The following is a 57,671-nucleotide window of genomic DNA, read 5'->3' as shown; positions in this document are numbered from 1 at the left end:
CGCCGGACGGCACGCCGACTACTACCTGTCCTGGCTGGAGCCGTTCGAGGCGCTGGAGGAGAAGTTCGACGCGGTGCGCGCGCACAGTGCCACGCCGCCCCGGTTCGCCGTGCGGGTGGACCTGCTGGCCCGGGAGAGCGAGGAGGAGGCGTGGGCGGAGATCGAGGCCGGCTGGCGGGCCCGGCCGCGCGAGAGCGACGCCGGCGAGGGCGACTCCGTCGGCGTGCGACGCAGCCGCGCCTTCCTCGCCGGAGCCGGTGACGACCCCCGCGCCCTGGAGGTCGCCCCCCACGTGTGGGGCGGGTTCAGCCAACTGCGCGACGGCCCGGCCTTCGGCCTGGTCGGCGACTACCACCAGGTCGCCGACCGCCTCGACCGGCTGCTGGACCTCGGGGTGGACGCCCTCATCCTGGCCGGGATCCCCCATCTCGAAGAGGCCCGCCGCGTGGGCCGCCACGTTTTGCCACTACTGAAAGGACGCTCCTGATGACCACCAAGGTCGGCTTCTTCCCGCAGAACAACACGCTCTGGGTGGCCCGCCACCGCGACCTGCTGCCCGGCGTCGAATGGGTGGACCTGAACGCCCTCGGCCGGGACGAGCGCGTCGATCCCACCCGGGCCCTGCCGTCCGCACACGGCGACCACCTGTTCGACGGCGGATACGACTTCATCGGCACCGGCTCCACGCCCCCGGTCACCGCCCAGGCCAAGGGGCACGACATCGTGTACGTGGCGATCTCGGGGCCGCGGGTCGAGAACGGCCGCCTGGTGGTGCGGGACGACTCCCCGATCAGCTCGGTGGCGGAGCTGAAGGGCAGGCGGGTGGCGCTCGGGCACGGCTCCTGGCAGACCACCCTGCTGCTGCTGGCGCTGGAGCGGGCCGGGCTCGGGTGGGGCGACATCGTCCCGGTGGACGCCTACGGCAACGCCGCCGAGCTGCTGGTGAACGGCGACGTGGACGCCTGGGTGGGCTCCTACCCGTACCTGACGCCGGTCGAGTCGCGCACCCGGACGCTGGTGGAGACCGAGGGCCTGTTCAGCCACCGCTCACTCTGGTTCACCCGCCGCGACTTCGCCCAGGAACGGCCGGAGGAGCTGGCCAGGATCGTCACCGCGCTGCAACGGGCGGACAACTGGACGGAGGAGCACCCGCGCGAGGCCGCGGCCCTGTTCGACGGCGACCTCGACGCGTGGGAGCACGCGCTGCGCACCCGCCCGTGGGGGCTGCACCCGGTCAGCGCGGAGTTCGTCGCCGAGCAGCAGCACGCCGCCGACCTGTTCCACGCCAACGGGCTCATCCAGCGGAAGATCACGGTCGCGGACGCCGTCCTCCCCGAGATCGGCGAGCTGGTCACGCGAACCCGGTGACTCCTGTCCTCTCCGCCGCCCACGCGGCAGCGGAGAGGTTTCCTGGATCAGCCGCGTGCTTCGGGCGGCACGTAGGCGAAGGTGGGACCGGCGCCGCCGGGCAGCGCCATCAGGGCCTGCGCCTGGGCCCTGAGCGTGAACATGGTGCGGGTGGCGTCCGTGAGCCGCTTCGGGTCGCCGTTGAATGCCTGCTCCAGCAGGTTCAGCAGGGTGCTGTAGGTGGTGTCGAACAGATCCTGCGCCGCCCGTACGGCACTGCCCGGCTCGGCGGGCCGCGGGTCGGGTGTCATCGGCAGCACGCCGTCCGGGTCGACGCCGACCTTCTCCCCGGTCGGGCCGGTCTTCGGGGTGTCGCCCCGCTGGTAACGGCGGCCGAGCTTGAGCTCCTGAAAGCGGTAGTAGTGGGCGACCTCTTTCCGCTCGGGGTGGAGGACGTCCTGGTCGCCGTCCCAGACCTCGCCGCGGGCGCTGCCCTCCCCCTGCTCGACGATCTCCTTCAGCGCGCCGAGCGCGGACTCCAGATCCTCGACGGCGAACAACGATCCGGCAGTGTGACGGAAGTGGGCGCCGCTCACCTGCCGGGCCGGGTCGCCGCAGAACACCTCCTTCTCGCCGAGCGTTTTGCACAGATGGCGCAACCCCTGCTCGATCGCGGCGTAGAACTGCCCGATGGTCTCGTAGCCGTCGTCCTCCGGCGGCGCGCCGGGCGGCGCGGGCTGTTCCAGGCGCAGGAACATCTCCAGCGCCTCCGCGCCGAACGGCACCAGCGACACCTCCAGATCGCCGTGGGGCAACTTGCGCGGGTGCGGCGGCAGCATCTCGGGCGTGTCGAGCCGCGGCGTGCCGCCGACGGCGTTGAGCAGGTTCGCCGCCAGCGCCAAGTGCAGCATCTCCTCCACGAAGACGCCGCTCACCACCTCGACGGCCGCCGGGTTGCGCTCCGGGTCGAGGGAGTACAGCGCAGTCAGGTACGGCGGCAGCGTCGCGTGCTCCAGCTCGATCGCCCACTGCAGGTGCTCACGCAGGCTGCCGAGCGTGCCGATCCGAACCGGTCGTTCATGGTTCATTCGTGTCAAACCTCGGGTTGTTGGCATGGCGGATCGGGCCGCCGGCCGGTGGGCCGGCGGCCTGGTTCGATCCTGGGATCAGGCAGCGACGACGGCAGCCGGTGCCGTCACGCTGCGGATACTTCGCCGGGGTTCAGGACGGGCGTGGCGCGCGGCGGTCCTTGCGCTGGGCCAGCTCGGCCTCTTCCACCAGCGTGAACATCGGCCTGCCCGGCTCGCACAGCATGGTGACCGTGAACCGTACCGGGACATCGTCGCGATTGTTGCCGTCCTGGTAGTGGATGACGTCGCCACCCGGCTCCCAGAACGCCTCGCCGGCGCGGATCACCCGCTCCGGCTCTCCTTCCAGCTCCATCAGCATCTCGCCGTCGAGAACGACGCCGAAGGCGGGACCCGGGTGGCGATGCGGCGGCGCGCCGGGGTCTCCGGGCGGGTACTCGATGACCACGGTCATCGCGTGCGCGCCCTCGGGGATGAACGGAGGCTGCGCCTCCTGCAGCACGGTCAACGCCGTCTGCCACGCGGTCGATCGCGGCTTGTCCATCGCCCCGCCCTACTTCGCGTCGGACTGGTCGAGCCAGTCCTTGTAGGTGATGGTGCCGAGCTGCGCGCCGTCAGCGGGCACCAGCGACCGCTCGCCGAGCACGCTGCCGAAGTAGCGCGCCTGCGGGTCGACGACGACCTCGCGGGTGTCGCCCCAGGCGGCCAGCGCCTTGCGGAAGAACTCGTCCATCTTGTACTGGGTCGGTCCGGCGATCTCGATCCGGCCGTTCAGCGGCGTCCCCACCGCGGTCCTGCCGACCGCCTGGGCCACGTCGTCGCCCGCGATCGGCTGGAACAGCACCGGCGCGATGTGCACCTTGCCGTCGATCGTGCCCTCGTCGGCGATGCCGCGGGCGAACTCGAAGAACTGGGTGGAGTGCACCAGCGAGAACGGGATCCCCGACTTCTCGATCAGCTGCTCCTGGGCGATCTTCGCCGCGAAGTAGCCGTTCTCCGGCATCCGCTCGGTCCCCACGATCGACACCGCCACGTGATGGCCTACCCCCGCGGCCGCCTCGGCCGCCAGCAGGTTGCCGGTGGAGGTCCGGAAGAACTTCATGACGGCCTCGCGCTCGAACGAGGGCGAGTTCGACACGTCGATCACGACCTCGGCGCCCTTCAGCACCTCGGCCAGACCTTCCCCGGTCAACGTGTCGACGCCGGTGTTCGGCGACGCGGCCACGGCCTCGTGGCCGTGCTCGCCCAGCTTCTTCACCAGCTTCGACCCGATGAGCCCGGTCCCGCCGATCACCACGATTTTCATTGCTGGCACCCTTCTGGCTCTCTGGACGCTGTGGTGCGCCCCTGTCGTCAGCTAAGACAAGGCAACCCCCCTCGGTTGTGACAGGCGGCCTCGTGTTCGAGGAGGAGCGTGCTGATCCCGAGCTTGGTGCAGGCGTGCCGGAGGTGCGTGGTGACCTGCGTGGCCGCTGGCCCGCCCGGGGGAAGAGCTGCCGGCGGTCACGGCGACGCGCGTGGAGTAGAGCGGGCTGAATTCCACCCCGTCGTTGTCGTGTCAGTGGAGAGGATCTGGTCGGGCACCGGTATGCCCTTCAGTGCCAATGCTGGAGTTTGTCGGGGTTCAGGATGATCCACACCGCCGTGACCTCGGCCCCGGCCACGCTCACGCTGACCACGGCCACGGCCTTGCCCGCCCGCCGCAGCACGAGCCCCGTCCTGCCGTTCACCGATCCGATGGCCGGCTCGGTGCCTGGCTGATCGATCAGCAACGCCGTGACGACCCGCGCGACCGCGTCCGCACCGTAAGTCGGCCGTACGGCGACGCGCACCTTGCCGCCGCCATCGCTGACGACGGTCGCGTCGGCGGCCAGGACTTCCCGCAGCGCCTCGGTGTCGCCCGCCTGGCAGGCCGCGGCGAACCGGCGGGCCACCCGCTCGTGCCTGGCGAGCATCTCCGGGCCGTACCCGGCCTGGTGCGAGGCGGGGTACGGCACGGGCTGGGCCCGCGTCGCCCGGCCGCCGGGCACGTGGTCGGGGTCGGGGTCGGGGTCGGCGACGAGCTCCAGGCAGATGCTTCCCGCTGTCCGCGTCAGCCAGGCGCGCGGCACCGCGATGGCGGCGCGCTCCTCCTCGTCGAGGGCGTACCAGCGGCGATAGGTCTCCTGGACGACGTGGTCGGCCGTGGTGTCCGAGCCGAACATGCACAGAGCGATCTCGAGCAGGTGCTGCCGTTCGTCGAGCATCTCCGCCAGCGACTCGGCGCCCGCCTCGGTCATGATCTGCCGCCTCCTTCATCGTTGGCAGATAAGACCGGACAGCCCGTTACGTTGTGACACAGCGGCTGCGAGACCGCTCGAAGGCCTCGATCTTGGCCGGGTTGAGAATCCACAGCAGGTGGTGGATCCCCTCCTGGGAGGCCTCGATGGCGAGCAGGGCGACGCCGCTGCCGTCCCGGGTGACGAGCACGCCTGGCAGCCCGTTCATCTCGACCCACGTGACGGCGGTGCCCGGCCAGAACCGCGGCGAGAACGCGGCCACGAACCTGGCCACCCGCTCGTTGCCCAGCACGGGGAACTTGGCCGATCCCCTGATGCCGTCGCCGTCGGAGGAGCTGACGACATCGGCGGCGAAGAGCTTCTCCAGGGCGCCGACATTTCCCGTCTGGGCGGCGTCGAGGAACGTCTCCAGGAGGCGCCGGTGCTGGAGCCTGTCGATGGGCTCGTGGCGGACGGCGGTCACGCGCCTGCGGGCACGGCTCACGATCTGCCTGACATTGACCGGGGTGAGCCGCAGGATCTCCGCTATCTGCGGATAGGGGTAGTCGAAGGCCTCGCGCAGGACGTAGGCGGCGCGCTCGGTGGGATTGAGCCTCTCCAGCAGGAGCAGAAAGGCCAGCTCCAGCGCTTCGCCGCGTTCGGCGCCGACAGTGGGGTCAAGACTGGTGTCCACGGGTTCCGGCAGCCAGGGGCCGATGTAGGACTCCCGCCGCACGCGCGCCGACTTCGCCAGGTTGATGGCCAGCCGGGTGGTGACCAGCGCCAGGAAGGCCGGCGGGTTCTCGATGGTCTCGCGGTCGGTGTCCTGCCAGCGCAGCCACACCTCCTGGACGATGTCCTCGGCCTCGGCCGCGCTGCCCAGCATCCGGTAGGCGATGCCGAACAGCCGCGGGCGCAGCTCGATGAAGGCGGACGCCGCCCGATCGAGAGCCTCCGCCTGTTCCAGGGATTCCGTGTTCATGTGCCCCACATCGATTCGCCCGTCGGCCTGAACAGGGGTTCGTCAGCCTCGCACGCGGTCCGCCGCGTCGAGGATAGTCGCTGTCACGGCGTCGGGCCGGGAGGCCGCGAGCGCGTGGGAGGCGCCGGCGACCTCGCGGGTGCCGCGCGAGTCCGCGCGCTCGGCCATGAAGCGCAGCGGGTTGGCCACGGCGACCGTGGTGAGCTGGTGGCCGCGCAGGCGCTGGATGACGCGGTTCCAGCCGGCCGACTCGGCGAAGGCGCCGTGGACGAGGAGAACGACTGGTTGGTTCATGGGATTGCCTCTCTGGTTGTTCACTCGTGAAAGCCGATCTCGCGATGGGTGCCGTCGCAGAGCGGTTTGTTGCCGGAGTGACCGCAACGACACAGCGTCATCCGGTTCCTGGTCTCCAGCGGTAGGCCGTCCGATCGGGTGACGGGGATTCCACCGGTCACCCACAGCGCGCCGGCCAGGCCGTCCTCCTCCTCCAGCACCGAGACGGCGCGCGGGAGGTCGGCCTCGATCGTCTCGCCGCCACGTTCGAGGGCATAGCTGTAGGACCCGGAGGGGCAGTGATCGATGCGGCCCATGACGGCGGAGCGCACGTCGCTGTCGGCGGTGTCGTCGAGCATCTTGGCGATGGGCCTGGTCCGGCCGATGCAGAAGGCGGCGTGCACGCACAGCTCGCCCACCCGCCGCGCGGAGATGCCGACGCCGTCGTGCACGTGCTGCAACTCCTGGTAGGGCCGCATCGGCGCGGCCTCCGTGCCGTCGAAACCGATCACGGCGTGAGTCCCGTCGCAGAACGGCTTGGCGCCCGAACGGCCGCAGCGGCACAGCGCATAGGTTTCCTCGGTCTCCAGCAGCTCGCCGGTCCTCCAGGTGAGCGCGTTCTTCTGCTCGGCGGAGACGATCTTCCGCTTGCGCCGCAGGGGGACGCGACCGTACACGACGTACGGCCCGTCCCGGAGCACGACGATCCGCTGGTGGTCGCCCGCGCTCCAGCGGCGCAGCTCAGGCGGGACGTACTCGAAGGTGAGGCCGCCCCGCCGCATCAGCCCCTGCGCCTGGGCCTTGAGCGCGTACATCTCCCCGGTGGCGACGGCGAGCATCCTGGGGCTGCCGTTGAAGGCCAGCTCCAGCAGATGGAGGATGGCGCAGTAGGTGTGGTCGAACTCCTCCTGCGCGGCGCGGTCCGCAGGGTCGGGCGTCATGGGGAACACCCCGGTGAGATCCACCGAGAGCTCTTCACCGGTGGGTCCGGACTCAGGGGTGTCCCCGCGCCGGTAGCGGCGGCCGAGCTTCAGCTCCATGAAGCGGTAGTAATGGGCGACCTCGTCCTGGTCACCGTCCCAGACCTCGCCGCGGGCGGTGCCCTCCCCCTGCTCGACGATCTCCTCAAGCGCGTCCAGTGCGGAGGCGAGGTCGGTGACGGCGACGAGTCTGCCGCCGGTGTGACGGAAGTGGGCGCCGCTCACCTGCCGGGCCGGGTCGCCGCAGAACACCTCCTTCTCGCCGAGCGTTCCGCACAGATGGCGCAACCCCTGCTCGATCGCGGCGTAGAACTGCCCGATGGTCTCGTAGCCGTCGTCCTCCGGCGGCGCGCCGGGCGGCGCGGGCTGTTCCAGGCGCAGGAACATCTCCAGCGCCTCCGCGCCGAACGGCACCAGCGACACCTCCAGATCGCCGTGGGGCAACTTGCGCGGGTGCGGCGGCAGCATCTCGGGCGTGTCGAGCCGCGGCGTGCCGCCGACGGCGTTGAGCAGGTTCGCCGCCAGCGCCAAGTGCAGCATCTCCTCCACGAAGACGCTGCTCACCACCTCGACGGCCGCCGGGTTGCGCTCCGGGTCGAGGGAGTACAGCGCAGTCAGGTACGGCGGCAGCGTCGCGTGCTCCAGCTCGATCGCCCACTGCAGGTGCTCACGGAGGCTGCCGAGCGTGCCGATCCGCGGCTCAGGCAACGTCGTCACCCGGCCGCGAGCCGCCTTCCAGCACCTCGACCGCGTCGCGCAGGCCCCGCAGAGCGATCTTCTCGCGATCGACGTCCGTCGGGTCGTACAGCCACTCGGTGACCGGCTGCCCCACCTCCTCCTCCGGGTGGCTGGCCTCGGCGATGATCAGCTCCTCCTCGATCTCGACGTGGAGCTCGTACAGGAACTCGTTCTCACCGTTCGGGGTGCTCATGTCTCCTCCAAGGGATCTATACGGCGATCTGGCGGGCATCGACTCGATCAGGATTGGCCGGACCCCGAACCGCCAGCTAAGACAGGGCAGCCACGGCATTTGTGACAAGATCCGGCTATTCGACGAGCTTTCCCACGGTTGAGACCTCGCGCATGAGCGCCGCGATCTCGGCGGGAATCGGCGGGATGCTCTCCCGCTCCACCGATCCGGGGCCGGACCACACGAGGTTGACCTGCAGTGCGGGGTCGAGTTCCGGGTAGTCGGAGCGGTTGTGGCAGCCGCGGGTCTCGCGGCGCTCGATCGCGGTTTCGATGGTCGCGTGCGCGGCGAGCGCCGCGGACTTCAGATCGAAGGCATGGGCCAGGTCCTGGAAGCCGGCGATGTCCGGGTGCACGCCCATCCCGCTGATGCGCGCCTCGACCCCTGCCAGCTCGGCGAGGCCTTTTCGCAGGCCGCCCTCGTCGCGTACCACTCCGGCGTGCTCCGTCATGATGTCGCGGAGCGCTCGCTGCAGCGACCGCACGTTCTCCGGGCCGTCGGCGGACAGGAGCTCGTCCACTTCCTGCCGCGCCGCGGCGAACGCCTCGGCGGAGCGTCGCTGCGCGCCGAGACCCGCGGAATACTCCGCCGCCGCCCGGCCGACGATGCGGCCGAAGACGAGCAGCTCGATGAGGGAGTTGCCGCCCAGGCGGTTGGCGCCGTGCAGGCCGCTGGCCGCCTCCCCGATCGCGTACAGGCCGTCGACGTCCGTGCCGTGGTCCTCGGGACGTACCCAGACCCCGCCCATCGAGTAGTGCGCGGTCGGCGCGACCTCGATCGGCTCCTTGGTGATGTCGAGCATCTGCAGCTCCAGGAGCGTCTGGTAGACGCGCGGCAGCCGCGTCATGATCGTCTCGCGCGGCAGATGCGACACGTCCAGCCACACGCCGCCGTCCGGGGTGCCGCGACCTTCCTTGATCTCTGTGTACGCGGCCAGCGCGACCCGATCGCGCGTGGACAACTCCATCCGCTCCGGGTCATACCGGGACATGAACCGCTCGCCGAGCCGGTTGCGCAGGACCCCGCCCTCGCCCCGTGCCGCCTCGGAGACGAGCGTGCCCGCCGCGTTCTCCGGCGCGATGAGACCAGAGGGGTGGAACTGCACCAGCTCGGGGTCGCGGATGCGGCAGCCGGCCAGGACGGCCAGGCGGAAGGAGTCGCCGGTGTTCTCATCACGCCGGGAGGAGGTGCGCCGCCAGATCCTGGTGTGCCCGCCCGCGGCCAGGATCACCGCATCGGCATGGATGACGTAGCGGCTGCCGTCGGTCAGGTCGAACCCGTACGCGCCGAAGACCGCGTTGTCGCGCACGAGAATCCGCGTGATGTACACCGTGTCGAGGACGCGGACGTCGAGCTGGGCCGCCCGGTTGATCAGCGTGCGCTGGATCTCCAGTCCGGTGTAGTCCCCCGCGTACGAGGTGCGCCGGAAGGTGTGGGCGCCGAAGAAGCGCTGGGAGATCCGCCCGTCCCGCTCGCGTGCGAACGGCATGCCGTACCGCACGAGGTCCTCGATGCCACGCGCGGCCCCCTCGGTGACGATGCGCACCGTCTCGGGGTTGGCCAGCAGGTAACTCTCCTTGAGAGTGTCGGCCGCGTGCTGCTGCCAGGTGTCCTCGGGGTCCATCGTGGCGAGGGCCGCGTTGATGCCGCCTGCCGCGAGCGAGGTGTGTGCGTCCGCCTTCGGCCGTTTGCCGACCGCGAGGACATCCACCCCGCGCTCGGCGAGTTCGACGGCCGCCCGCAGCCCGGCCCCTCCCGTCCCGATGACCAGGACGGACGTGGCGATTCTGTTCTCTGACGCGTGCATGATGCTCCTTCAGCTACGTGCCGCCCAGATGGCGACGGCGACCAGCGCGACGCAGGCCGCCGCGATCAGCGCGACCACGGCGGCCACCCCGATCCACGGCGCCGCGAGCGGCGACAACACGACGGCGCCGACGCACCCTGCCACGGCAGTGCGGGGGACGACGGAGTCCGCGTCGACCAGCGCATGCACCGCCCGGAGCAGGATGAGATACACCCCGACCGGGACGGCGACCGCGTAGCCGATCGCCATCGGCGATGCCGCCACCTGGCGCCCGCTCTGCTCCACCGCCACCTCCAGCCCGGCGCCGAGGGCCGCCAGCGCGGCGAAGATGCCGAAGTGGCCGTACCCCCACCAGTACGACCGGTGACGCCGCTCGCTGAGCCCCTCCCCTGCCTCGACCAGGAAGTACAGCCACCACAGAGCGAACAGCAGGACGAGGCCGGATCCGGCGATGACGACGAGGGGAGCCGCTTCGAGCGCCCCTTCGACCCCTCTGCTCGCGGCCAGGACACTCTCGCCCAGCAGAATGATCGTGAACAGGCCGTAGCGCTCGGCGATGTGCTGCGGGTGCCAGGTGGTCGCCCTGACCCGCTCCGCCCACCACGGCACCGCCAGCTCCAGGGCGACCAGGCAGGCGAAGAACGGCAGCTGGAGTGAGGCCGGCAGGAGGCCGGCGTCCAGGAGAGCGAGCCGGAGCAACCAGCCCAGCTCGGCCAGACCTATGCCCGCGGCGTAGCGGAGCCCCGTACGGCGGCTCGCCGGGTCTTCGAACGCGGCCCTCAGCCATTGGGCGACGAGCCCGATCCTCATGATGAGGTAGCCCAGGGTGATGACCCCGTAGTCGGAGTGGCCGGCCGCGGCGGGCACGCCGACGGCGAGGACCAGCACCCCCGCCATCTGCACCATGGTCAGCAGCCGGTAGGGAACGTCGTCGGTGTCGTACGACGAGGCGAACCAGGTGAAGTTCATCCACGCCCACCAGATGGCGAAGAACACCTGGAGGAACGGGACCAGCCCGGTCAGGCCATGACCTTCGGCGATGACGTGCGCGAACTGCGCCGTGACGGCCGCGACCGCGACCACGAAGGTGAGATCGAAGAGGAGCTCGAGCTGGCTCGACGCGCGATGCGGCTCGTCGACGGGCCGTGAGCTCATCCTGACCCGGATCCGGATGGTGGTCATGGTCGAGGGCACGCTCACGCTCCTGTCGCTTTTTCGGCGTCCGATTCACCCCGAAAGACCGGACGGCGTCGTGATCTGTGACAGATCGCTGCAAATGCGATCAAACTCAGCGGACGATGTCGGCGGCGAGCACTTCTTCCAGCTCGGCGAGGTCGCCGGACTGGGCGGCGGCGACGAACGTCCGTACGAGGCGCCGGTGCGCGGTGGTGCTCACCTGGTGGCGTCGCCCGGTGGCGAGGTGGTTGCGCGCGCGTCGCAGGAGTTGCCGCGCATGGTCTTCGCCGAGGTGGAGGAGCTCGGAGATCTGGCGGTAGGGGTAGTCGAAGGCCGTGCGCAGGAGATAGACGGCTCGTTCGGCGGGTGTCAGCCTCTCCAGCAGCAGCCGGATCGCGGTGTCGACCGCCTCTCGTCGTTCGGCCGCCGTCTCGGGCCCGGCGGCGAGGTCAGCCGTCTCGGGGAGCCAGGAGCCGGCGGAGGTCTCTCGGCGCCTGCGGGCGGACCGGGCGACGTTGATGGCGAGCCTCGTGGTGGTCAGCGCGAGGAACGCCGGCGGGCTGATGACGACCGACCGATCGGCACGGGCCCAACGCAGCCACGTCTCCTGCACCACGTCCTCGGCTTCGCCCACGTCCTGCAGGACGCGCAGGCCGATCGTGAGAAGCCGGGGCGCGGCGCTGACGAACGCCGGATCGTCTCCGTCCCCATGTGTGATCGACCGGTCATGGGTCTGCTCCGCGTGGCCTTCGCACGACTCCAACAGGCTCATGGTCACGATGGCGGCTCCGTTCGACAGCTGGCATCCGGTGATGCCACTGCGATCACGGTCGCTGCCCGTGCTGCTCCATCGCGCCCTGGGAACACCGTGGTCGCTACCCTGGCCCGCACCGTGGCGGGCGTCGGGGCAGCGGAGGCGCTTCGGACCGTGGGATGCTCCGCGACCACCCGGCTCACCCTGCGGCCGGTGTCACCAGCAGATTGCTGGGCTTAATGGCAGAACGGTAGGTTACGTCTCCATCTAGGATGTAGCGCCGGTTTCTCCCCATGTTCAGCGGTCATGGGGCAACGAACAGATGATCGTCGGGGGCAGTGCCATGGCAAGCAGAGGTCCCGGGTCGCAACTTCGCGGGCGGCAGCCGGAGTGCGAGACGCTGGATCAGCTCGTGGCGACGGTGCAGGACGGCCACAGCTCGGTCCTGGTTCTGCGCGGCGAGGCCGGCATCGGCAAGACGGCGCTGCTGGAGTACGCGCGGGACAGCGCGTCCGGCTGCCGGATCAGCAGAGCGACCGGCGTGGAATCCGAGATGGAGCTGGCCTTCGGCGGGCTGCATCAGCTGTGCTCGCCGTTCCTGGAGCATCTGGGTCGCCTGCCGGGCCCGCAACGCGACGCGCTCGGGACGGCGTTCGGCCTGAGCGCGGGAACTCCTCCGGACCGCTTCCTGGTCGGGCTCGCGGTGCTCAGCCTGCTCGCCGACGTGGCCGAGAAAGGGCCGCTGGTCTGCCTCGTCGATGACGCGCAGTGGCTCGACCAGGTCTCCGCGCAGACCCTCGCCTTCGTCGCGCGGCGCCTGCTCGCGGAGCCGATCGGGCTGGTGTTCGCGGTGCGCGAGCACCACCTCGGACCGGAGCTGAAAGGGCTGCCCCAGCTCGACGTGGGACGGTTGAGCGACAGCGACGCCCGCGCCCTGCTGGACTCCGTGACTCCTGGACGACTCGACGAGCAGGTCCGGGACCGGATCGTCGTCGAGACGCAGGGAAACCCGCTGGCCCTGCTCGAACTGCCCCGGGGGCTGGCGCCGGCGGAGCTGGCGGGTGGATTCGGGCGGCCCGACGCGCGACCGCTGGCCAGTCAGATCGAGCAGGGCTTCCTGCGGCGCGTCCGGTCGTTGCCGGCCGAGACACAGCGGCTGCTGCTCATCGCGGCGGCCGAGCCGGTCGGGGATGTGACCCTGCTGACTCGCGCGGCGGAGTTGCTGGGCATCGAGGTCTCCGCCGCGTCGCCGGCCGAGGCGGCGGGGCTGATCGCCATCGGTACGCGGGTGCGTTTCCGCCATCCCCTCATGCGCTCGGCGGCCTACCGCGTCGCGTCCCCGCAGGACCGGCAGGACGTCCACCGCGCGCTGGCCGACGCGACCGATCCCCGCGCGGACCCCGATCGCCGGGCGTGGCACCTCGCCAACGCGACGGCCGGCCCCGACGAGACGGTGGCCGCCGAGTTGGAGCGCTCGGCGGATCGGGCGCAGGCGCGCGGCGGAGTCGCCGCGGCGGCGGCGTTCCACGAGCGGGCAGCCGAGCTGACCCCCGATCCTGCGCGCCGCGGCGCCAGGGCCTTGGCGGCGGCACGGGCCAAGTACCAGGCCGGCGGGTACGACGCCGCGCTCGAACTGCTGGACGCAGCCGAACTCAGCACTCTGGACGAACACGAACTCGCCCAGGCGGACCTGCTGCGCGGTCAGATCGCGTTCGCCTCCAGGAGCGCCGGTTCCGCCTTCCCGCTGCTGCTCAGAGCCGGTGAGCGCCTGGCGCCGCTGGACGCCGGGCTGGCCCGCGAGACCTACCGCGACACGTTGAACGCGGCCATGAACGCGGGCCGGCTGCCGAGCGGCGCCCAGGTGGTGGACATCGCCGAGGCGCTGCTCGCCGCACCGCCGGGGCCGCCGCCCGAGCGCAACGACCTGCTCCTGAACGGCGTGGGCGTGGCGCTCACCGAGGGTTCCGCCGCGGGCGTGCCGATGGTGCTGCGGGCTCTGGAGTCCTTCCGCGCCGAAGGGGTCTCCAGGGAACAGGGCCTTGGCTGGCTGCCGTTCGCGTCCCGGATGGCCCATAACGTCTGGGACTTCGACAGTTGGTCGGTGCTCTCCGCGAGACTGGTCGATCTGGCACGCGAGGCGGGCGCACTGTCGGTGCTGCCCTCCGCCCTCCACATGCTCGTGTCGAACAGGGTCCTCGCCGGTGAGTTCGCCCTGGCCGACGCGCTGGTCGCCGAGGCGGTGACGATCGGCGAGGTGACGGGCAGCCGCTACCTGGCCCAGTACGCGGCCCTGGTACTCGAACCGTGGAGAGGCCGGGAGGCCGCGACGCGTCAGGTGAGCGCAGCGATCATGCGGGACCCGGCCATCCAGGGAGAAGGCAAGGTGGTGACCGCCACCCAATGGGCGAGTGCGGTGCTCTGCAACGGCCTCGGCCGGTACGAGGAGGCGTACGTCGCCGCCGAGCGAGCCTTCGAGCACCCGCAGGAGCTCGGCGGGACGGCCATCAGGTCCACGGTCGAACTCGTCGAGGCCGCCGTCCGGAGCGGGAGGCCCGCTCGGGCGGCCGAGGTCGCCTGGCGCCTCGACGAGATGGCCCGAGCCAGCGGCACCGACTGGGCCCTCGGGACCTCGGCGTGCGTACGGGCCCAGGTGAGCGACGGAGCGGACGCCGACGTTCTCTACCGCGAGGCGATCGAGCGGCTCGGCCGCACCGAGGTCCGGACGACGCTCGCCCGCACCCGGCTGCTCTACGGCGAGTGGCTGCGCCGGGAGAACCGCCGCCTCGACGCACGCGAGCAGTTGGGCATCGCATACGAGCTGCTCGGCGACATGGGGGCCGAGGCGTTCGCGGAACGCGCCCGGCGCGAGCTCCAGGCCACCGGTGAGACGGTACGCAAGCGCACCGTCGAGGCACGCGCGACTCTCACCGCCCAGGAGGCGCAGATAGCGCGCCTGGCCGGCGACGGGCTGACGAACCCCGAGATCGGCGCTCAGCTCTTCATCAGCCCGCACACCGTCGAATGGCACCTGCGCAAGGTCTTCGCGAAGCTCGGCATCTCGTCACGCAAGCAGATCCGCACCACGCTGCTCGAAGGCGCGGCGCTCACGGCCTGAGGATCCGCGGCCCGCCGTCGTCCGCGAGCGGGATGGTGATGTGACGAGCGTCATGTCACGAGCGGCCGCCCGCACTTTGTCTCTGTAACGACGGTCCATGAGTCACCGCCGGGCCAACGGCGCGATGGCCGTCGATTCGAGAGACGATGCGGGAGAAGAGATGTTCGTCAAGAAGAGGCTGCTCATCGCGGCCGTGTCGCTGATCGCCGCCGCCGGTGGAATGACGGCGCCGGCCTCGGCCGACGACGGCGGCGCCTCGATCAGCTCCTGGGGCTTCCCCGGTGAGGGGTCCAACTGGCAGCCGGTGACCTACGCCGGCGGTCAGATCACCAGCAGGTCCACTCCGGGAGAGGCGCGCGACGACCGCGGCAACATCCTGCACGCCTGGCGCGGCGCGGACAACGACTCCATCTGGATCTCGTTGAACAACGGGCCCGCGTACTCGCTGCCCAACGCGCAGACATGGACGCCTCCGCGGGTGATCTGGACGGACGACGGGGGCCGCGGCAACTTCCGGATCTTCCACACCGGCACCGAGGGCCACGTCTACCAGCACCGCGTCCAGCTCAGCCCGAGCTACCAGCTACCCGCCACCCTGCCCAGCTGGACCAGGATCCCCAACGACACGCGCACCACCGACACCGAGCCCGTGGCGGCTGCCGCGCTCCCCGGCAACTCCTTCATGCTCGCCTGGAACAGCCAGTCCACCGACGACATCTGGACGATGTACTACAACGGCGACACCGGCACCTACAGCTCGCCCAGCGTCGTGCCGGGCGCGCGGAGCAAGGACGCGCCGGGACTGGCCGCCCAGGTGGGCACCAGCGCCGACCCCGCTCCCTGGAACCAGGTCGTGCTCGCCTTCACGGGCACCGACAACTACGTGTACATGTCGCGGCAGCGGTACGGGACCGGCAACTGGACGAATCCGTTCCGGGTCTATGCGACAGGCACCCCGGGCTACACGAGGAACGGCCCGTCCGTCGCGCTCTCCCGAAGCGGCTACGGCGTCATCACCATCACCGAGGACCGTGACAACACCATCGGCAGTTACATGATCTCGCGCGACGGCGGGTGGAGCGGCTACTACGAGGAGAACAGCTTCGCGCTCTCACCCGGCAGAACCCCGCTGGCCGTGGTGGCCGGTACCGATCTCTACTACGTCATCAACGGTTCGGCCGGCGGCAAGAGCGGCGTGCTGTGGAAGAAGGTCTACGACTTCGCGGCGATGCCCACGCCGTCGGCCCCGCAGTGGTGAAGCCGGCGAACGCTCAGCCGGACATCGTCATCGTCACCGGCGCCGGATCCCGGCGTCCGCGTCCTTCTCGGAGAGATCACGTGAGAATGGTCCGACCAGCGGCGGCCATGGTGTGCGTCCTGCTGCTCTCGTTGTCGTCGCCGGGCATCACCTCGGCGGCGTGGGGGGCGTCCGCCTCCCCGACGTCCGTGACCGCACCTGCCACGGCGGAGGACCCGCCGTGGGCCGGGCCTGGGGCGTCCGGCCCTGACCTGAGTCACGACAACCGCACGGCCCCGCCGGCCGGACTGCCGGACTGGTCACGCGCCGGGTACCGAGGCGGCCAGGAGCTGCCTGAGGGCGATGCGGATCTGACCGACGACGCCTCCTGCCGTATCTCGCCGGAGAAGCTCGCCTCCTCCTACGGGGTGACGGCGGACGACGGGACCGACGACACCGCCGGACTGCAGAAGGCGATCGACCACATCAAGAGCGACTGCTCGCCGAACGCCAACTTCAACCGGCTCTCGCTCATCGAGCTCCCGGCAGGCCGGATCGACATCACCCGGCAGATCTACGTAGACGCGGGATTTCTGATCGTACGCGGCAAGGGCTCCGGCGACGGCGGCACCAGGCTGGTGTTCAGGCCGGGCCTCCAGACCCGCTACGACCAGGTGATCAACGGCCGGTGGGACCAGGAGAGCATGATTGCCGGCACCGCCCCCGACATCGGCAACGGTGGCTGGATCTGGCCTGGGCGTGGCATGTTCCGCGTCCAGACCCGGGAGGTGGCGACCCGGTACAAGGACGACTGGGAGCTGGCCTCCAGCCTGCCCATGCGCAAGGACCTCTACGAGGGCAGCGTCAACCAGCACTGGGTCTCCGGCTTCAAGGTGGCCGCCGCGGCCGATGACCCGGGCTTCTCGGCACGAGCGGGAGGCACGGTCGTGCGGCTGGACGCGAAGGCCGACATGACCAGGTTCAGGCCCGGCGGCTATGTCTGGGTGGGCGCGGCCAACAGCAGGAAGTTCTACGCGCAGCAGGGCATCACCGAGCAGAGCATGATCGAGGCGCTCCACATGCGGCAGGAGATGTTCCGGCTCAGCCGCATGGACGCCACGGCCAAGACCATCACGCTGGACCGGCCGCTGAGGTGGGACCTGCCGGTGAACTCCGAATCGGACGGCTCCGAACCGCTGAACGGCAACGGCACCCCGTACGCCAGCAAGGTCACGCCGCTGAAGGTGGTCGAGGGTGTCGGGTTCGAGGACTTCTCCTTCACCCAGGACATGAACGGCCTGCCGAAGATCGGCGGCCAGGAGACGTACTCGCTCACTCCCGAGCAGGCCGTGCACAACTACGGCAACCTGGCGCCCGAGTACGCCATGCACGGCATCGTGTTCAAGTGGGCGGCGAACAGCTGGGCGCGCGGGCTCAAGGCCACGATGACCGGCTCGCACCCGATCGTCACCGAGGTGGCGCGCAACCTGCAGATCGAGCGCAACAGCTTCGACGGCGCCTGGAACAAGGGCAAGGGCGGCAACGGTTACCTGCGTGGCAGCCGCGTGTGGGACTCGTTGTGGGCGCACAACCTCAGCCGCGACCTGCGCCACTTCACCTTCCAGTGGTCGGCGGGCGGCAACGTCGCCTTCCGCAACGACCTCGACTCCGACCTGAACCTGCACGGCGGCTGGGAGCACGACAACCTGTTCGAGCAGAACACGGTGCGAGTCCCCTACGAGCACCGCTCGGCCAGTTGCTCCGCCAACTGCGGTGGCGAGGGCGGCGAGATGGACGCGGGCACCTGGTATCCGATCTGGTGGGCGGCCGGGCCCAAGGCGGGCAAGTGGGCCGGCTCCTCCGGACCGCAGAACGTCTTCTACGACAACACGCTGAGCAAGCAGACCACCGCCGGCGGCCCGTTCGAGCCGTACCGGCCGTACGGCGCCCAGGCCGGCACCGCCTTCCAGTTCGGATCGGACGGCTCCGACCCACACGCGTTCCTGCCCCTGAGCCAGAACGGGCAGGCGATCACCGACTGGACCGGACAAGAGACCCTGAACTACCAGGGCAACGGAGTGGCCGCCCTCGACGTCGGACACCGGCAGTCGCTGTTCCTCCGCGACGCCGGCGGCGAGCTCCCCCCACGTGACCCGGAGCTCGTCGAGATCAAGGCGGCCACCTGGAACATGGCCGGCGCGTCCTCGCCGCAGCGGGGCGACAGGTACGCGACCGCGCTGCCCGCTTTGCACACCCGGGAGAGTCCTCCCAGGGAGAACGACATCCTGGCCCTGCAGGAGACCGGCTATCCCGCCGACCGGCACTATTGGAGCAAGGACACGATCGCGCAGGCCGACTACGTCAAGAGGATGCGCGACGGCAGCACGAACGCGCCTCCCGTCGAGGAGATCTGGCTCAGCCGGACCAGTGGAGGCCGCGGCGGAGGTTACCTCTACTGGCTGAACACGAACGTCGACACCGGTTCCGGCAACCCGGAGAAGATCAATCTGGCCGTCTGGACGCGGAGAAGTGTCCGCAGGGACGAGATATTCGTCGTCCCCGGAGCGACCCGGAACGGCGTTCACGAGGGCAAGTCCCGTCCCGCGCTCGGCGTCAACTATTGCGGGGTCGTCTACTTCACCTGGCACGGGGCCGCAGCAGGCGGCACGGACAACGTCACGATGCTGAGGAACATCAGGAGTCGTATGGAGAACGCCGGCCCGAACGGACAGCCGCTGCGCTGGGTGGTCCTCGGCGACTACAACATGGAGGTCTACGGGCAGGCGGGACTGCTGAACGCCCTCGGCGGCGACGCCCCTCAGTTCGACGTACTGCCCTCCAGCGGACCCACCCGGCCCGTCACGGGACGCACCATCGACTACGCCGTCACCCGGAACGGCGTCACCCCGGCGCTCTACAGGGGGTACGGGTTCGGGACGCCGATGACCGACTTCGAAATGTCGGACCACCTTCCCGTCGAATACGACTTCTCCTATCTCACCGAGGACCCGCGGTGCACGACGTCCCAACCGGCGCGGCAGGCGAAGGCCGTTCCGCGAACGACGCAGAATCTCAGAAGCGCCTCCAGCACCCGTTCCCCCTACCCTTCGGGCGCGGGGACGCGGCCCGGCAGCAGTCGCCTCAAGACCAGGACGTTCGCCCGGTCCGAGCAGAGCGCGCACAATTTCCGGTTCCTGGCCGCCGGTGACGACCCGGGACACTATCGCGTCCTGCACAGCCTCACGCGTACCTATCTGGGCCAGGAATCCGGACTCGCCGACGCGCCGGCGATTCTCCAGGGCTCCGACGAGGGCGACTCCCAGCTGTGGCGATTGCTCGACATGGGAGACGGCACCTGGATATTGCTGAACAAGGCCACCGGCCAGGCGTTGACCGCCCTGGATCGCGCTGACGGCGAAGAACTGGTGGGTCGTGACCTCGCCGACGAATTCGATCCCGACCAACGCTGGTTCCTCCAGGACGCCGAGAACGAGGCGCTGGACGTCGATGAGATCGTCACCGGCGCGGGATCGGCCATGACCGTACAGGACTCCGATCCGGAACCGGGCACGCCGGTGGCGCTCGAACCCGACAGCGACGATTCCGAAGAAGAATTCATGCCCATCTACGCCGACAAGACCGCGGATTATTACTGCTACTACCTGGTCCACAAGGGACTGTATGTCAATTCGACGGCCACCAACCCCGCGGTCGGCGACGGCAACCTGCTCACGCTGAACGAATTCCGTCCCAATGACGGCGGCTACATGTTCTGCACCCCACCGGCCGACAGGCACGCCTCACCACTGACGACGGTGGGCCAGTACGACGCGCAAGGCCGCTTCCTCAACCTCGGCGCTGTCGGCCCGGGTCTGCTGGCGCTGAGCGCGTCCTACGGGCTCACCTGGACCTGGAAAGCCATCGCAAGCTGACCGTCGGCGGCACAGTGCCTGCTGATCACCACAACGGATCACGACCCATGTCGGACGCCTTCGCCGGGCCGCGGAAACGGCCCCCGCCAGTGCCGTACACGCGCCCCGGCGAAGGCCCGGCACCCTCGTTTCTCGCCCATGCCCCGGCGCGGGAGCGTGGTCACAACGAGCAGTCCCGCTCCCGGTGCTCGTCGAGCGCGCGGAGCACGTCGGCGCAGGCCTGCGCGAAACCGGCCAGCCGCTCGGGGCCCAGCACGTCGATGAACAGGGCGTGCACCAGCTCGGTGTGCTCGGGGACGGCCTTGTCGATCGCCGCGCAGCCCTTGTCGGTGAGCCGCACGTCGGGATATCGGCGGTCGTCGGAGTCCACCCGCTCGACCAGCCCGCGCTGCGCCATCCGGGTGAGCTGGTGGGACAGGCGGCTCTTCTCCCACTGGGTCGCGGCGGCCACCTCCGCGACGGGCATCTCCCGCCGCTCCGACTCCGTGAGCCGGACCAGCACCTCGAAGTCGGCCGCGGACAGGTCGCACTCGCGCTGCAGGTGCTGCTGCAGGTGAGAGCCGAGGTGCTTGGCCATCTCGATGTACGTGCGCCACATCCGGTCGGCCTCGCCGATGTCCTGCTCCCATCCCATGACGCCCACCCTACCGGTCGCTTGACGTATCAACCTGGCGCTGTATGGTGGCCGGGTTGATGCATCAACCTGAACAGCTGAGAGGACTGTGTCTGTGAGCGAGCAGCAGATCATCGCCGTGGTGGGCGCGACCGGAGCGCAAGGAGGCGGGCTGGTCCGCGCGATCCTCGACGACCGCGGCGGGCGGTTCGCCGTGCGAGCCCTGACCCGGGATCCGGGTTCGGCGCGGGCCAGGGAGCTGGCCGCCCTGGGGGCCGAGGTCGTGGGGGCCGATCTCGACGACGCGGGCAGCCTGCGCAGGGCGTTCGACGGCGCACACGGCGCCTTCGTGGTGACCAACTTCTGGGAGCCGCGCACGCCCGAGGAGCAGCGGGCACGGCCCGCTACCACCAAGGAGCGGGAGCAGGCCGGCAACGCCGCGCGGGCTGGCCGGGAGGCCGGCGTCCGGCATTTCGTCTGGTCCACGCTGTCCGACACCCGCGGCTACTTCCGTCCGGACGACGGGACGCCGAGCTTCGAGGGCACATACAAGGTGCCGCACGCCGACGGCAAGGCCGAGGCCGACCGGTTCTTCCTGGAGTCGGGCGTGCCCACCACCTTCCTGCAGGCGAACGTCTACTACGAGGCGTTCCAGGACATGTTCGCGCCCCGGCGTGACGAGACGGGCGCGCTGGTGCTGCCGCTCGGGTTCGGCGAGGCGCGGGTGGCCGCGCAGGCCGCGGAGGACGTCGGCAGGACCGCGCTGGGGATCTTCCACCAGGGGAACGGGATGGCCGGCAGGCGGGTGAGCGTCGCCGGGGACGTGCTCACCGGCGCGCAGTACGCCGCCGCGCTGAGCCTGGCGCTCGGCGAGCCCGTCACCTACCAGGCGGTCAGCCCCGACATGATCCGGGCCGCGGGGTTCCCGGGCGCGGGCGAGGTCGGCAACATGCTCCAGTACCTGATCGCGGCCGCCCCCGACATCGCCGAGCTCATCGACTTCGAGCTACTGCGTGAACTCGATCCGCGACTGCAGACGTTCGACGCGTGGCTGGCCACTCACCGGGACACCATCCCGCGCTGACCGGCGCCCGCCCCTCCCCGCCCGCGGCCGCCCCGGCATTCGTGGCACCACGAGATCGGGAGCCACCCTGTCCGCGCATGCGACCCGGCGAGCCACGGCGATGCGGATCAGGGCCGTGAAGCCGCCGGGCGAGGCATCGGCCATGACCTACGGACAGAGCCCTGGATCGAGAGTAGTCGTACAGATCAACGACGGAGAGAACCAGGACATCCATTTCACTGTCCCAGCCGGCCGCCGATGGACCGGTTCCATGTGGGCTCCCTGGGTCGGCCGTCAGGACGAGATGTGGAAGAGCATCACCATCAAGTGGGGGAACCGGAACCGCTACTGGGTGTTCCAGAGATACGGCGGGTCCGACCACGGCGATATCAAGTGCAGCGCGGTGGGCGACTTCGACAACAGTGGCCGCGTGTCCGCCAACGGCATCGAAGGCGGCAGGAAGAGGCTCGTCATCCGCAACAACGACACCCTCTTCCTGGAGTGGATCAGTTACCCATGAACCCGACCCGAAGCGATCAGCGACAAGCCTGCGCTTGCCGAACAACACCACCCCACCTGCGACCTGGGCGTTCTCATGCAAGAGACCACCGAGCCGGTCCCGTCGGAAGACAATGCCGATCGAGAACCCGGTTTCGCGGTGGGGGCGGCTACGCCGGCGAGCTGCTTACCGACGGCCCCGGCGAGGATGACCCGGTGGTTGTGGTACGACGCCCGGCGGGCGCAGGATCATCGCCCGCCGCCACCAGGTCGAGCGTCGCGTAGGTGTCGATGAGGAACGACTTGGACACCTCGAGTCCGGCATCGACTCCGGCTATGAGCGGCCACCCATCGTCATGGTCGGGACGGCTTCGAGGAGCTGCTTCGTGTACGGGTGCGCGGAACGCTCGATGACGTCCTCCGTCGTACCGTGCTCGACGAGCCGGCCGGACTTCATGACCGCGATCGAGTCGGCCACGTAGCGGACCACGGCGAGGTTGTGCGAGATGAACAGGATCCCGACCCCGGTCCGGGTCTGGATCTCCTTGAGCAGGTTGAGTACGGCACCCTGGACCGAGACGTCGAGCGCCGACGTGATCTCGTCGGCGATCAGGACCTCGGGCTCGGCGGCGAGGGCGCGGGCGATGGCGACGCGCTGCCGCTGTCCGCCGGAGAGCTGCCGGGGGCGCTTGTGGACGTCGCCAGGATCGAGCCGGACCATCTCGAGCAGCTCGGTGACCCGGGCCGACCGCTCCCGCCGCCCGCTCCCCCGGGGCAGGCCCTCGGCGATCGACGCGCCGACGCTCATCCGCGGGTTGAGGGACGCGTACGGGTCCTGGAACACGTACTGCAACGGCGGGCGGTCGCGCGGGTCGAGCAGCGCCCCCTTCCAGAGGATCGTGCCCGAGGTGAGCGGGGCGAGGCTGACCGCCGCCCGGGCGAGGGTCGACTTGCCGGACCCCGACTCGCCGACGAGCCCGACGACCGAGCCGGCCGCCACGGTCAGGCTGACCTCGTCGACGGCCGTCACGGCGCCCCGATGGTGGCCGTACCGGACAACTATGTCGCGGAGCTCGAGCACGTCACGCCTCGCTTTCTAGGACCGGCAGCAGCGGATGCCAGCAGGCGACGGCGCCGCCGCCCGAGTCGGCCAGTTCGGGACGCGCCTGCCGGCATCGGTCGTCCGCCCGGCCGCACCGGGGCGCGAACGCGCAGCCCGGCGGCAGGTCAGAGGCGTGCGGCGGGCGGCCGGGAATGTTCGCGAGCGGCCGCGACCGGTCCGTCGACATGTCCGGGATGCTCGCGATCAACGCGCGGGTGTACGGATGCGTGGCCTCGGCGAGCCCGCTGACCGGCAGTTCCTCGACCACCCGGCCGGCGTACATGACCAGGACCCGGGACGCGTTCTCAGCCACCACCGCGATGTCGTGGCTGATCAGCAGGACGGCGGCGTCGCTCTCCTGGGAGATGCGCCGCAGCAGGCCGAGCACCTCCTTCTGGACCGTCACGTCGAGGGCGGTGGTCGGCTCGTCGGCGACGATCAGCGCCGGCTGGGCCATAAGGCCCATCGCGATCGACGCACGCTGGCGCATGCCGCCGGAGAACGCCATCGGGTACTGCTTCGCCCGCGCCTGCGGGTCGGTGATCAGCACTGCGCTGAGGCGGTCGACGGCTCGTCGCCACGCGTCCCGGCGGCTGAGGCGTTCGTGGGTCTCCGCGACCTCGGCGAGCTGGCGTCCGACCTTGAGCGCCGGGTTCAGCGACGACATCGGGTCCTGGAACACCATCGCGAGCGAGGTGCCGAGCAGCCGCTCGCGGTCGCGGGGGCGCATCCGCCGCAGCTCGTTGCCCTTGATCTGGTGCACGTCGGCCTCAGCGACGTTCGGGTACGAGGTGAGCTGCGCGGCCGCCATGGCGGTGAGGCTCTTGCCCGATCCCGACTCGCCGACCAGCCCGACGATCTCGCCGCGGCGAAGGCGCATGCTGACGTCGACGACCGGGGAGAAGGGCGCGGTCTCGCCGGGTACGGTGACGGTCAGGCGCTCGATCCGGAGCACCTCGTCGCCCGGTGGCGGCGTCTCGGCCGGGGCCGTATCCCGGCGCTGGGACCTGAGGGACGGGAGCCGGAGGTGACCGTGCTGGCTGCCGCCGAGGACCTGGGTCAGCAGCTCGCCGGCGAGGACGAATGCGAGACCCGCGACGACGATCATGATGGACGGCGCGAGCGCGGCCGCGGGGTTGGTGTAGATGGCCGGCAGCCCGTCGGCGAGCATGCGTCCCCAGTCGTACTGCGGCGGTTGCACGCCGAAGCCGATGTAGGACAGCGCCGATATGCTGAGCAGCGCCGCCCCGACCTGGCTGGTCGCGTTGATGACGAGGGGTTCCGAGATGTTCGGGATGACGTGGCGAATCAGGATCCGCCACCGCGGGACCCGGAGCAGTCGCGCGGCGGAGACGTAGTCGGCGTTCGCGACGCCGCTGGCGGTGGTGTGGGTCAGCCGCGCGAACGAGGGCGCGAAGGCGATCGCCATCGACAGCACAGCGCCGCGCGCCCCCACTCCGAAGATCATGGCGAGGAACAGGGCGAGCAGCAGCCCGGGAAAGGCGACCATCAGGTTCAGGACGGCGACCACCATTCGGCCGGCGCGCCGGCCGAGCACGACGGGGACGGTGCCGATGATCAGCCCGCAGGCCACGCCGATGCCGACGACGAGCAGAGCGAGGACGAGGGACAGCCGGGTGGCCACCAGCGTCCGCGTGAGGACGTCGCGTCCGAGGGCGTCCGTGCCGAACGGGTGCGCCGCCGACGGTCCCGCCTGGAGCGCGCCGCCCGCGATCTCCGTGGCCCGGTCGCCGAGCAGCAGCGGCGCCACGACGGCGGTCGCGACCAGGAGCAACAGCAGGGCGACCGTGACCACGCCGAGCGGCGACGACAGGTGATGGCGGGTACGTGACCAGGACACGTCAGCTCTCCTTGATCGTCGAGCGCGGGTCGATGACGGCGATCGCGATGTCGACCGCGAGGTTGATCAGCAGGATGCCGGCGCCGAAGAAGAGCGCGACCGCCTGGACGACCGGGTAGTCCTTGGCGAGCACCGAATGCACGAGCTCGGCGCCGACGCCGGGCCAGGCGAACACGTTCTCCACGAGCACGGTGCCGGCCACCATCGACGCGAGGATCATGCCGGAGACGGTCAGCGTCGGGGTCAGCGTGTTCGGCAACGCGTGCCGCAGGTAGATCAGCCGCGCCGGGAGGCGCTTCGCGCGCGCCGCCCGGATGTAGTCCTCGCCGAGCACCCGCTGGGTCTCGGCCCGGACGATCCGCGCCAGGTAGGCGGCCGGCCCCACGACGAGGGCGGTCACCGGCAGCACGAACGACGCGGGACCGGACAGGCCCGCGACCGGCAGCGCGTTGAGGGAGACGGCGAAGACGAACACGAGTCCGACCGACACCAGGTAGTCCGGCACGGAGAGCGCGAGCCCGGTCACGCCGCCGAAGCCGAAGTGCAGGCCGCGGCCCCGGCCGTCCCGGGTGGCGATACCGAGAAGCAGGCCCACCGGTATCGCCACCGCGAGGCAGACCACGAACGCGGTCAGGCCGAGCTGGAGGGTCGCGGGCACCAACTGTGCCATCTTCTCCCGCACCGGCGTCTGGGTGTCCAGGGACGTACCGAGGTCGAGGTGGAACAGGTTCCAGAGATAGTCCAGGTACTGCCGCCACAGCGGGTCGTTGAGCCCGAGACGCTCCCGGGTGGCCGCGATGGTCTCCGGCGGCGCCATCAGGCCCAGGGCTCCGCGTACCGGGTCGCCCGGCAGCGCGTGGACCATGGCGAACGATGCGGTGACGACGACCGCCAGCGAGACGACGAACCTCCCCAGCCGCCGGATCAGGAATACCGGCCACGGGTGCCTGGCGCGCAGCGACGACTTCACAGAACCTCCCATCCTCCCCGCCGTACCTAGCGCAGAACCCGGAGCGAGGTGGGCTCCAGCACGCGGGCGACGACGTCGAACTTGGCCCCGTTGCCCCAGTAGAGGTAGGGCGAGACGCCGATCGGGGTGATGTCCGCGTCCTTGATCAGGGCGCCCTCGCCCGCGTTCCAGTCGGCGCAGCCGCCGGTGCCGGACTTCGCCTGCGCCGCCTTGATCGAGCTGTCGAAGACGTCGTTGTGCATCGAGCCGTAGTTGATGCCGCCATGCGACGGGGTGGCGCCGGAGAAGAACGGCACGAGCGTGGCCGGGTTGGACACGCCGAGGCCGATGAGGGTCGCGGTCCACGGGCCCTTGCCGCCGAAGACGACATCGGACCGCGCGTTGAACGACTGTCCCTTGAGGTCCACCTTGACGCCCAGCGCCGTCCACTTCTGGCCGATGTACTCGGCCGCCGCCGCGGTCGTGGTGTCCTCGTTGTCGTAGACGAACGCGACCTCGAGCGGCTTGCCGTCCTTGGCTCGGGCTCCGCCGCCGGCGGCCGTCCAGCCGGCCCGGTCGAGCAGCGCCGCCGCGGCGGCCGCGTCGTACGCCGGCTTGTTCGGGGTGACGGTGTCACCGCTGCAGATCTTCGGGTCGGTCAGCAGCCCGTTGGCCTCCTGTCCGAGGCCGCCGGTGGCGACCTGGGCCAGTTCCTTCATGTTGAGAGCGCCGACGAGCGCGCGCCGGACGTTGACGTCGGCAGTCGGCAGACCGGCGGCCTGGTTGAAGGTGAGCTCGTCGTCGATGATGCTGCCGCCGTCCGAGAACACCTTGGCGGCCTTGAGCCGCCGGGTGTCGGCACCGGAGAGGAGCGAGATGTTGACGCCCTTGCTCAGCAGGAGGTTGGCCGTCGTGGTCACGCTCGTCACGAGCTTGAAGGTCACCTTCGCCGGCATGCCCTTCTCGGCGGTCGAGGCGCCGTTCGGCCCCCAGGCGTACCCGTCGCGGCGGGTGTACGTGTACTGGTTGCCGGCCTGCACGCTGGAGAGGACGAACGGACCGGAGCCGGCGGAGGCGGCCTTCAGAGAGTCGCGGTTCTTGATGGCGTTCGAGCAGACCAGCGGCAGCTCGGCCAGGTTCTGCAAGAAGAAGGGCGCGCCCTCCTTGAGCTTGACCGCGACGGTGCCGGCGGCCTTGTCGGCCGTTGCCGTGGCGCCGGCAGGAACGGCGGCGCCACGCATGGGTGAGCCGTTGCCCTCGGCGGCCACGTAGTTGATGTTGTCGGCCACCGTCTGCGCGTCCATCGGCGAGCCGTCCGAGCAGGTGACGCCCTCGCGGACGGTCAGCGTGTAGGAGGTTCCCTCGCCGGTCCACGACTTGACGACGCTGGGCGCCACCTCGCCGGAGTCCAGCAGCTTGACGGGCGTGTCGTAGGCGAAGACGGCCATCATCTTGTTGACGCCGTTGACCGAGCGCTGCGGGTCGAGCGCACCGGGGTCGCTGTCGATCGCGATGGTGAGCGAGCCACCGTCGGCATAGTCGTCGCCGGACGAGCTACCGGTGCTCCCACCGTTGGAGCAGGCAGCCAGCGCGACCGTCGAGCACAATACGGAAATCGAGACACGAAAAGGGCGATTTCGGACCATTGGCGTGTGACTTCCTCTGCGGCCGGCGGGACGAGCCAGCTCGGCGCTGGGTGATGTAACCCACGATTGAAGCCACAGCGCGGCAGCGATTCTTGTCCAAGCCCACAAAGGTGCCCGTGCTCGATCGTGGCCAGACCCAAGCCCCACGGTCGCCCCTCACTTTAACGTCGTCCGTCAGACCGTACCCGACTAGGTGAAACATGGATCAAATGACGGAGGGGTCCGGGTTGGTGGACGTCGAAAGCCTCGGCAAGCGGTACCAGGAGCTCCGATACCGCACGGCGCCCACCTGGGCGCACCTGATCGGTGAGTACTCGGTGGCAGGGCACTTCGAGGACGTCAGCGCGACGGCCGAGGCGGCCGAGCTCGGCGAGCTGCGTGAGGTGGCACATGCCGCCGCCGCGCTCGCCCGTACGCCGGACGGCACACCCGTCTCGCTCGACGGCGCGGTCCTCGCCTGGCAGGCCGCGACCAGAGCCGACGTGCTCGAACACCGGTTCGCCGAGCTCGACGTCGACCCGCTCTTCGGGCCGGTGACCCAGTTCCCGGGCCAGGTCGCCAAGCTGGCGCTCCCGTCCGCCGAGGTGGCCGGCGCCCTGCCGAAGAAGTACCGCGGCTTCGCGCGCAATCTGCGCGACAGGCTGGAGCGTCTCGCTGCGGGCCGCGCGGCCGGCCGTACCCCGGTCGCCTTCGCCGTGGCGGACACCGTGGACAGGGTGCGGAAGTGGCTGCACACCCCGCTCGAGGACGACCCGCTGCTGGCCGTCGACCGCGCCGCGCGCACGGATCACCTGCGCGCGGTGGTCGGCGAGGTGGTGCGCCCCGCGCTGGCCGACTATGCCAACGCGTTGACATGGGAGGTCGCGCCGTCCGCGCGGCCCGACGAGCGGTGCGGGCTGTGCTGGCTCGACGACGGCGATCGCGTCTACGCCACCCTGGTCCGCTCGCACACCACCACCGACCTCCACCCTGACCGCATCCACGAGATCGGGCTCGCCCAGGTCGCGGCTCTGGACGAGGAGTACGCCGCCCTCGGCCGGGAGGTCTTCGGCACCTCGGACGTGGCCGCCGTCATGGCCAGGATGCGCGACGACCCGGCCCTGCACTTCGACGACGCCGCCGGCCTCGTACGCGCCGCGGAGGTCGCCCTGGCCCGGGCGACCGACCGCGCCCCGGGCTGGTTCGGGCGGCTGCCGCGCGCCGCGTGCGCGGTCGAGGCGGCGACGAGCGGATCGCTCGGCCAATACATGCTTGCGCCGAAGGACGGCTCGCGGGGCGGGACGTTCGTCATCAACGTCTCCGATCCGCGTGCCTGGGCCCGGTACGAGGTTGAGGCCCTCGCCTTCCACGAGGGCGTTCCCGGGCACCACCTGCAGATGGGCCTCGCCGCCGAGCTCACCGAGCTGTCGGAGTTCCGCCGCACCACCACGGTCACCGGCTTCCTCGAGGGCTGGGGGCTGTACGCCGAACGGCTCGCCGACGAGATGGGCCTCTACAGCAGCCCGCTGGACCGGCTGGGCATGCTGTCGTTCGACTCGCTGCGGGCCTGCCGCCTGGTCATCGACACCGGCCTGCACGCCAAGGGCTGGAGCCGGCAGCGGGCCAAGCGCTTCCTGGCCGAGCACTCACCGCTGAGCCCGGGGCACATCGACGCGGAGGTCGACCGGTACATCGTGACGCCGGGCCAGGCTCTGGCCTACTTGGTCGGCCGGCTCGAGATCGTGCGGATCCGGCGGGAGGCGGAGCGCCGGCAGGGTGCCGGCTTCGACCTGGCCCGGTTCCACGACGTGGTGCTCGGCGCGGGGCAGCTGCCTCTGCCCTTGCTGGAGGCGCACGTCGCCGCGGCACTACCAGGCGTCGTCGGGTAGTGCGCCGGGCGGGCGGCGGCGATGCCAGTCGCTGACCGCCTGCACGGCTTCGCCCACCATGAGCAGGGCCCGGTCGGCGTCGCGCCGGCCGACCAGCTGTGCGCCGACCGGCAGCCCGGCCGGCGAGGGCGACACCGGCAGGCCGACGACGGGCAGGCCGGTGACCGACCAGCAGCCGGTGAGCTGGTTGATCCGCCGGCTGACGAGGGTGAGATCGCCGTCCCCGGCAACGGGCGCGACGAAGGGCGTGGCCGGCACGGCGATGACGTCGGCCTCGGCGAGCACCTCGTCGACCCGGGCCCGCCAGACGGAGGCCACCGCGAGCGCGCTCTCGATCTCCTCGGTGGTGACCCGGCGGCCCGCCTCGATCCGCCCCTTGATCCCGGCGCAGACGCGGGCGTCGTGCCAGTACGGCCGGAGGTGGCGGATCGCCTCGGAGTTCTGCAGCGCGGCCATCGCCTGGTGCACCCGATCGACGTCGCGCAGGGCCACCCGCCGGATCTTCGCGCCGTGCGCGCCCAGCAGGTCGAGCAGATCGCGGAAGCCGGCGGCGACCGCGGGCTCCAGGTCGTCGAGGAAGTACTGCTCGGGTACGGCCACGGTCAGGCTGGACAGGTCCCGCGGCGGAAGGGGTCGCGAGCCCGTGCCGGCCATGACCTCCAGGGCGATGCGGGCCTCGGCCGCACTACGCGCGAGCGGCCCGACGACGTCCATGCTGGGGCTCAGCGGCGTCACTCCCAGCGTCGGCACCAGCCCGTGGCTCGGGCGCAGCGTGGTCACCCCGCAGAACGCGGCCGGGTTGCGTAGTGAGCCGCCGGTGTCCGTGCCGATCGCGAGCCGGACCAGGCCCGCGGCGACCGCGACGGCCGACCCGCCGCTTGAGCCGCCGGGGATCCGGTCCAGGTCCCACGGGTTGCGGCAGGCGCCCCACGTGTCGTTCTGCGTGGTCGCCCCGAAGCTGATCTCCTCAAGGTTCGCCTTGGCGACGATCCGCGCGCCGGCGGCCCGCAGCCGGCGCACCACCTCCGCGTCGATCACCGCCGCGGGCGGATGCGGGTCGCGGAGCCCGTCGGTGCGCACCGTCCCGGCGACGTCGATGTTGTCCTTGACCGCGATGGTCCAGCCCGCCATCGGGCCGTTCTTCCCGGCCCCGGTGTCGTCCTCGATCAGCTGGGTCAAAGCGTTCAGCCGGGCAGCGAGCGCCACCACGGCGGCGGGAGCGCCGCTCACCGGTCACCGCCGAAGGCGCCGCCCCGTGCAAGATCGGCCAGTTCCGCGGTGCTCATGCCGAGTTCCTCCCGCAGGATCTGCTCGCGGTGCTCGCCGAGGCCCGGCGCGCGGTCCGGTGTCGGGTTCTCCCACCAGGCGCGTCCCGCCGTGCGCACGTGCCGTACCGTACCGAAGCTGGGATGGTCGGTGTCGACGACCAGGCCGCGCTGCGCGGCCTGCGGCTCCTCGAAGGCCTCGCGCAGCCCGTTGACCGGGCCGCACGGCACGCCCGCCGCCGACAGCAGGCCGACCCAGTGGTCGGTGCCGTGCCGGGACAGGGCGGAGTCCAGCACCGCGTCCAGCTCGGCCTGGTGCGCCTGGCGGCCGGCGAGCGTCGCGAACCGGGGATCGGCGGCGACCTCGGCGACGCCCAGCACCTTGGTCAGGCGCTCGAAGAACACCGGCTTGACGCAGGCGAGCATCAACCAGCCGTCCGCGGTGGGGTAGGCGCCGAACGGCACTACCGAGGGGTGCGCCGACCGGGTCTTGCGGCGGGTCTCGTGCCCCCGGGTGAGGAACCAGGTCGCCGGGTAGGAGAGCATCGCCATCGCCGTGTCGAAGAGGCTGACGTCGCACTCGCCGCCGACGCCGTCGCGCCGGGCGACGTGGACCCCAGCCAGCAACGACATCGCCGCGACGACTCCGCCGCAGTAGTCGACCAGCGAAAGGCCGCTCTTGGTCGGCGGTCCGGCCGGGTCGCCGGTCAGGTCCATCCACGCGGCGAGACCCTGGACGACGTAGTCGTACGCCGGCTCCGCCCGCCGCGGCCCGGTCATCCCGTAACCGGACAGCGAGCAGACCACCAGCCGCGGATTGAGGTGGCTCAGGTCGGCGTACCGGAGGCCGAGCTTGTCCGGCACGTCCCCACGCAGGTTGTACATGAGCGCGTCGGCGCCCTCGACGAGGCGGTGCAGCACCGCCACGCCGGCCGGAACCGAGAGGTCGAGGCAGATGCTGCGCTTGTTCCGGTTGAAGCTCTGGAAGAAGAGGCTGTCGTCGTCCTCGGCGAACGGCGGGACATGCCGCCCGATGTCGCCGCCCGTACGCGCGTCCTCGATCTTGATCACGTCGGCGCCGAGCTCGGCGAGGTGCAACGATCCGAACGGGCCGGCGCCGTACTGCTCGACGGCGATGATCCTGATGTCACTGAGTCCCGTCACGTCTGCTCCTGTGCTCGATGACCGCGTGGGTGCGTGCCATCTCGTTCCTGGTCACCATCACTGCCTCGTCGACGCCCATGCCGGGCCGGGCCAGCAGCACGTCCGCGCCCGCGCCCATCGCGACGTGGGTGGCGATGCGGGCCGACAGGTCGGTCTCGGTGCACGACCCTCCGAGGTACGCCGCGACGCCCGCGGCCCGGCAGGCGAGAACGGACCGCACGGCGTCGTCGAGGCTGCCGACGTCGGGCATCTTGATCTGGATCATGTCGGCCGCCCGCGCATCGAGGAAGGCCAGCACGTCCTCGTGGGTGTTGCACCACTCGTCGGCGACGATCTGGACGCCGGTTTCGTGTTCGCGCAGGCGCAGGAGGACGTCGATCTGGGCCCCCCGCGACGCCGCGCGCATCGGCTGCTCGACGCGCAGCGGGAACGGCGCGCACTTCTCGGCCAGCCGGGCGAGGAAGCCGGCCACCTCGGCCGTGGAGGGGAAGACGTCGCCGAGGGTGCCGTAGCAGTCGATGTGGATCACCGGCTGGTAGTCGTCGTCCGGGCGCCGCGCCAGCACCCGGTCGCGTACCCAGCCGACATACTCCAGCAGCAGGTGGCCGCCGGGCCCGACGAGCAGATCGGCGTTGTTGATCAGCCCGTGCGGCAGGCTCTCGACTCGGCGCAGCACCATCCGGTCGACCGCGCCCCGCCGGTCCTCGCCGGACTGGGCGAGCAGCGGGACTGGACCGATCGGATCGGCGCCGCCGTACTCGGCGGCGACCACCTCGGCCATCGTGCGCCGGGTGGCGTTCGCGGCCGCATCGAGCAGGGCCTGGCTGACCCCGTACGCGACCGCTCGTGGCAGCCCGAGCGGCGCGATCAGGGCGGAGGTCTCCCGGAACGAGTCCACGGTCGCGTCCAGCAGGACGTCGCGCAGCACCGGCAGCCAGCGGTCGCGGGCCGCCTCCGCCAGCAGGACGGGCTCGCGTCCGGAGCCGCCGGCGTACTGCACCGACACCCCGGCCCCGGTGGCCACGCGGTCGTCGTCGAGGAAGAGCGAAATCTGCAGCGACTCGCTGGGCTGGCGGATCGCGCGGTAGCCCGGGGTGAGCGCGGGGCCGTCGTAGAAGTAGCCGTCGCGTACCGCCCCGGCCTTGATCGCCGCCTGGTCGTCGTTGCTGTAGGTGCCGATGCCGGGCACCGCCAGAATCTCCGAGACGCGCATCAGCCGGCGTACCTTGTCACCCAGTCCACGACCCGGGCGTTGTAGTCGCGCCGGAACCGGGGCGGGCTGTTGAACAGCATGTTGTGCGACGCCTCCGGGTAGATCACGATCTCGGTCTGCACGCCGAGCTCGCGCAGCGCCGTGTGCCACTGCCTGGCCTGGTCGAGCGGGCAGCGGACGTCCGCACCGCCGTGCAGGAGCAGCGTGGGAGTGCGTACCTCGGCCACGTGGGTGATGGGCGACATCGCCGCGTAGTTCTCGGCGTCCGCCCAGAACGCGCCGCCCCACTCGCTGGTCGACAGGGCGCGCCGGTTGTCGGTCGTGCCGGCGGCGCTGCGCAGATCGCTGATGACGCCCCCGCCGACGGCCGCGGCGAACCGGTCGCTGCGGCTGGTGAGGTAGCAGGTCATGTAGCCGCCATAGCTGTAACCGGTCACCGCGATGCGGTTGTTGTCGACGAGACCCTCGGCGACGAGCTCTTCGAGGGGCTCGAGGAAGTCCGCGGTGTCCGAGGTTCCCCACCGGCCACTCACGGCGCGGGCGAACTCCTCGCCGTAGCCGTCGCTTCCCCGCGGGTTGAGCAGCAGTACGGTCCAGCCGCGCGCGACGAGCTCGTGGTGGTAGAGGTGCACGGCCTCCGCGGCGCCGTTCCAGGCGTTGTGCGGGCCGCCATGGATGTCCAGCAGCAGCGGCTGCGGGCCGGTGGCGTCGGGGTCGCGCATGACCCATCCGGTGACGGCCGTCCCATCGGAGATGGTGAACGTACGCTCGGCGCGCGGGGCCGGACGCCGGTCGCCGAGCCGCTCGCGATGGTTGGTCAACTGGGTCGACGTGCCGGTCGCGAGGTCCAGGACGTAGATCTCGCCGAACGTGTCCGGCCCGTTGCCGATGAACGCGACCAGTGTGCCGGCCACGCTCAGGCTCGAGACGTTCTGGTCGGGCGCCGCGAGCAGCGCGGTGGGGGTACCGCCGGTCTCGGGCATGGTGTACGGCACGACGTAGCCGCCCTCGCGCACGCAGAACAGGACCGTCCCGAGCTGCGGCACCACGCGCGGCGTCGAGCCGGGATAACCGGGCGCGCCGTACATGACCTGCCGGTCCATCTGCTCGGTGAGGTGCCGGGCCGTGCCGTCCGCCGGATCGACGAGGAGCAGGCCGGTGAAGCGCGCGGGCCCCTCCGGGTGGCCGCAGACCAGCAGCCGGGTGCCGTCACCCGTCCAGGCGAGCGGCCCGGCGCTGCCGGATAACGGGCCCGCCGGCCGCGGGACCCGTCCGGGGTCGCCGAGGTCGATGGTGTACGCGGCGGATTGCCGGGTGAGGTCGGCGTCCGCGGACATGGCGGCGGAGAAGGCGATCCGGGTGCCGTCCGCCGACCAGGCCGCCCCGGATGCGCTCCACTCGCCGGCGGTGATCTGCTCGCATCCGCCCGTGCCGACGTCGGCGATGTGGATGTGCTGCCGCGGGGCGCTCAGCACGCCGGCGCCGTCAGCGTAGTAGTCGAGGCGGCGGCTCACGACCGGCGCGCCCCACGCCCACGTGCCCTCGGACTCCGGGGGATCGGCCGGCGCGGTGAACAGCAGCCGCGAGCCGTCCGGGCTGAACGCCGGGGCGCCCGCTCCGCCGGGCCGGCGGGTGAGCTGCCGCGCCTCGGACGTCCCGACGTCGAGCAGCCAGATCTGGGGCCGGCCGTCGGTGGTGCGCAGGAAGGCGAGCAGCCGGCCGTCCGGCGACCAGGCCGGGGCGCAGTCGCCGACGCCGTCGGTCAGGCGGCGCGGGTTCCCGCCGCCGGTGGGCACCAGCCACAGGGTCTGCTCGACGCGGTCCGCGTCGAGGTCGTCGGTCTGGACGACGTAGGCGACCGCGCTGCCGTCCGGGCTGATCGCCGGTTGCTTGGGTACGTCGATCCGCCGGATGTCGTCGACAGTCAGATAGCGGTTCACACCGGGCCTCTCGTCGGTTGCCTGGATGCCGGACACCGCTGATCGTCACAAGTCCGGGGGCGGCGGCGCTGGTGTCGCGGCACGAAATTGCGGGCGCCGGGTAGCGCCGCGCGACGAGGCTGCCGGTCAGGAGCGCATGAAGAGCCGGAACTGGAGCATCAGCGACAGCCGCTCGTCGTGGTTGTCCAGGCTCATCCCGGAGACCTCCGCGACCCGCTTCAGGCGGTAGCGGAACGTGTTGGGGTGGACGTGCAGCGACGCCGACGCGGCGATGTTGTCGCCGAAGTGGTCCAGCCACGCGCGCAGTGTCGGCACCAGGTACCCGTGGCGCTCGTCCTGCTCGACGAGGCGGGCGAGCGGCCCGCTGAGGCCCATCCCCCGCGCCGACACCAGGTCGGCCATCTCCATCATGAGCAACTCGTACGCGTGCTCGACCGTCGAGCAGACGCGGTCGCCCTGCTGCGCGCTGCGGGCCAGCCGCAGCGCGCGGTCGGCCTCCTCCCGGGCCCGCGGGAGGGCGTAGGCGTCGGGCGCGACGGCGCTGACCCCGATCACCGCGGCGGACCGCCGCCCTACCCGGGCGAGGAAGTCCTTCGCCATCCGCTGACCGCGGTCCGAGTGCGGGTCGGCGGCAGGGGGCAGCGGAACGATCCCGTACACGATGTCGCCTACCAGCGCGGCGGAGGCGCCCGGCTGGACGGTGCCGAGGTGCATGTCGAACGCGTCACCGATGCGCAGCAGCTCGGCCGCGCGGTCGCCGCGCAGGCGTGCGGGCTCGTCCTCGCCGTCCGGGAGCGCGACCGCGAGCACCAGCATCGGGCGGTGGGGCAGGCCCAGCCGGGCCGCGACCTCCTCCGCCTCCGGGCCGCCGGCCAGGACCTGGGCGGTGAGGTCCGAACGCATTCGGCGCTCCACGTTGGCGTTCGCGCGGTGGCTCAGCAGGTGCACGGCGACCGTGCCCTGCAGCTCGCGGAAGGCCTGCATCCGCTCGTCCGAGAGCGGACCGGGGACCGCGGCCCACACTGAGCCCAGGATCTCGTCGTCGGCCCGGATGCCCAGCACGACGCGGGGCATCGTGAAACCGCCGTACCCGCTCTCGGGCGGATCGACGAAGAGCGGCTCCTGGGTGCGGTACAACTGGCGGAAGATGCCGCGCTCGGTGAGATCCTGCGTGGCCCAGGGCGTGACCTGGCGGTTGAGGATCGCGCCGATGCGCGACGGGTCCGCCTCCTCCTGCCGGATCGAGAAGGCGAGCACCCGGGAGTCCCGGTCCTCGACCGTGACCGGCGCGTCGAGGATCTCGGCGATGGCGTTCGCCAGGGCGAACAGGTCGCCGGTCGGGACGCCACCGAGCGGCGCCGCGAGCGCGGGGCCGGACGAGCCGTTCACCAGCGGCGCGAGGGTCGCGGCGAGCTGGATCCAGGAGTTCTCGTTGCCAAGCGCGAGCACCGGCACGACGGTCCGCGGGCCGGTCAGCGAGGCGACGACGCTCTCGTGGACGATGAGCGCGCCGCCCTGGCGTGCCACCCGCTCGCTGAGGGCGGTGAGCTGCTCACCAGCCTGGACCCCGACGGCAAGAACCAGGGGACGCCGCGACCAGGCGACCTGGTCGGCCGGGTCGAAGATCACCAGGCCGTCGACGATCCGGCCGAGGTCCTGGCCGTCGAACGCCGGGCGGAGCAGGGTGTGGCCGGCGTCCTCCAGGATCCGGGCCAGCGTGATCGACGGTCCGTCTGCCACGACGGATGCTTCCGGCTGTTCCGGGCGCTCCACAACCGTGATTCTAGCCACGGCCGATTTGCCCGATCTTGTTCCACGGCACTATCGACCTGCTCGATCTGGTGCGGCAGCACCATCTTCACGGGGCTTCGGGGGTCACTGCGGGATGGGCGGTAGCGGTCGCCGCTGTCTATGAGGCCGCCGAATATCACGCTCCACACCCCGCACCCAGACTCGGTATGAATCACTACAGACGAGACGCCGATTCTTCAGCGGCCTCCTATAGAGGCAGCCACTCGGTGTGAACTGTTGCTGCGGCGAGGGCTTCGGGGTCGGGGGTGACGCCCAGGCCCGGGCCTTCCGGGACTGACATGTAGCCGTCGCTGAGTTCGAGGGGTGGGGTGATGTCCTGGTGGTAGAAGCGCGATGAGGCGGAGATGTCACCTGGTAGCCGCATGCCGGGCAGGGCGGCCAGGGCGGCGTTCGCGGCGCGGCCCAGGCCGGTCTCGACCATGCCGCCGCACCAGACCGGGACGTCGTGGGCTTGGCAGAGGTCGTGCACGCGCCGGGCCTCGAGGTAGCCGCCCACCCGGCCGGCCTTGATGTTGACGACACGGCACGCGCCCAGTCTGATCGCGTCGGCCGCGGCCCGGGCGGAGGTGATCGACTCGTCCAGGCAGATGGGGGTTCGCAGGTGGCGGGCCAGCTCGGCGTGGCCCAGCACGTTCTCCTCGGCCATCGGCTGCTCGATGAGCAGCAGGCCGAAATCGTCCAGTTTCCGGAGTTGGTCGACGTCGGCGAGCGTGTACGCCGCGTTCGCGTCGACCTGCAACGGGATGTCGCCGAACGCGTCCCGGATCGCGCGCACCGCCGCGACGTCCCAGCCTGGCTCGATCTTGAGTTTGATCCGCCGGTATCCGTCGGCCAGGTAGGCGCCGACCGCGGTGACCAGCTCGTCGAGGGTGTCCATGATGCCGACCGAGACGCCCGCCGGCACCGACGTGTGGACGGCGCCGAGCGCGCGGCTCAGCGGCATCCCCAGACCCCGTAGCTCGGCGTCCCAGACCGCCATCTCGAGCGCCGCCTTGCTCATCCGGTGCCCGCGGAAGCGATCCAGCGCGGCGCTGACGAGGTTGACGTCGATGGCGGGCAGGTCGCGCAGCGCGGGCACGAGGAAGTCGCGCAGCGTGATCATCGCCGCGCCGACGTACTCCGAGGCGTACAGCGGGTGCTGGGCGGCGACACACTCGCCCCAGCCCTCGGCGTCGGCGGTGACGGCGCGGAGGATCAGCACGTCTTTGGTCGTCTGGGTGCCGAAGGAGGTGCGGAACGGCGACACCAGGGGCAGCCGGAGCCGCCGCATCTCGATGCCTTCCAGCGCGGATACCTTACCCATCAGGGTCACCTCAGTCCTCGGTCCGGGTCAGGGGGATGTTGGCGTACGCCGGGCCGGCGTCGCCGACCGTCAGCACCTCGCCGGTCGCGGACAGGTAGCGTCCCGGGCCGGCGGCGGTGAGCTGCAGGGTGATCGGGTCGTCGAGGGAGCCTCCACTGGGCAGGTCGATCACGGCGTGGTCCCCGTCCTGCCGCAGGCGGTACGGCGCCATCGGCACCTCCCCGACCCGGGATTCGTAGTCGCCGGCCAGGCCGGGTTCGAGCGTCGACGGGCCGAGCTCGGGCACGGCGGTCCGGTACCGCACATCGCCGGTGACGGCGTCGAGCTGGTAACGGACGTGCCCGGCCGCGTCGCGCAGGAACACGGACCGGCCGTCGACGCCGTGAAGTTCGCCGTCGCGGGCGACGATGTCCCGGATGTCGCCAAGGCGCCCGACGTACCGGCCGGCCGCGTCCTGCGGGTAAGGCGAAACCGCCGCCGGGGGTGGGGTGGCCTGCGAGCCGTGGCCGTCCGCGAGCCGCCGGACGATGTCGGCCGCCAGCTCGTTCTGCAGGTCGTGGTCCACGGAGTTGGTGAGCACCGCACCGCCGATGCCGAGGTCCGGCAGCCAGAACACCTGGCAGAGGAAGCCGAAGCCGGCCCCGCCGTGGTGCAGCACCCGGACCCCGGGCGCCCAGCGGTCGACGTAGAGCCCCAGCCCGTACCCCTGGGTCTGCTCCTCGGTCAGCCTCGGGAAGTCCAGGTGTTGCCGGGCCAACTCGGGCCGTAGGACGCCGTCGCCCTCGCGCAACTGGAATCGCAGGTAGCGCAGTACATCCGCCACGCTGGTGTAGAGACCGCCCGACGGCACCATCGGCACTCGCCGGGGCACGTCGCGACCCGCGCGGGCGAACGTACGGGAGTGCCCGAGCGTCCGGTCCTCCTCGCCGTCGAAGGCGCCGAAGTCGAACGTCGACCGGGTGAGACCGAGCGGCTCGAACAGCCGCCCGCGCATGAACTCGGCGAAGGTCTCCCCCGCCGCAGTGGCCACCACCTGGCCGGCGAGGTCGATCCCGAGGTTGGAGTACTCGTGGTGGTGGCCGACGGGGAACCGCAGCCAGGTCTCGGAGATGCTGGCGAGGTGCTCCTCGAACGTGGCGTCGCCGACCTCGTAGTTGGACCCGACCGGCGCCTCGTGGGTGAAGCCGGCGGTGTGGGTCAGCAGGTGGCGCAGGGTGATCCGGCGTTCGGGCCGCTCCTCGAAGTCGCTGTGTACGGTGAAGTCCGGCAGGTGGCGCAGGATCGGCTGGTCGAGGTCGACCAGGCCCTCCTGCACGGCCAGCAGCACGCCGGTCGCGGTGACCAGCTTCGACGTCGACTGGACGCTGAACATGGTGCGGACGCCGATGCCGCTGCCGAATCCCTCGGCCCACAGGACGCCGTCGGCATCACACAACCCTACGGCGACCCCCGGAATCCCCCGCGACCTCGCTTCGCGGGGAACGGCTTCGGAGAGGTACGCGATGAGCTCATCGACCCGTGACATGACCCGCCCCTTCTTCGGTACGACCCCGCGCCGTCGACGATCCGGCCAGGACCGCCTCGTATCCGGCCGGATCGGTGACCCCTTCGGTGTCGAAGAGGACGAGCGTGGATCTGGGCCGCAGCAGCGAACCCGCCCGCGAGTCGAGCCGCAGCCGCCGGAGACCGGCCAGACCGGCCGCGCCGCTCTCGCTGGTCGCGACGCCGAGCGCGGCGAGGTCGCGGACGGCCGCGGCCACCTCGAGGTCGGAGACCCGGGTGGCGGCACGGACGCCCCGCTGCAGCGCCGGCCATGCCACCAGCGACACCTCGCCGCAGTTGAGCCCCGCCATCGTGGACTCGTGCGGTCCCGGCACCGTCACCCGTTCCCGGGCCGCCAGGGACTGCCACAGGCAGTCGGCCGCAGCCGGCTCGGCGGTGACGACGCTGCACGACCCGCTCGCGAGGCTGCGGACCGCGGCCGAGGCGAACGCGCCCACACCCACCGGGACGAGCGCCAAGTCAATCGACGCGTCCGAGCCGAGCGCCGCGGCGAGCTGGCGCCGGGTCTCGGCGAAGATCGTCGAGTAACCGGCGGCCACGGCCTCGGGGATCCGGGTGTACCCGGGCCACGACGTGTCCGAGACGAGCAGCTCGTGCCGGCCGTCGGACCGGTCCCGCTCCGCGCTCTCGGCCGACCGGCGAACGGCGTCGTCGTACGATCCGGCGACCACCTCGACCTCGGCGCCCTCACCGCGGATCGCATCGACGCGTGCCTCGGCCATGTCCGCGGGCACGAAGATCCGGCTGTTCAGGCCCAGCCGGCGCGCCAGGTACGCGACGGCGCGGCCGTGGTTGCCGTCCGTGGCGGTCGACAGGACGATCGAGGCGCGCAGGGCGCCGGCCGCCTCGGCGAGCGCGTCGAACGTCGGGAAGGGCACGCGGCCGATGTGACCGGCGATCGCCACGCTGACGGCCCAGCTCGCACCGACGACCTTGAACGACGGCAGGCCGAGGCGCTCGACCTCGTGCTTGACGAGCACGTGCGCGACGCCGACCTGGTCGGCGATCGCCGGCGCCGGCACCAGCGCGGACTCGGCGAATCCCGGGATCGATCGGTGAAAGTGCTCGATCGCGTCCGGAGGGCGTTCCGCCCAGCCGTCGAGGGCCGACCACGCCGGATTCCACAGGACGTTACTCTCGAAGTGCGCCATCTCAGTCCCCAGTTCCCCTTTTCTCATCGATGGCCGAGCCAGCCACAATCCGGCGCGCGCGCTCGACGACCGGGGCGTCGACCATGACGCCCCCGACGGCGACCGCACCCTGCCCGGCCGCCGCGATCACCTCGCGCGCCCAGGACACCTCCTCCGGCGATGGCGCGAAGGCGGCCCGGATCGCGCCGGCCTGGACCGGATGGACTGCGAGCTTGCCCGCGTAGCCCTCGCGGCGCGCTCGCCCGGCGTCGGCGAACGTGGCGTCGTAGTCCCGCAGCGCCATGGTCACCCCGTCCACCGGCGCGGGCTTCCCAGCCGCGCGGGACTCCAGAGCCAGCCGGCTCCGGACCTGCCTGACGACGTCGGACTCCTGCTCGCAGCCGAGATCGAGGGCGAGGTCGACAGTGCCCAGCATGAGCCGCTCCACCCGCTCGACGGCGAGCATCTCGGCGACTCGCCCGACGCCGACGGCGGACTCGACGAGGGCCGCCGACGGCACCGGGAGCAGGTCGCACACGCGTTGCAGGTCCGCCGCCGACTCGGCCTTGGGCACGACCACGCCCCGCAGGCCCGCACAGCCGACCAGCGCGCGCAGATCGTCCGCGTGCCACGGTGATCCTGCCGGGTTCACCCGTACCCAGGCGGATCCGCCGGCGGCGAGCCAGCCCGCGACGTGGTCCCGGGCCGCCGGCTTGGCAGTCAGCGCCACGGCGTCCTCCAGATCGCAGATGATCTGGTCGGCGGCGCTCGCGGCCTTCGCGAAGCGCTCAGGGCGGTCGCCCGGGACGAAGAGCCAGGCCGGGCCTCGTACGGTGCTCATGCGACCAGCGCCGCGAAGGTCCAGTCGAGGACGGCTCCGCGACCGGCCACCGACGTCTGGGTGTTGAGCACGGCGATCGCGGTGCCGTCCCGGTAGGGCGTGACGCCCCGCACCGTGACGCGGCTGCGCACCGTGTCGCCTTCGAAGACGGGCGCGACGTGATCGCATGCGAACCACTCGGTCACGATCACCAGCCCCGGGACCATCCGGCAGGTCTGGCTGAGCGCGAGCCCGATCGTGTGCCCGCCGTAGACGAGCCGACGGCCGCCGGCGGCCTCCGCGTCGTGGTGCACCGCCGCGATGTTGACGGTGAGCCGCGCCAGTTCCGGCGCGCTCGAGACGACGTCGCCGGCCGCCAAGTCGAAGGTGTCGCCAGCCGCAGGCGGACCGCCGGGCGAGGGCGCCAGCGGCTTGAGCGACCACTGCGCGAGCCAGTCGGGGGCCGTCGCCACGTCCGGCACGGACGGTGCGGTGAAAAGGCCGTCGACGTGGGGGCCCGCCTCCGGGGCCGGTCCGGACCCGTCGCGGCAGGGCAGCAGCGCGCACCGGTCGAAAGCGAGGATGACACGTCCGGTCTGGTCCCGGGTCACGATGCTCAGCACCGCCTTGCCGCGCTCGGGCCGGTCGGGCCGGGACCGGACCCGGCGGAGAGCGACGACCTCGGTCGAGGTGACGAGGGTGTCGCCGAGGTACGGCGTCGCCCGCGGCCGCAGTCCCCGGTAGAAGAGATTCGCCACCACCTGGCGGGTCACGACGCTCGACTGGCCGACGGCCACGTCCCAGACCACGCCGGGATACGCGAGGCCGGGACGTCCGGTGACCCGCTCGGCGAGCGTCTCGTCGAGGCAGAGCCGGAGCCGGTCGCCGAGGATCGCCCGGTGCTGGGCATGGAGCCCGGCATCCAGCGTGACGGCCGGCGCGGTGAAGGTGTCGCCGACGGCGAGATCGTCGAACCAGGGACCGTCCACGACGCTCATGCGTCCTCCTCCAGTGCCGGCACGCCGGCGGTCAGGTAGCGGGTGAGCAGACGCACCCCGCGGCCGTTGGCGCCTGCGGCCCACCGGGCGTCGGCGGCCGGGCGCATCACCGTGAGCCCGAGGTCGAGGTGCGCCCACGGCACGCCGGACGCGAACGGCTCCAGGTACAGCGCCGCGGTGATGGCGCCGTACGGCTGGGGCGCGTCCGGGTCGAAGTTCCGGGTGTCCGCCACGTCGGAGGCGAGGGTGGCCCGGTAGGGCTCCCACATCGGCATCGCCCACCCGGGCTCACCGGCCGCGCCGCCGGCGGCCAGCACCCGCGCCAGCAGGGCGTCGTCGGTGCCGAAACCGGCCCACATGTCGGGGCCGAGGCCGGTGACCGAGGTCAGCGTCGCCAGGTCGACGATCGCGGCAGGGCCGGCCTCCACGGCGTACGCCATGGCGTCCGCGACCACGAGCCGTCCCTCGCAGTCGGCGTTGGTCACCTCGACGGTCCGGCCACCGCGATGGCGCAGGACGTCCCCGATCCGGACCGCGTACGGGCCCGGCATGTTCTCGGCACACGGCAGATAGGCCCGTACCGGCGCGTCGGAGCCCAGGCGGGCCAGCGCGACGAAGGCGCCGAGAACGGCGGCGGCGCCGGCCATGTCCGCCTTCATGGTGAGCATGCCCCGGGTGGGCTTGAGCGACAGGCCGCCCGCGTCGAAGGTGATGCCCTTGCCGACGAGCGCCGTGTGCGGGCCGTCGCCTCCGCGTCGCAGCTCGATCAGGCACGGCGGATGCACACTTCCCCGGCCCACGCCGGCGATGCCGCCGAATTGCTCGCGCTCCAGCGTCGCGGCGTCGTGTACGCGTACCTCGAACCCGAGCGCCTCGCCGAGTTCCTGGCACACGGTCGCCAGCCGCGCCGGGACGAGTTGGCCGGGCGGCGTGTTGATCAGATCCCGAGCGAGGTTGGCGGCCGCGCCGAGCGCGACCCCTTCCCGTACGGCATGCTCCGGTCCCCCGTGCCGACGCGGACCGGGGTCGAGCCGGGCGAGCAGGTCGGCGACGGTCCAGTCGGGGCGGTATCGGTACGTGCCGAGGGTCCAGCCCTCCGCCGCGGCGACCGCGCAATCCGGGTCGGCCGCCCAGCACCCGATCGCGTCGAGCACCGCCGGCGCGGATCCGCAGTGCCGGGCCGCCGCCATCGCGGCCGCCCGCACGTGGTCGAACGCCAGACCCGGCCGGGGATCACCGACGGTCACGTAGACGAGGTCGGGGCCGTCGAGTATGGGGACCCGGGCCACGTCGCCGGGCTCGGCCGGGCCGAGGCGAGCCCCGATCGCGTGCACGTCAACATCAACGCCGGCCTCCGCGAGGAAGCCGGCCACCGGGGCCGGCACCGCCCCATCGGTCCCGACCGGCACGACGACCACGTCCGCCACCCGTTCCGTCACCTGGTCCTCCTGAACACGCGGGCCACCCGCTGCGCCCCGTCTCGTTCGAGCAAGCTAACCGGCGGCGCCGGCCGCCGTCGGTGTCGAACACCCAACCTCGGGACCGCCTTTCATGTCGGGCCACAAGAGTCGCCACCGCACCCGATGAAACGTTGACGGCGCCGTCCAAAGCGCCGGAGGAAAACCCATGAACGCACCGTCCGTCAGCTCCCGCTCCCGGGTCGCCGGCGTCGTCGCGGCGTCGGTCCGGATGATCCGCTGCGAGTCACCCTCCACCGACCTCGCCGCGGTCGCCCGCAGCGCCGACTGCGTCGCGCGGGTCGGCGAAGAGATCCTGGGCCGCCCCGCCGAGCCGATCGTCACCGCCGGCCGCACCCACCTGCGCTGGCGGTGGGGAAAGGAACCACCTCGCGTGCTCGTGCTGGGCCACCACGACACCGTCTGGCCGCTGGGCACGATCGACACGATCCCCTGCACGGCCGGCGACCGGATCCGCGGGCCCGGGTGCCTGGACATGAAGGTGGGCCTCGCCCTCGCCTTCCACGCCATCGCCGCGCTCGACGACCCATCCGGGGTCACCCTGCTGGTCACCGGCGACGAGGAGCTCGGCTCTCCGACCTCCCGCGAGCTGATCGAGGATGAGGCCAGGGGCTGCGCTGCGGCCCTGGTACTGGAGGCCGGCGACGACTCCGGCGCCCTGAAGACCGAGCGCAAGGGCCGTGCCCACTACGAGCTGACCTTCGCCGGACGCGCGGCCCACGCCGGCCTGGAACCGCACCTGGGCGCGAACGCGCTGATCACACTGGGCGCCGCCGTCGGCGCCGTCGCCGCGCTGGCCGACGACGCGGCGGGGACCAGCGTGACGCCGACGATGGCTTCCGCCGGTACGGCCGTCAACACGGTGCCGGACCGGGCCACGCTGACGATCGACGTTCGCGCCCGGACCGCCGAGGAGCTGCGGCGGGTCGACACCGCGATCCGCGGCCTGGCGCCGGCGAACGGTGACGTCACCATCGAGATGGAGGGTGGCATCGACCGTCCGCCGCTCGATGCCACGATGACGGCCGGGCTGTTCGAGCGGGCCCGCGCCGTGGCGGATCGGCTGGGCATCGGCCCGCTCGCCGGCGTCGCGGTCGGCGGCGGATCGGACGGCAACCTCACGGCCGCTGCCGGGGTGCCGACCCTGGACGGCCTGGGCGCGGTGGGCGGCGGGGCGCACGCCCGCCACGAGTGGGTCGACGTGGCTCGGCTCGGCGACCGTCTCGCCCTGCTGACCGGGCTGCTCGCCGACCTTCTCGGCGAGGCCGGGCGATGACGCCGGAGCACGGAGTGTCAGTCCGCGAGGCGGCCGGGCTCGCCGACCTCGAGGCGATCGCCGCCCTCTTCAACCGGGTCTGGGACGGCGCGCCCGACTCCAGCCAGATCACCGTCGCGTTGCTGCGCGCCTTCAGCATGACCGGCAACTACGTCGCCGTCGCATTCGTCGGGGAGCATCTGGCCGGCGCCGCGGTCGGGTTCCTCGCGCCGCACAACGGATCCCTGCACAGCCACATCACCGGGGTCGAGGCGAAGTACCGCGCCCAGCAGATCGGCTACCTGCTCAAGTGCCACCAGCGCGACTGGGCGCTGGGCCGCGGCATCGGCTCGATCACCTGGACGTTCGACCCCCTGGTCCGTCGCAACGCGTACTTCAACCTGGTCAAGCTCGGCGCCCGGGCGACGGACTACCTGCCCGACTGCTACGGCCCGATGCACGACGGGCTCAACCGCGGCGAGGCCAGCGACCGGCTGTTCGTCGAGTGGGACCTGCTCTCCCCCGCCGCCGTCGGGCCGCCCGAGGGCGACCATCGGCCGCTGATCATGGTCCGCGACGACGCGCTGCGGGTGGTGCCGTGGACCGGCGGGCCCGCCTTCGTCCCGGTCCCCGAGGACATCGAACGGGTCCGGGTCGAGAACCCCCTCCTCGCGCGGGCCTGGCGTGCCCACGTACGGGACGTGCTGGCCGGGGCCCTGGCCGACGGCGCCGAGATCGCCGCCTTCGACCGGCGGCACGGCTACCTGATCACCTACCCAGCCAAGACAGGAGAACGATGAAAGACCACCCGGACGTCGTGACGATCTGCTCCGACCTCATCGCGATCGACACCAGCAACTACGGCAAGGCGGGCAGCAAGGGCGAACTGGCCGCGGCCGAGTACGTCGCCAGTCTCCTGCGCGGGGCGGGATACGACCCCGAAATCATCGAGTCCGCGCCGACCCGGGCCAACGTCGTTCTCCGGGTCCCCGGCGCCGACCGGTTGCTGCCCGGCCTGCTCGTCCACGGGCATCTCGACGTCGTCCCCGCCGAGCCGGAGCGGTGGACGGTGGCGCCGTTCGAGGGCCGGGTGGCGGACGGGTACGTGTGGGGCCGCGGCGCCACCGACATGAAGGATACGGTCGCGATGATGCTCGCCACCCTGCTGCGGTGGGCGGCCGACGCGACCGGACCACGACGCGACGTGGTCTTCGCCTTCGTCGCGGACGAGGAGGAGGACGGCGCCCTCGGCGCCGAGTGGCTGGTACGCAACCGACCCGAGCTCTTCGCCGGGGTCACCACCGCCGTCGGCGAGTCGGGTGGGCGGCCCGTGCCGGTACGGGCGCCCGACGGGACGGTACGGCGGTTCTACCCGATCGCTGTCGCCGAGCGCGGCTCCCTCCACATGCGCGTCCGCGCGACCGGTACGGAGGGCCACGGGTCACGCCCGAACCCGGACAACCCCGTCGCCCGCCTGGTGACCGGCCTGGCCCGGATCTCGGCGCACCGGTGGCCGCTGGTGCTGACGCCACCGGTGCGCCGGCTGCTCGACACCGCCGTGCGGACCCTCGGCCTCGACGCCGACCTCTCCTCCGACGAGGGCGTCGAGGCCGTCCTCGACCGGATCGGGCCGCTGCGCGAGTACGTCGAGCCGTCGCTGCGCTGCTCGACGAACGTCACCGTGCTCGACGCGGGCTACAAGTTCAACGTGGTACCAGGCGAGGCGCACGCCGAGATCGACGTACGCTCGCTGCCCGGCACCGAGGACGAACAGCTCGCCATCATCGACGAGTTGCTGGGACCGTCCATCACCCGGTCATTCCTGTCCTACCGCCCCGCGATCGGGGCCGGCTGGGACAACGCCTGGTACGACGCGATGGCCGCGTCGGTCCTGCGCCACGACCCGGACGGCGTGATCGTCCCGTTCTGCATGGGCGGTGGCACCGATGCCAAGCCGTTCGCCGAACTGGGGCTGGCGGGCTTCGGCTTCGCCCCGCTCGGTGAGGACCCCGACGGCCGCACACCAGCCGGCATGCACGGCGTCGACGAACGCGTGCCGATCGCGTCCCTGCGCAGCGGCCTCGACGTGCTGGACGACTTCCTGCGCACGGTATGACCCGCTACGGCGCCGCGAACGCCCTGCCGTGGGACCGGTTGCATCGCCGCCTGACCCGCCGGGCCGCCTGGCTGGACCACGGCGACCCGCCCGTGCTGGAAGGCACGCTGATCCGGCTCACGGTGCGGCACCTGCCCCGGCGACCGTGACCCGAAACCGTTGTGGCTGCGGTCGTCCCGCACCGGCGTCTGTCCGTCTCATGGGGACAACCTCTGGCAGGCGTTCCTGCGCAGGTTCGACCTTTCGTGTCGGGGCCGGTGAGGCCGAGCAGAACCCGGAGCGGCGGGGAACCCGCGGCTGGTGATTTCGCCGGGGCGCTGCGGCGGGTCCGCTCCTACAGCCTGCCGCGCGAGCACCGGCGTCTCCGGGAGTTCGGGCAGTCATCGTTCATCGGCCAGATCCTCATCGTGAAGCGCGAGGCCCTGCCGGAGCGGGCCACGGTCGTGCTCGTGCGTGAGCCGATCGGGTTCTGAGCGCGCAAGCCGTCCGGGTGCACCCGGATGTCCCCGACGCCCGGCTACATATATCCGATATAGCTAGTAGGAAATGTTGACTTTAGGTGAGCGTCGCCGTAGTTTCGTGGTCATGAGCCCCCCGACCAGGCGTCCGAGGCGGTGACCTCGCCCACCTCGACGGCCGCCCCCTCGACCGCCGTTCCCGACGGCGGACCGGCGTCCGTCACCCGGCGATGGCGGCCGGCGACCCGCAGGACCATGGTGCGCGTGCTCGCCGGGGCCGCGCTCCTCGGCCTGTGGCAGCTCGCCGCGGCCGCGGCGGCCAATCCCTCCTTCATCCCCTCTCCCGGTGCCGTGTGGGAGCAGTTCCTGCGGTTGTCCACGACGCACGACGGCATTCGCGGTTACAGCGGCAGCCTGCTCGTCGAGCACTTGGGCATCAGCCTGCGGCGCATCCTCATCGGATCCGCGATCGGTGTAGCCGGCGGGCTCGTCGTGGGCGTCGTGCTCGGCACCGTGCCGTGGATCCGCGTCGTGGCCGAGCCGGTGGTCACCTTCGTGCGGGCGCTGCCGCCGCTGGCGTACTTCAGCCTGCTCATCATCTGGTTCGGCATCGACGAGACGCCCAAGCTGTGGCTGCTGGCGATCGCGGCGCTGCCACCGGTCGCGGTGGCCACCGCCACCGCCGTGCACGGCGCGCCGTCCCACCTGGTCGAGGCGGCCAGGGCACTGGGCGCCTCGCGGCGGGACGTCATCCGGGACGTGGTGCTGCCCAACGCGCTGCCGGAGATCTTCACCGGCGTCCGCCTGGCCGTCGGCATCGCGTACTCGTCCGTGGTCGCCGCTGAGACGGTCAACGGCGTGCCCGGCATCGGCGGCATGGTCCGGGACGCCCAGCGTTACCTGCAGACCGACGTCGTGGTGCTGGGGCTGCTGGCCATCGGACTGTCAGGCCTGCTCATCGACGGTCTGCTGCGGGTCGCGGAGAAACGGCTCATCCCCTGGCGGGGCCGCTCGTGACCCGCCGCACGTCCCTCGTGAGGAAGCCGCCATGCGTCTGAGATTCCTGCTGTCTTTCGTGTTGATCGCGGTCCTGGCCGCCTGCGGTGATGGCACCGCGTCCCGGGGAGGCGGTGGCGGCGCGGCGGCCAACCGCATCCGCCTCGCCTACCAGGCCTTCCCCAGCGGCGACCTCATCGTCAAGAACAAGAGGTGGCTGGAGGAGGCGCTGCCCGGTTACCAGATCCAGTGGACGAAGTTCGACTCGGGCGCCAGCATCAACACCGCCTTCGTGGCCGGCAGCGTGGACATCGCCGCCATCGGCTCCAGCCCGGTGGCCCGCGGGCTGTCGGCCCCGCTGAACATCCCGTACCAGGTGGCGTTCGTGCTCGACGTGGCAGGTGACAACGAGGCCCTGGTCGTCAGGAACGACAGCGGCGTGTCGGCGATCGAGGGCCTGCGCGGCAAGAAGGTCGCCACGTCGTTCGCCTCGACCTCCCATTACAGCCTGCTGGCCGCGCTCGGCCAGGCGGGCGTGCGCGAGTCGGAGCTGACCATCGTCGACCTCGAACCGCAGGACATCCTTGCCTCCTGGACGCGCGGCGACATCGACGCCGCCTACACCTGGCTGCCCACCCTGAAGGAGCTGAAGAAGAACGGCAAGGTCCTGATCGCCAGCCGGGAACTGGCCACGGCCGGCAAGCCCACGCTTGACCTCGGGGTGGTGTCCACCGCGTTCCTCAAGGCGCATCCAGACGCGGTGGACGCCTGGCGCAAGGCCGAGGCGAGGGCCCTGCAGCTCATCGCCGACAACCGCGCCGAGGCCGCCGCCGCCGTCGCCGCCGAGCTCAATCTCACCAAGGAGGACGCCGAGGACCAGCTCACCCAGGGCGTCTTCCTCAAGCCCGCCGACCTGGCCTCCCCCGAGTGGCTCGGTACCCCCGAGCGGCCCGGCGCCCTGGCCGAGAACCTCGTCAGCGCCGCGCAGTTCCTCAAGGACCAGCAGAAGATCGAAGCCGTACCCGACCTGGCGACCGTGCGGAACGCCGTCTACAACAAGGGGCTGCCCGATGTCCTCACCCCTTGAGGCCGGCACGCAGACCGCCGTCCACGTGAAGGATGTCGTGCACGTGTACGGGACGGGCACGGACATCGTGACCGCGCTCGGCCCGATCTCGCTCGACGTCCCCCGCGGCTCGTTCCTCGTGATCGTCGGAGCGTCCGGCTGCGGCAAAAGCACGCTGCTGCGCCTGATCGCCGGCTTCGAGCGGCCCAGCGGCGGCGTCGTCCGTACCGCCGGAGCCGCGCCGGTGCCCGGCACCGGCGCCGGGATCGTGTTCCAGCAGCCCCGGCTGTTCCCCTGGAAGAGCGTGGGCGGCAACGTGGAGCTGGCCCTGCGCTACGCGGGCGTCCCCCGCGAGGAGCGCGCCCGCCGGGTGCCAGAGCTCCTGGAACGGGTCGGCCTGCACGACGTGGCCCGCCGCCGGACCTGGCAGCTGTCCGGCGGTCAGCAGCAGCGCGTGGCCATCGCCAGGGCGCTGGCGGGCGACGATCCGCTGCTGCTGCTCGACGAGCCGTTCGCGGCCCTGGACGCGCTCACCCGCGAGCGGCTGCAGGAGGACCTGCGCCGGGTCAGCGAGCAGACGGGCCGCACCTCCGTGTTCGTCACCCACAGCGTCGAAGAGGCCGTCTTCCTCGGCAGCCGCGTCGTCGTGCTGACCAGCAGGCCCGGCCAGATCGCCCTCGACCTCGACATCCCCCTGCCCCGCACCGGCCTGGAGCCCGACGAACTCCGCGCCCTCCCCGAGTACACGGCCCTGCGTGCCACCGTCAGCCACGCCGTCCGCGAGGCCGCCGGATGACCACCACAGAACAGGAGCGCACATGTCCACACCCCTGGCCGCCACGCTCACCCTGCGCCCGCTCGGACCGCACTTCGGCGCCCGGATAGAAGGGCTCGACCTGGCGACCGCCGACGACGAGGAGCTGGCCGCGGTACGAGCCGCCCTCGTCGAGTGGAAGGCACTGTTCTTCTCCGGCCAGAGCCTCGACGAGGACGGCCAGGTCGCCCTGGGCCGCCGCCTCGGCGAGTTGACCGCCTCCCACCCCGTCGTCGGCGGCGTGGACGAGACGCACCCGGAGATCTACGAGCTCGACAGCACCGACAACGGCTTCGCCGACGTCTGGCACACCGACGTCACCTTCATGCCGCGCCCGCCGCTCGGCTCGATCCTGCGCGCCGTGGTGCTGCCGCCCACCGGCGGGGACACGAGCTGGGCCGACAGCCAGCTCGCCTACGACTCACTGGCCGCACCCGTACGGGAACTGGCCGACCAGCTCACCGCGGTGCACGACGGCAACCGCGAGTTCGGCTACTACCTGGCCCAGCGGCGCGGCGGCAAGGGCAGCGTCTGGGAGGGCGAGGTCGTCACCCGGCTGGACCCGGTGGAGCACCCCGTCGTCCGCGTCCACCCCGAGACCGGGCGCAAGGGCCTCTTCGTCAACCCCGGCTTCACCTCGCACGTCGTCGGCGTCTCCGAGGCTGAGAGCCGTCACATCCTCGACCTGCTCTACACCCACCTGACGAAGCCGGAGCACATCATCCGCCACCGCTGGCGCCTCGGCGACGTGGCCATGTGGGACAACCGCAGCACCGCCCACTACGCCAACCGCGACTACGGCACCGCCCGCCGGGTCATGCACCGCATCACGCTGCGTGGCGACCGGCCGTTCGGACCGTCGTCCCCCCGCTGAAGGGAACGGCCCGTCCCTGCCTGCCGGAGGCGGTGGACGGGCCGTCCTCGCCGCTGGGTGTCAGTACTCCATTCACGGTCGTGAGCTGCGGGTTTGTCTCGGCTTCCTGGTCGGAGCAGTGGCCTGGGTCAGGCATGCTCCAGGCTCGTGACGCCCCGTCTCTTCTCCATGATCTTCTGCCGCAGAATGGGTTGGCTGACGCTGCTGGCCCGTAGCGACGCGTCCAAGAACATGGAGATCCTCGTCCTGCGGCACGAAGTCACCGTGCTGCGCCGCCAGGTCCACCGTCCAAGGCCGTCATGGGCGGACCGAGCAGTGCTGTCCGCGCTGGCCCGACGACTGCCGGCGGTCCTGCGTGCCCACCGGTTGGTCACACCAGGGACGCTGCTGCGCCGGCACCAGCACCTGATCGAACGTCACTGGACCTACCCGCACCGGAAAACAGGACGGCCAGCGACCGATCCGGCGGTCGTGGCGTTGATCCAGCAGTCGGCGCGGGAGAATCCTCGCTGGGCTTACGAGCGCATCCGAGGCGAACTGCGGCATCCGGGCCATCAGCTGAGCAGTACGACGATCCGCCGGGTACTGAAACGGCGCGCCCGGGTCCGGCGCCGCGACGTGCCGATGACCGCCGGCGTGACTTCCTCCGCACCCACGCCGCCAATGACTTCTTCACGGTGGACACCGTCACGCCGCGCCGGTTGTACGTCTTCTTCGTGGTGGAGGTCGGCACCCGATTCGGAACGGCATGGTCTTCACCACCCGGCTGGCCGGCGGACGCGGCGGCCGCAACGCCTTCGAACACGACCTGCGCCGCCTGCACGTCCGCCAGAAAAACAGCGCCCCCAACCACCCCACCACCTGCGGCAAGGTCGAACGCTTCCAGCAAACCATGAAGAACTGGCTACACGCCCAGCCCTGCCAACCAGCCACCCTCGCCGACCTGCGAACGCTACTCGACCGCTTCACCCACGCCTACAACCACCACCGCCCGCACCGGTCCCTGCCACACCGCGCCACCCCGGCCGCGACCTACGCCGCCTCGCCCAAGGCCCTGCCCGACGGCAGCCGCGACGCCGACACCCACGCACGCGTACGCCACGACCGCATCGCCCCCTCCGGCGTGGTCACCCTGCGCGTCAACGGCCGACTGCACCACATCGGCATCGGACGAACCCACGCCCGAACCCACGTCATCCTCCTGATCGACGACCTGCACATCCGCGTCGCCAACGCCGTCACCGGAGAACTCCTACGCGAGCTGATCCTCGACCCCGCCCGCGACTACCAGCCCCAGGCAAACCCGAACAAGACGAAACCCCCGAACCCGCAGGTTCGAGGGTTTCCGATGTCCCGAGACATCACATTGCGCGCCCTGCAGGATTCGAACCTGCGACCGTCGGATTAGAAGCCGCGCGGTGCCGCTTGATGGCAGTTCATGCCGCCTCAGCGCGCTTTGCATGTCGGGCAATGCCGGGTTCTGACGGCACGTTACGGGGCGCACGAGCACGCACCGAGCACGCCCGCGACCATCCTGCCGACCACGACAGGCCATCGTCTCTCACATCAGGTCGAAAATTTGGCAGACAGCCTCGGCTGCAGCCTTCACAGACCACTCATATGCGGCTTGAACTGCATGGATGGAGTTTTTCGGCAGCCGCAGAACCGATCATCTCGGCGGCCGACATGGGAGGGGGGGCCGTGCGTCATCATGCTGCGGTCACGGTCGACCGCCATGGAGACCCTCACCGGCGAATGCCGTTGCCCGAAGCGCCGCGACCGGGACAGGTCGACCGCTTCCTGCTCCTCCAGAGTGCGCCGGCAGAAGTCGCCGTAGTCGTCGTCGCCGAACGTGGCGGCCGGCGACGTGCGCAGACCCGGCCGACTCGTCGCGGTGGTCGCCCGTCTGCGTAGCCGCCAGTGTTCGGGCACCTATCCTTGCTTGCATGGGTGACGTACTGAAGGGGCGAGGTTGCGCGTGGGAGTTCGAGGACGGTGGGCTGCGCATTACGCCTGAGCCGGGTAAGGCGTCGAAACTGAGCATGGAGCTCGGAGAGCGGTTCGTGCCGTACGACGCGCTGGCCGATGTCATGCTGGAGCCTGGTGCACGCGGCAGGGTGGTGTTGCGGGTGGTTCCCCGGGAGGGAGCCGATCCGGTCATGTCCGCGGCAACGGGGCAGCTCCAGGAGTCGCTCGATCCGTACCGGCTGGTGCTGCCCGCCGCCACGAAGACACTGGCCGACCAGTATGCCAACGAGGTGCGCGCGGCCCTGTCCCAGCGCGGTCCGGCTGAGCGGTTCCTGATCGCCGGTCCTTCGGTGCCGCGTCGTTTCAAGGCATGGGACGGTGAGGCCGCCTTCGACGGGCAGGCTGTCACCTTCACCTGGTTCGCGTCCGGAGCTTCCCCGGCCAAGTACACGGCAGGTGACCGGCGTTACCCGATCACCGAGATCGAGGGCGTCGAGTGGAATGCACTGGAGGACGCTCGCGGGTCATTGCGGCTGCGCATCCGTGGGCACCAGGCCCTCTCCAATCCCAACAACGATCCCGCCTCCGTGGTGTTCGGCATTGGCTGGGGAGCCACGCATCACTCCCTGCCCTTCGCCGCCGCCGTGCTGGCCGCCGTACAAGCTCCCATGATCGAACAGGTCGCGGCGGAAGGCTGAACCGCTGTCCCGTATGTGACTTTGTGCGCGCTGGTGCCTTGGAACTCAAGGCACCCGACGGCACGCTTTCGTCCGGGAAGAACCCGCACCATCAGCACGGCATCCGCTCGGAAATACGGTTTCGTACTGTGAGCTGGAGTTTTGCTGCATTTTTCGTGGGCTGAGCTGTGATTAAGCGGCGTGGTGGTATTCGCTCATCACGCCTGCGACGACGAGCCTTCGGCGGATGGATCGCAGGCCATTGGCTGTGAAAACGTCCCGAAGGGCGACGGTGAAGAGCGGGGCCCGATCGTGGATCAAGAATCGTAGCCTGGCGATGCGCTCCCCAGATCCATGACCAAGTTGCGGGCCTGCTGCACCGTCCACGCCCCAGTCGGATGCGCGGTCACCCCTGTCCGGTGCCAGAACTGATTGCAGCGGGTCTGACCTGGTCTTCTAGGCTTGCCTCTCGTGCTGTTTCGCCTTCTGTATCTGCTGGCGGTCAGGGTGTTCGGCTGGCTGGTGCCGCTCGCACGGGGCAGCGCCTCCAAAGAGGTGGAGATCTTGGTGTTGTGGCATGAGATCGCGGTGCTGCGTCGCCAGGTCCCCCAGCCCAGGCCGGACTGGGCCGATCGGGCGCTGCTGGCCGCGCCGGCAAGACTGTTACCCGCTCGTCTTCGACCGCATCGCAGCGTAACGCCCGGCACGTTGCTGGCCTGGCATCGCAGGCTGGTCAAGAAGAAGTGGACCTACCCCGCCAAACAGGGCCGGCCCCCGATCACTGAAGAGATCCGCGATCTGATCGTCCGATTGGCTCGGGAGAGCCTGCACGTGTTGTTCGTCATGGAGATCGAAACACGGCGCGTGCACATCCTCGGTGCCACGGCAAATCCAACCGGCGCCTGGACGGCGCAGCAGGCACGCAATCTGCTGATGGGACTGGGCGAGCGAGCCGACAGGTTCCGGTTCCCGATCCGGGACAGGGACGGCAAGTCCGGCAGAGCATTCGACGAGGTGCTCATCGGCGCGGACGTGCGCGTCCTGAAGATTCCGCCGCGCTCGCCACGGGCGAACGCGTTCGCCGAGTGATCGACATGACCGCCCGAATCCACCATCGAAGGACTGTCACCGGACTGATCAGCGAGTACCACAGAGCAGCCTGACCGCCTTGCAGATGCCCAGCTCAGCAACAGCATCGGCGTTTTGGCACCGCACAGGCGCTCGAAAGCTACTCAGAGCCGATCCGTTGCGGATCGACGCGTCCTCAGCGGCGCACCTGTTCGTTCATGATGAGGAACGCGCCCAGCCCGTGGAAGTCGTTGACCGGCCTGGCCCGGCCGAAGTAATAGCTCAGGGAGTCGCTCGCGTTGGTCCCCTCGCTGATGTCCGCGATGTTGGTCCGGCCGTCGCCGCCCACCGACAGCGTGGCCAGCACACCCTGGTATCCGCGGTCGGCGTTGACCTGGTAGGAGGCGTCCACGTACCCGCGTTCGACCGACTTGGAGATCGTGTACGTGTACATCGCCGAGCAGGACGTCTCGGTCCAGTTGGCGGCGTTCGACGGCTCGGTGACCACCTGCCACCAGCGGCCGGTCGCCGGATCCTGCCAGCGAGCGTAGGCGGGGACCAGGTCGCGCAGGATGCCGACGAGCGCCGCCCGGCGCGGATGGGTGGCCGGGACGAGGTCCAGCACGTCGACGACGGCCATGCCGAACCAGCCCATCGCCCGGCACCAGGAGACGCCGTTCGTGTTGCCGATCGACGGTTTGACCCACGGCGCGGTCAGGCCGCCGGGCTCGTCGTAGGCGTGGTACAGCAGTCCGGCCGCCGTCCCGTCCGTTCGACGCAGGTGACTCCAGTACACCTCGAGCTGCCTGGCCGGTTCCGCGCCGGTGAAGGAGTCGGCCTCGACCCAGGATCCGTATCTGGCCAGGAACGGGTCGACCATGTACACGCCGTCGCCCCAGAGCTGTCCCTGACGTGAGTCGGAGGTCGAGTGCCACCAGCCGCCGTCGGAGGTGCGCGGGTAGGTGTTCAACCTGGTTCTGATCTTGGCGGCGGCGGTCCGGTAACGGGCCTGGCCGGTCTCCCGGTACAGGGCCAGCAGGACGTTGCCCGCCTGCATGCTGTCCAGATTGTTGAAGCTCTGGGAGATGCCGCCGGAGGCGTCCACGAACCGGTCGGCCCAGTCCTTGATGTAGCTCAGGTAGCGAGGTTCGCCGGTGCGCCGCCACACCAGGTATTGGGCCCAAAGGTACAGGCCGCGGGTGTAGCTCCAGCCGCCCAGCGTGCCCGGCGTGTACCTGGCCATGGTCGAGTCGACCACGGCGCGGGACCAGTCAATGGTCGGGGCGTCGTCGTCCACTGTCAGCGAGTCGAGGTTCGGCCCGCCCGCTGCGGTGGCGGCGGCGGCCCGTACAGTGTTCGTGCCGGCGTCGAGCGAGGCCCGGACGGTCACGGTCCGCCAAGTCGTCCAGGCGCCGGTGCCGGGAAACGACTGGGACACGGCGACGCCGTTGACCGTGATGGTCATCGACCGGTCGGTGGTCGTGCCGTTGGCGAAGCGGAAGACCAGGGCATGCGCCCCACTCTCCACGGCATTGACCTGGAACTCCACGGACGAGCCCACGGCGTTGTCGTAGTTGACGAACCCGGTCCCGGTGTACCCGGCATGGTCGGAGTCGACCGTCCCTTGTGAGATCGTCGCGTCCTCCGCCTCGTACAGGGTGGCGGTGAGGGCCACGGCCGCGGGGACGGGCGGGATGAGCAGTAATCCTGTCGCGACGAGAGCGACCGCACGATGTCGGTTTCTGAGCGGCATGATCTTGTCCTCCTGTCGAACGGCGGCGGGCACAGGTCCGATCTCATGCCTGCTTCACCCATACATCTCCGGCAAATATCTGTCCACATCCGTTTGCACATCGGATGTATCGCGGCGCCCCTCGCCACGAGAGTTAGGAAACTTTCCTAAAATTGGATCGTTCCAAGATCGTTTATCTGTTGACGCGTGTGACTCCTTGTGGGAACACGATGAAGAGCCGCTAACCCCCCAGGAGCCACCCGATGAACCTGTGGAAGTCCCGGTTGTGCGTCCTCGCGCTGGTCGCGGGCATGCTGGCCGTACCCGCCGGCCCCGCCGGCGCCGCGCCCACCCGGTACGAGGCCGAGAACGCGACGATCTCACAAGGGGCCGTCGAGTCCAACCACACCGGGTACTCCGGCAGCGGCTTCGTGAACGGCGA

49 protein-coding genes (1 of these 49 running past the window's edge) are annotated in these 57,671 nt (G+C 71.0%); 20 read left to right on the top strand and 29 right to left on the bottom strand.

Annotated elements, in window-relative coordinates:
* Both ABZ815_RS20920 and ABZ815_RS20915 read left to right on the top strand, forming a co-directional pair.
* On the top strand, positions 1 to 487 hold the end of the coding sequence (locus tag ABZ815_RS20920; RefSeq protein ID WP_352356221.1) for an LLM class flavin-dependent oxidoreductase. 611 nt of this gene lie to the left of the window's left edge; the window shows 487 of its 1,098 coding nt (coding positions 612–1,098); its start codon lies off the left edge, out of view; it ends in the stop codon at positions 485 to 487.
* Positions 487 to 1,368: an ABC transporter substrate-binding protein gene (locus tag ABZ815_RS20915; protein WP_357700192.1), complete on the top strand. Its 882-nt coding sequence runs from the start codon at positions 487 to 489 to the stop codon at positions 1,366 to 1,368. Before ABZ815_RS20920 ends, ABZ815_RS20915 begins: the two co-directional genes overlap by 1 nt.
* A 47-nt stretch (positions 1,369 to 1,415) precedes the next feature.
* On the opposite strand, the gene ABZ815_RS20910 is transcribed toward ABZ815_RS20915, so the two are convergent.
* From ABZ815_RS20910 to ABZ815_RS20860, 11 genes are all read right to left on the bottom strand, one after another.
* Positions 1,416 to 2,435: a ferritin-like protein gene (locus ABZ815_RS20910; RefSeq protein ID WP_357700190.1), complete on the bottom strand. Its 1,020-nt coding sequence runs from the start codon at positions 2,433 to 2,435 to the stop codon at positions 1,416 to 1,418.
* Between the two features lie 133 nt (positions 2,436 to 2,568).
* Positions 2,569 to 2,979 (bottom strand): cupin domain-containing protein, encoded by a 411-nt coding sequence (locus ABZ815_RS20905; RefSeq protein ID WP_357700189.1) that lies wholly within the window; start codon positions 2,977 to 2,979, stop codon positions 2,569 to 2,571.
* 9 nt (positions 2,980 to 2,988) lie between these two features.
* A complete protein-coding gene (locus ABZ815_RS20900; protein WP_357700187.1) occupies positions 2,989 to 3,741 on the bottom strand; it encodes an SDR family oxidoreductase in 753 nt (250 codons plus the stop codon).
* 289 nt (positions 3,742 to 4,030) lie between these two features.
* On the bottom strand, positions 4,031 to 4,714 hold the full coding sequence (locus ABZ815_RS20895) for a hypothetical protein (protein WP_357700185.1): 684 nt from the start codon (positions 4,712 to 4,714) through the stop codon (positions 4,031 to 4,033).
* A gap of 46 nt (positions 4,715 to 4,760) precedes the next feature.
* A complete protein-coding gene (locus tag ABZ815_RS20890) occupies positions 4,761 to 5,675 on the bottom strand; it encodes an RNA polymerase sigma-70 factor (protein WP_357700183.1) in 915 nt (304 codons plus the stop codon).
* A 42-nt stretch (positions 5,676 to 5,717) separates the two neighbouring features.
* A complete protein-coding gene (locus ABZ815_RS20885; RefSeq protein ID WP_357700181.1) occupies positions 5,718 to 5,969 on the bottom strand; it encodes a hypothetical protein in 252 nt (83 codons plus the stop codon).
* A 20-nt stretch (positions 5,970 to 5,989) separates the two neighbouring features.
* Complete coding sequence (locus tag ABZ815_RS20880; protein WP_357700179.1) at positions 5,990 to 7,645, bottom strand: ferritin-like domain-containing protein; 1,656 nt, start codon at positions 7,643 to 7,645, stop codon at positions 5,990 to 5,992.
* A complete protein-coding gene (locus ABZ815_RS20875; RefSeq protein ID WP_357700177.1) occupies positions 7,629 to 7,859 on the bottom strand; it encodes a hypothetical protein in 231 nt (76 codons plus the stop codon). Before ABZ815_RS20875 ends, ABZ815_RS20880 begins: the two co-directional genes overlap by 17 nt.
* Positions 7,860 to 7,974: 115 nt before the next feature.
* Positions 7,975 to 9,705, bottom strand: a complete 1,731-nt coding sequence (locus tag ABZ815_RS20870; RefSeq protein WP_357700174.1) for an FAD-dependent oxidoreductase — start codon at positions 9,703 to 9,705, stop codon at positions 7,975 to 7,977.
* A 9-nt stretch (positions 9,706 to 9,714) separates the two neighbouring features.
* Complete coding sequence (locus ABZ815_RS20865) at positions 9,715 to 10,899, bottom strand: low temperature requirement protein A (RefSeq protein ID WP_357700173.1); 1,185 nt, start codon at positions 10,897 to 10,899, stop codon at positions 9,715 to 9,717.
* A 94-nt stretch (positions 10,900 to 10,993) separates the two neighbouring features.
* Positions 10,994 to 11,653: a sigma-70 family RNA polymerase sigma factor gene (locus ABZ815_RS20860; protein WP_357700171.1), complete on the bottom strand. Its 660-nt coding sequence runs from the start codon at positions 11,651 to 11,653 to the stop codon at positions 10,994 to 10,996.
* Positions 11,654 to 11,978: 325 nt separating this feature from the next.
* On the opposite strand from ABZ815_RS20860, the gene ABZ815_RS20855 reads away from it, so the two are divergent.
* From ABZ815_RS20855 to ABZ815_RS20845, 3 genes are all read left to right on the top strand, one after another.
* On the top strand, positions 11,979 to 14,750 hold the full coding sequence (locus tag ABZ815_RS20855) for an AAA family ATPase (protein WP_357700169.1): 2,772 nt from the start codon (positions 11,979 to 11,981) through the stop codon (positions 14,748 to 14,750).
* Between the two features lie 160 nt (positions 14,751 to 14,910).
* On the top strand, positions 14,911 to 16,008 hold the full coding sequence (locus tag ABZ815_RS20850; protein ID WP_357700167.1) for a hypothetical protein: 1,098 nt from the start codon (positions 14,911 to 14,913) through the stop codon (positions 16,006 to 16,008).
* Between the two features lie 86 nt (positions 16,009 to 16,094).
* A complete protein-coding gene (locus tag ABZ815_RS20845; RefSeq protein WP_357700165.1) occupies positions 16,095 to 19,919 on the top strand; it encodes a hypothetical protein in 3,825 nt (1,274 codons plus the stop codon).
* A gap of 160 nt (positions 19,920 to 20,079) precedes the next feature.
* On the opposite strand, the gene ABZ815_RS20840 is transcribed toward ABZ815_RS20845, so the two are convergent.
* Positions 20,080 to 20,553, bottom strand: a complete 474-nt coding sequence (locus ABZ815_RS20840) for a MarR family transcriptional regulator (RefSeq protein WP_357700163.1) — start codon at positions 20,551 to 20,553, stop codon at positions 20,080 to 20,082.
* 94 nt (positions 20,554 to 20,647) lie between these two features.
* Here ABZ815_RS20840 and ABZ815_RS20835 point away from each other — a divergent pair, with 94 nt between their 5' ends.
* Together ABZ815_RS20835 and ABZ815_RS20830 are read left to right on the top strand one after the other, a co-directional pair.
* The gene (locus ABZ815_RS20835) at positions 20,648 to 21,616 is read left to right on the top strand and encodes an NmrA/HSCARG family protein (RefSeq protein ID WP_357700161.1); all 969 of its coding nucleotides are present in this window, start codon (positions 20,648 to 20,650) and stop codon (positions 21,614 to 21,616) included.
* Positions 21,617 to 21,866: 250 nt separating this feature from the next.
* Positions 21,867 to 22,115, top strand: coding sequence for a hypothetical protein (locus tag ABZ815_RS20830; RefSeq protein WP_357700159.1), 249 nt, complete (start codon positions 21,867 to 21,869; stop codon positions 22,113 to 22,115).
* A gap of 312 nt (positions 22,116 to 22,427) precedes the next feature.
* Here ABZ815_RS20830 and ABZ815_RS20825 read toward each other — a convergent pair whose 3' ends face one another.
* The 4 genes from ABZ815_RS20825 to ABZ815_RS20810 are packed head-to-tail and all read right to left on the bottom strand — an operon-like array spanning position 22,428 to position 27,612.
* Positions 22,428 to 23,174 (bottom strand): ATP-binding cassette domain-containing protein, encoded by a 747-nt coding sequence (locus ABZ815_RS20825; RefSeq protein WP_357700157.1) that lies wholly within the window; start codon positions 23,172 to 23,174, stop codon positions 22,428 to 22,430.
* 1 nt (position 23,175) lies between these two features.
* Complete coding sequence (locus tag ABZ815_RS20820; RefSeq protein ID WP_357700155.1) at positions 23,176 to 25,056, bottom strand: dipeptide/oligopeptide/nickel ABC transporter permease/ATP-binding protein; 1,881 nt, start codon at positions 25,054 to 25,056, stop codon at positions 23,176 to 23,178.
* Between the two features lies 1 nt (position 25,057).
* Positions 25,058 to 26,038 (bottom strand): ABC transporter permease, encoded by a 981-nt coding sequence (locus tag ABZ815_RS20815; RefSeq protein WP_357700153.1) that lies wholly within the window; start codon positions 26,036 to 26,038, stop codon positions 25,058 to 25,060.
* A gap of 14 nt (positions 26,039 to 26,052) precedes the next feature.
* Positions 26,053 to 27,612 carry an ABC transporter substrate-binding protein gene (locus ABZ815_RS20810; RefSeq protein ID WP_357700151.1) on the bottom strand — a complete coding sequence of 520 codons (1,560 nt, stop codon included), beginning with the start codon at positions 27,610 to 27,612 and terminating at the stop codon, positions 26,053 to 26,055.
* A gap of 239 nt (positions 27,613 to 27,851) precedes the next feature.
* On the opposite strand from ABZ815_RS20810, the gene ABZ815_RS20805 reads away from it, so the two are divergent.
* Entirely contained in the window at positions 27,852 to 29,519 is a 1,668-nt protein-coding gene (locus tag ABZ815_RS20805; protein WP_357700149.1) for a DUF885 domain-containing protein, read from the top strand.
* On the opposite strand, the gene ABZ815_RS20800 is transcribed toward ABZ815_RS20805, so the two are convergent.
* From ABZ815_RS20800 to ABZ815_RS20750, 11 genes are all read right to left on the bottom strand, one after another.
* The gene (locus ABZ815_RS20800; RefSeq protein WP_357700147.1) at positions 29,499 to 30,749 is read right to left on the bottom strand and encodes an amidase; all 1,251 of its coding nucleotides are present in this window, start codon (positions 30,747 to 30,749) and stop codon (positions 29,499 to 29,501) included. The two genes, ABZ815_RS20805 and ABZ815_RS20800, sit on opposite strands and share 21 nt — an antisense overlap.
* The gene (locus ABZ815_RS20795; protein ID WP_357700145.1) at positions 30,746 to 31,948 is read right to left on the bottom strand and encodes a CoA transferase; all 1,203 of its coding nucleotides are present in this window, start codon (positions 31,946 to 31,948) and stop codon (positions 30,746 to 30,748) included. The genes ABZ815_RS20800 and ABZ815_RS20795 overlap by 4 nt, the downstream gene beginning before the upstream one ends.
* Positions 31,932 to 33,161 (bottom strand): methylaspartate ammonia-lyase, encoded by a 1,230-nt coding sequence (locus tag ABZ815_RS20790; RefSeq protein ID WP_357700143.1) that lies wholly within the window; start codon positions 33,159 to 33,161, stop codon positions 31,932 to 31,934. Before ABZ815_RS20790 ends, ABZ815_RS20795 begins: the two co-directional genes overlap by 17 nt.
* Entirely contained in the window at positions 33,161 to 35,101 is a 1,941-nt protein-coding gene (locus tag ABZ815_RS20785; RefSeq protein ID WP_357700141.1) for a S9 family peptidase, read from the bottom strand. The genes ABZ815_RS20790 and ABZ815_RS20785 overlap by 1 nt, the downstream gene beginning before the upstream one ends.
* A gap of 126 nt (positions 35,102 to 35,227) precedes the next feature.
* Positions 35,228 to 36,841, bottom strand: a complete 1,614-nt coding sequence (locus ABZ815_RS20780; RefSeq protein WP_357700139.1) for a helix-turn-helix domain-containing protein — start codon at positions 36,839 to 36,841, stop codon at positions 35,228 to 35,230.
* A gap of 259 nt (positions 36,842 to 37,100) precedes the next feature.
* Entirely contained in the window at positions 37,101 to 38,216 is a 1,116-nt protein-coding gene (gene menC / locus ABZ815_RS20775) for an o-succinylbenzoate synthase (RefSeq protein WP_357700137.1), read from the bottom strand.
* 10 nt (positions 38,217 to 38,226) lie between these two features.
* Positions 38,227 to 39,741 (bottom strand): serine hydrolase domain-containing protein, encoded by a 1,515-nt coding sequence (locus ABZ815_RS20770; RefSeq protein ID WP_357700135.1) that lies wholly within the window; start codon positions 39,739 to 39,741, stop codon positions 38,227 to 38,229.
* The gene (locus ABZ815_RS20765; RefSeq protein ID WP_357700133.1) at positions 39,725 to 40,930 is read right to left on the bottom strand and encodes a pyridoxal-phosphate dependent enzyme; all 1,206 of its coding nucleotides are present in this window, start codon (positions 40,928 to 40,930) and stop codon (positions 39,725 to 39,727) included. Before ABZ815_RS20765 ends, ABZ815_RS20770 begins: the two co-directional genes overlap by 17 nt.
* Before the next feature lies 1 nt (position 40,931).
* A complete protein-coding gene (locus ABZ815_RS20760; protein WP_357700131.1) occupies positions 40,932 to 41,750 on the bottom strand; it encodes a CoA ester lyase in 819 nt (272 codons plus the stop codon).
* A complete protein-coding gene (locus ABZ815_RS20755) occupies positions 41,747 to 42,727 on the bottom strand; it encodes a MaoC family dehydratase (protein WP_357700129.1) in 981 nt (326 codons plus the stop codon). Before ABZ815_RS20755 ends, ABZ815_RS20760 begins: the two co-directional genes overlap by 4 nt.
* Positions 42,724 to 44,166, bottom strand: a complete 1,443-nt coding sequence (locus ABZ815_RS20750; protein WP_357700127.1) for a leucyl aminopeptidase family protein — start codon at positions 44,164 to 44,166, stop codon at positions 42,724 to 42,726. Before ABZ815_RS20750 ends, ABZ815_RS20755 begins: the two co-directional genes overlap by 4 nt.
* 187 nt (positions 44,167 to 44,353) lie before the next feature.
* Between ABZ815_RS20750 and ABZ815_RS20745 the strand changes: the two genes are divergently transcribed.
* The 10 genes from ABZ815_RS20745 to ABZ815_RS20700 all read left to right on the top strand — a co-directional run bounded on the left by ABZ815_RS20745 (position 44,354) and on the right by ABZ815_RS20700 (position 53,192).
* Positions 44,354 to 45,481: a M20/M25/M40 family metallo-hydrolase gene (locus tag ABZ815_RS20745; RefSeq protein ID WP_357700125.1), complete on the top strand. Its 1,128-nt coding sequence runs from the start codon at positions 44,354 to 44,356 to the stop codon at positions 45,479 to 45,481.
* Between the two features lie 14 nt (positions 45,482 to 45,495).
* Entirely contained in the window at positions 45,496 to 46,260 is a 765-nt protein-coding gene (locus ABZ815_RS20740; RefSeq protein WP_357700123.1) for a GNAT family N-acetyltransferase, read from the top strand.
* The gene (locus ABZ815_RS20735) at positions 46,257 to 47,576 is read left to right on the top strand and encodes a M20/M25/M40 family metallo-hydrolase (RefSeq protein WP_357700121.1); all 1,320 of its coding nucleotides are present in this window, start codon (positions 46,257 to 46,259) and stop codon (positions 47,574 to 47,576) included. The genes ABZ815_RS20740 and ABZ815_RS20735 overlap by 4 nt, the downstream gene beginning before the upstream one ends.
* Positions 47,573 to 47,725, top strand: a complete 153-nt coding sequence (locus ABZ815_RS20730) for a hypothetical protein (RefSeq protein WP_357700119.1) — start codon at positions 47,573 to 47,575, stop codon at positions 47,723 to 47,725. Before ABZ815_RS20735 ends, ABZ815_RS20730 begins: the two co-directional genes overlap by 4 nt.
* A gap of 108 nt (positions 47,726 to 47,833) precedes the next feature.
* Positions 47,834 to 48,049 carry a hypothetical protein gene (locus tag ABZ815_RS20725; RefSeq protein ID WP_357700118.1) on the top strand — a complete coding sequence of 72 codons (216 nt, stop codon included), beginning with the start codon at positions 47,834 to 47,836 and terminating at the stop codon, positions 48,047 to 48,049.
* A 141-nt stretch (positions 48,050 to 48,190) separates the two neighbouring features.
* Entirely contained in the window at positions 48,191 to 49,051 is an 861-nt protein-coding gene (locus ABZ815_RS20720; RefSeq protein WP_357700116.1) for an ABC transporter permease, read from the top strand.
* A gap of 31 nt (positions 49,052 to 49,082) precedes the next feature.
* Positions 49,083 to 50,117: an ABC transporter substrate-binding protein gene (locus ABZ815_RS20715; protein ID WP_357700114.1), complete on the top strand. Its 1,035-nt coding sequence runs from the start codon at positions 49,083 to 49,085 to the stop codon at positions 50,115 to 50,117.
* The gene (locus ABZ815_RS20710; protein WP_357700112.1) at positions 50,101 to 50,892 is read left to right on the top strand and encodes an ABC transporter ATP-binding protein; all 792 of its coding nucleotides are present in this window, start codon (positions 50,101 to 50,103) and stop codon (positions 50,890 to 50,892) included. Before ABZ815_RS20715 ends, ABZ815_RS20710 begins: the two co-directional genes overlap by 17 nt.
* A gap of 22 nt (positions 50,893 to 50,914) precedes the next feature.
* Positions 50,915 to 51,784, top strand: coding sequence for a TauD/TfdA family dioxygenase (locus ABZ815_RS20705; RefSeq protein ID WP_357700110.1), 870 nt, complete (start codon positions 50,915 to 50,917; stop codon positions 51,782 to 51,784).
* A gap of 748 nt (positions 51,785 to 52,532) precedes the next feature.
* The gene (locus tag ABZ815_RS20700) at positions 52,533 to 53,192 is read left to right on the top strand and encodes an integrase core domain-containing protein (protein ID WP_357700108.1); all 660 of its coding nucleotides are present in this window, start codon (positions 52,533 to 52,535) and stop codon (positions 53,190 to 53,192) included.
* 197 nt (positions 53,193 to 53,389) lie between these two features.
* On the opposite strand, the gene ABZ815_RS20695 is transcribed toward ABZ815_RS20700, so the two are convergent.
* Positions 53,390 to 53,716: a hypothetical protein gene (locus ABZ815_RS20695; RefSeq protein WP_357700106.1), complete on the bottom strand. Its 327-nt coding sequence runs from the start codon at positions 53,714 to 53,716 to the stop codon at positions 53,390 to 53,392.
* A 14-nt stretch (positions 53,717 to 53,730) separates the two neighbouring features.
* Between ABZ815_RS20695 and ABZ815_RS20690 the strand changes: the two genes are divergently transcribed.
* Together ABZ815_RS20690 and ABZ815_RS20685 are read left to right on the top strand one after the other, a co-directional pair.
* Positions 53,731 to 54,450 carry a DUF4429 domain-containing protein gene (locus ABZ815_RS20690; RefSeq protein WP_357700104.1) on the top strand — a complete coding sequence of 240 codons (720 nt, stop codon included), beginning with the start codon at positions 53,731 to 53,733 and terminating at the stop codon, positions 54,448 to 54,450.
* 450 nt (positions 54,451 to 54,900) lie between these two features.
* Entirely contained in the window at positions 54,901 to 55,518 is a 618-nt protein-coding gene (locus tag ABZ815_RS20685) for a hypothetical protein (RefSeq protein ID WP_357700102.1), read from the top strand.
* A gap of 175 nt (positions 55,519 to 55,693) precedes the next feature.
* On the opposite strand, the gene ABZ815_RS20680 is transcribed toward ABZ815_RS20685, so the two are convergent.
* Positions 55,694 to 57,250: a glycoside hydrolase family 88 protein gene (locus ABZ815_RS20680; protein WP_357700100.1), complete on the bottom strand. Its 1,557-nt coding sequence runs from the start codon at positions 57,248 to 57,250 to the stop codon at positions 55,694 to 55,696.
* Positions 57,251 to 57,671: the final 421 nt, after the last annotated feature.

It is taken from the genome of Nonomuraea sp. NPDC047529, from assembly GCF_040642995.1.
GTDB lineage: Bacteria > Actinomycetota > Actinomycetes > Streptosporangiales > Streptosporangiaceae > Nonomuraea.
Note: the sequence above shows the minus strand (reverse complement) of the source record. Positions and strands in the feature narration are given on the sequence as shown.

Excerpts from the sequence above, each read along its gene's own strand:
- ABZ815_RS20915 (WP_357700192.1), top strand. The coding sequence starts at position 487 with ATGACCACCAAGGTCGGCTTCTTCCCGCAGAACAACACGCTCTGGGTG.
- ABZ815_RS20910 (WP_357700190.1), bottom strand. The coding sequence starts at position 2,435 with ATGAACCATGAACGACCGGTTCGGATCGGCACGCTCGGCAGCCTGCGT.
- ABZ815_RS20905 (WP_357700189.1), bottom strand. The coding sequence starts at position 2,979 with ATGGACAAGCCGCGATCGACCGCGTGGCAGACGGCGTTGACCGTGCTG.
- ABZ815_RS20900 (WP_357700187.1), bottom strand. The coding sequence starts at position 3,741 with ATGAAAATCGTGGTGATCGGCGGGACCGGGCTCATCGGGTCGAAGCTG.
- ABZ815_RS20895 (WP_357700185.1), bottom strand. The coding sequence starts at position 4,714 with ATGACCGAGGCGGGCGCCGAGTCGCTGGCGGAGATGCTCGACGAACGG.
- ABZ815_RS20890 (WP_357700183.1), bottom strand. The coding sequence starts at position 5,675 with ATGAACACGGAATCCCTGGAACAGGCGGAGGCTCTCGATCGGGCGGCG.
- ABZ815_RS20885 (WP_357700181.1), bottom strand. The coding sequence starts at position 5,969 with ATGAACCAACCAGTCGTTCTCCTCGTCCACGGCGCCTTCGCCGAGTCG.
- ABZ815_RS20875 (WP_357700177.1), bottom strand. The coding sequence starts at position 7,859 with ATGAGCACCCCGAACGGTGAGAACGAGTTCCTGTACGAGCTCCACGTC.
- ABZ815_RS20870 (WP_357700174.1), bottom strand. The coding sequence starts at position 9,705 with ATGCACGCGTCAGAGAACAGAATCGCCACGTCCGTCCTGGTCATCGGG.
- ABZ815_RS20860 (WP_357700171.1), bottom strand. The coding sequence starts at position 11,653 with ATGAGCCTGTTGGAGTCGTGCGAAGGCCACGCGGAGCAGACCCATGAC.
- ABZ815_RS20855 (WP_357700169.1), top strand. The coding sequence starts at position 11,979 with ATGGCAAGCAGAGGTCCCGGGTCGCAACTTCGCGGGCGGCAGCCGGAG.
- ABZ815_RS20850 (WP_357700167.1), top strand. The coding sequence starts at position 14,911 with ATGTTCGTCAAGAAGAGGCTGCTCATCGCGGCCGTGTCGCTGATCGCC.
- ABZ815_RS20845 (WP_357700165.1), top strand. The coding sequence starts at position 16,095 with ATGGTCCGACCAGCGGCGGCCATGGTGTGCGTCCTGCTGCTCTCGTTG.
- ABZ815_RS20840 (WP_357700163.1), bottom strand. The coding sequence starts at position 20,553 with ATGGGATGGGAGCAGGACATCGGCGAGGCCGACCGGATGTGGCGCACG.
- ABZ815_RS20830 (WP_357700159.1), top strand. The coding sequence starts at position 21,867 with ATGTGGGCTCCCTGGGTCGGCCGTCAGGACGAGATGTGGAAGAGCATC.
- ABZ815_RS20815 (WP_357700153.1), bottom strand. The coding sequence starts at position 26,038 with ATGGGAGGTTCTGTGAAGTCGTCGCTGCGCGCCAGGCACCCGTGGCCG.
- ABZ815_RS20805 (WP_357700149.1), top strand. The coding sequence starts at position 27,852 with ATGGATCAAATGACGGAGGGGTCCGGGTTGGTGGACGTCGAAAGCCTC.
- ABZ815_RS20790 (WP_357700143.1), bottom strand. The coding sequence starts at position 33,161 with ATGCGCGTCTCGGAGATTCTGGCGGTGCCCGGCATCGGCACCTACAGC.
- menC (WP_357700137.1), bottom strand. The coding sequence starts at position 38,216 with ATGGGTAAGGTATCCGCGCTGGAAGGCATCGAGATGCGGCGGCTCCGG.
- ABZ815_RS20770 (WP_357700135.1), bottom strand. The coding sequence starts at position 39,741 with ATGTCACGGGTCGATGAGCTCATCGCGTACCTCTCCGAAGCCGTTCCC.
- ABZ815_RS20765 (WP_357700133.1), bottom strand. The coding sequence starts at position 40,930 with ATGGCGCACTTCGAGAGTAACGTCCTGTGGAATCCGGCGTGGTCGGCC.
- ABZ815_RS20760 (WP_357700131.1), bottom strand. The coding sequence starts at position 41,750 with ATGAGCACCGTACGAGGCCCGGCCTGGCTCTTCGTCCCGGGCGACCGC.
- ABZ815_RS20755 (WP_357700129.1), bottom strand. The coding sequence starts at position 42,727 with ATGAGCGTCGTGGACGGTCCCTGGTTCGACGATCTCGCCGTCGGCGAC.
- ABZ815_RS20745 (WP_357700125.1), top strand. The coding sequence starts at position 44,354 with ATGAACGCACCGTCCGTCAGCTCCCGCTCCCGGGTCGCCGGCGTCGTC.
- ABZ815_RS20735 (WP_357700121.1), top strand. The coding sequence starts at position 46,257 with ATGAAAGACCACCCGGACGTCGTGACGATCTGCTCCGACCTCATCGCG.
- ABZ815_RS20730 (WP_357700119.1), top strand. The coding sequence starts at position 47,573 with ATGACCCGCTACGGCGCCGCGAACGCCCTGCCGTGGGACCGGTTGCAT.
- ABZ815_RS20715 (WP_357700114.1), top strand. The coding sequence starts at position 49,083 with ATGCGTCTGAGATTCCTGCTGTCTTTCGTGTTGATCGCGGTCCTGGCC.
- ABZ815_RS20710 (WP_357700112.1), top strand. The coding sequence starts at position 50,101 with ATGTCCTCACCCCTTGAGGCCGGCACGCAGACCGCCGTCCACGTGAAG.
- ABZ815_RS20705 (WP_357700110.1), top strand. The coding sequence starts at position 50,915 with ATGTCCACACCCCTGGCCGCCACGCTCACCCTGCGCCCGCTCGGACCG.
- ABZ815_RS20700 (WP_357700108.1), top strand. The coding sequence starts at position 52,533 with ATGGTCTTCACCACCCGGCTGGCCGGCGGACGCGGCGGCCGCAACGCC.
- ABZ815_RS20690 (WP_357700104.1), top strand. The coding sequence starts at position 53,731 with ATGGGTGACGTACTGAAGGGGCGAGGTTGCGCGTGGGAGTTCGAGGAC.
- ABZ815_RS20680 (WP_357700100.1), bottom strand. The coding sequence starts at position 57,250 with ATGCCGCTCAGAAACCGACATCGTGCGGTCGCTCTCGTCGCGACAGGA.